The 54,870-nt window shown below is 69.4% G+C and carries 51 protein-coding genes, 6 tRNA genes and 1 pseudogene (1 of these 58 running past the window's edge); 35 read left to right on the top strand and 23 right to left on the bottom strand.

Features of this window, described 5'->3' with window-relative positions; translation table 11 throughout:
* The first annotated feature begins 78 nt into the window (after positions 1-78).
* From EZ242_RS19480 to EZ242_RS19465, 4 genes are all read left to right on the top strand, one after another.
* Entirely contained in the window at positions 79-312 is a 234-nt protein-coding gene (locus tag EZ242_RS19480) for a hypothetical protein (RefSeq protein WP_135286868.1), read from the top strand.
* A gap of 27 nt (positions 313-339) precedes the next feature.
* The gene (locus EZ242_RS19475) at positions 340-840 is read left to right on the top strand and encodes a hemerythrin domain-containing protein (RefSeq protein WP_135286867.1); all 501 of its coding nucleotides are present in this window, start codon (positions 340-342) and stop codon (positions 838-840) included.
* A gap of 128 nt (positions 841-968) precedes the next feature.
* Positions 969-1,457, top strand: a complete 489-nt coding sequence (locus EZ242_RS19470; protein ID WP_135286866.1) for a hypothetical protein — start codon at positions 969-971, stop codon at positions 1,455-1,457.
* A 1-nt stretch (position 1,458) separates the two neighbouring features.
* Positions 1,459-1,881, top strand: coding sequence for a hypothetical protein (locus tag EZ242_RS19465; protein WP_135286865.1), 423 nt, complete (start codon positions 1,459-1,461; stop codon positions 1,879-1,881).
* Positions 1,882-1,897: 16 nt separating this feature from the next.
* Here EZ242_RS19465 and EZ242_RS19460 read toward each other — a convergent pair whose 3' ends face one another.
* Genes EZ242_RS19460 through EZ242_RS19450 form a run of 3 tightly spaced genes read right to left on the bottom strand, consistent with a single transcriptional unit; the run spans position 1,898 to position 4,869 of the window.
* Positions 1,898-2,800, bottom strand: a complete 903-nt coding sequence (locus EZ242_RS19460) for a sulfurtransferase (protein ID WP_135286864.1) — start codon at positions 2,798-2,800, stop codon at positions 1,898-1,900.
* Between the two features lie 3 nt (positions 2,801-2,803).
* Positions 2,804-3,703: a DMT family transporter gene (locus tag EZ242_RS19455; protein ID WP_135286863.1), complete on the bottom strand. Its 900-nt coding sequence runs from the start codon at positions 3,701-3,703 to the stop codon at positions 2,804-2,806.
* Positions 3,704-3,723: 20 nt separating this feature from the next.
* Positions 3,724-4,869 (bottom strand): aromatic ring-hydroxylating oxygenase subunit alpha, encoded by a 1,146-nt coding sequence (locus EZ242_RS19450; protein ID WP_135286862.1) that lies wholly within the window; start codon positions 4,867-4,869, stop codon positions 3,724-3,726.
* Between the two features lie 170 nt (positions 4,870-5,039).
* On the opposite strand from EZ242_RS19450, the gene EZ242_RS19445 reads away from it, so the two are divergent.
* The 5 genes from EZ242_RS19445 to EZ242_RS19425 all read left to right on the top strand — a co-directional run bounded on the left by EZ242_RS19445 (position 5,040) and on the right by EZ242_RS19425 (position 10,579).
* Positions 5,040-5,270, top strand: coding sequence for an exodeoxyribonuclease VII small subunit (locus tag EZ242_RS19445; RefSeq protein WP_135287007.1), 231 nt, complete (start codon positions 5,040-5,042; stop codon positions 5,268-5,270).
* Positions 5,267-6,175 (top strand): polyprenyl synthetase family protein, encoded by a 909-nt coding sequence (locus EZ242_RS19440; protein ID WP_135286861.1) that lies wholly within the window; start codon positions 5,267-5,269, stop codon positions 6,173-6,175. Before EZ242_RS19445 ends, EZ242_RS19440 begins: the two co-directional genes overlap by 4 nt.
* 7 nt (positions 6,176-6,182) lie before the next feature.
* On the top strand, positions 6,183-8,075 hold the full coding sequence (dxs, locus tag EZ242_RS19435) for a 1-deoxy-D-xylulose-5-phosphate synthase (protein ID WP_135286860.1): 1,893 nt from the start codon (positions 6,183-6,185) through the stop codon (positions 8,073-8,075).
* Between the two features lie 113 nt (positions 8,076-8,188).
* Positions 8,189-9,268, top strand: a complete 1,080-nt coding sequence (locus EZ242_RS19430; protein ID WP_135286859.1) for a TRAP transporter substrate-binding protein — start codon at positions 8,189-8,191, stop codon at positions 9,266-9,268.
* 228 nt (positions 9,269-9,496) lie between these two features.
* Positions 9,497-10,579 (top strand): TRAP transporter substrate-binding protein, encoded by a 1,083-nt coding sequence (locus EZ242_RS19425; protein WP_135286858.1) that lies wholly within the window; start codon positions 9,497-9,499, stop codon positions 10,577-10,579.
* Between the two features lie 82 nt (positions 10,580-10,661).
* Here the strand turns inward: EZ242_RS19425 and EZ242_RS19420 are convergent, their stop codons facing one another.
* From EZ242_RS19420 to EZ242_RS19375, 10 genes are all read right to left on the bottom strand, one after another.
* A complete protein-coding gene (locus EZ242_RS19420; RefSeq protein ID WP_135286857.1) occupies positions 10,662-10,943 on the bottom strand; it encodes a hypothetical protein in 282 nt (93 codons plus the stop codon).
* A 120-nt stretch (positions 10,944-11,063) separates the two neighbouring features.
* The gene (locus EZ242_RS19415) at positions 11,064-11,408 is read right to left on the bottom strand and encodes a Na+/H+ antiporter subunit G (protein ID WP_135286856.1); all 345 of its coding nucleotides are present in this window, start codon (positions 11,406-11,408) and stop codon (positions 11,064-11,066) included.
* A 13-nt stretch (positions 11,409-11,421) separates the two neighbouring features.
* Positions 11,422-11,691 carry a K+/H+ antiporter subunit F gene (locus EZ242_RS19410; RefSeq protein WP_135286855.1) on the bottom strand — a complete coding sequence of 90 codons (270 nt, stop codon included), beginning with the start codon at positions 11,689-11,691 and terminating at the stop codon, positions 11,422-11,424.
* On the bottom strand, positions 11,688-12,215 hold the full coding sequence (locus EZ242_RS19405; RefSeq protein WP_135286854.1) for a Na+/H+ antiporter subunit E: 528 nt from the start codon (positions 12,213-12,215) through the stop codon (positions 11,688-11,690). The genes EZ242_RS19410 and EZ242_RS19405 overlap by 4 nt, the downstream gene beginning before the upstream one ends.
* Entirely contained in the window at positions 12,212-13,801 is a 1,590-nt protein-coding gene (locus EZ242_RS19400) for a monovalent cation/H+ antiporter subunit D (protein ID WP_135286853.1), read from the bottom strand. The genes EZ242_RS19405 and EZ242_RS19400 overlap by 4 nt, the downstream gene beginning before the upstream one ends.
* Positions 13,798-14,151: a Na+/H+ antiporter subunit C gene (locus EZ242_RS19395; protein WP_135286852.1), complete on the bottom strand. Its 354-nt coding sequence runs from the start codon at positions 14,149-14,151 to the stop codon at positions 13,798-13,800. Before EZ242_RS19395 ends, EZ242_RS19400 begins: the two co-directional genes overlap by 4 nt.
* Positions 14,148-16,955 carry a monovalent cation/H+ antiporter subunit A gene (locus EZ242_RS19390; RefSeq protein WP_240787169.1) on the bottom strand — a complete coding sequence of 936 codons (2,808 nt, stop codon included), beginning with the start codon at positions 16,953-16,955 and terminating at the stop codon, positions 14,148-14,150. Before EZ242_RS19390 ends, EZ242_RS19395 begins: the two co-directional genes overlap by 4 nt.
* A gap of 132 nt (positions 16,956-17,087) precedes the next feature.
* A complete protein-coding gene (locus tag EZ242_RS19385) occupies positions 17,088-18,428 on the bottom strand; it encodes an FAD-dependent oxidoreductase (protein ID WP_135286851.1) in 1,341 nt (446 codons plus the stop codon).
* Between the two features lie 93 nt (positions 18,429-18,521).
* Positions 18,522-20,276, bottom strand: a complete 1,755-nt coding sequence (locus EZ242_RS19380) for a TRAP transporter large permease (RefSeq protein WP_135286850.1) — start codon at positions 20,274-20,276, stop codon at positions 18,522-18,524.
* 2 nt (positions 20,277-20,278) lie between these two features.
* Complete coding sequence (locus tag EZ242_RS19375; protein WP_135286849.1) at positions 20,279-20,878, bottom strand: TRAP transporter small permease subunit; 600 nt, start codon at positions 20,876-20,878, stop codon at positions 20,279-20,281.
* A gap of 167 nt (positions 20,879-21,045) precedes the next feature.
* On the opposite strand from EZ242_RS19375, the gene EZ242_RS19370 reads away from it, so the two are divergent.
* Complete coding sequence (locus EZ242_RS19370) at positions 21,046-22,278, top strand: SUMF1/EgtB/PvdO family nonheme iron enzyme (protein WP_135286848.1); 1,233 nt, start codon at positions 21,046-21,048, stop codon at positions 22,276-22,278.
* Positions 22,279-22,528: 250 nt separating this feature from the next.
* Here EZ242_RS19370 and EZ242_RS19365 read toward each other — a convergent pair whose 3' ends face one another.
* Positions 22,529-23,431, bottom strand: coding sequence for a LysR substrate-binding domain-containing protein (locus tag EZ242_RS19365; protein ID WP_135286847.1), 903 nt, complete (start codon positions 23,429-23,431; stop codon positions 22,529-22,531).
* Between the two features lie 231 nt (positions 23,432-23,662).
* Between EZ242_RS19365 and EZ242_RS19360 the strand changes: the two genes are divergently transcribed.
* The 8 genes from EZ242_RS19360 (at position 23,663) to EZ242_RS19325 (ending at position 30,396) form a co-directional block, all read left to right on the top strand.
* Positions 23,663-24,367 (top strand): substrate-binding domain-containing protein, encoded by a 705-nt coding sequence (locus tag EZ242_RS19360; protein ID WP_240787168.1) that lies wholly within the window; start codon positions 23,663-23,665, stop codon positions 24,365-24,367.
* A gap of 28 nt (positions 24,368-24,395) precedes the next feature.
* The gene (locus EZ242_RS19355; RefSeq protein WP_135286846.1) at positions 24,396-25,424 is read left to right on the top strand and encodes an amidohydrolase family protein; all 1,029 of its coding nucleotides are present in this window, start codon (positions 24,396-24,398) and stop codon (positions 25,422-25,424) included.
* 2 nt (positions 25,425-25,426) lie between these two features.
* Complete coding sequence (gene ligK / locus EZ242_RS19350; protein ID WP_135286845.1) at positions 25,427-26,110, top strand: 4-carboxy-4-hydroxy-2-oxoadipate aldolase/oxaloacetate decarboxylase; 684 nt, start codon at positions 25,427-25,429, stop codon at positions 26,108-26,110.
* A gap of 14 nt (positions 26,111-26,124) precedes the next feature.
* Positions 26,125-27,048, top strand: a complete 924-nt coding sequence (locus EZ242_RS19345; RefSeq protein WP_135286844.1) for an amidohydrolase family protein — start codon at positions 26,125-26,127, stop codon at positions 27,046-27,048.
* 3 nt (positions 27,049-27,051) lie between these two features.
* Positions 27,052-27,441: a protocatechuate 4,5-dioxygenase subunit alpha gene (ligA, locus tag EZ242_RS19340; RefSeq protein ID WP_135286843.1), complete on the top strand. Its 390-nt coding sequence runs from the start codon at positions 27,052-27,054 to the stop codon at positions 27,439-27,441.
* Entirely contained in the window at positions 27,441-28,295 is an 855-nt protein-coding gene (locus EZ242_RS19335) for a class III extradiol dioxygenase subunit beta (protein WP_135286842.1), read from the top strand. Before ligA ends, EZ242_RS19335 begins: the two co-directional genes overlap by 1 nt.
* A gap of 17 nt (positions 28,296-28,312) precedes the next feature.
* A complete protein-coding gene (locus EZ242_RS19330; RefSeq protein ID WP_135286841.1) occupies positions 28,313-29,266 on the top strand; it encodes a Gfo/Idh/MocA family oxidoreductase in 954 nt (317 codons plus the stop codon).
* A gap of 128 nt (positions 29,267-29,394) precedes the next feature.
* Entirely contained in the window at positions 29,395-30,396 is a 1,002-nt protein-coding gene (locus tag EZ242_RS19325; RefSeq protein ID WP_135286840.1) for an aldo/keto reductase, read from the top strand.
* A 219-nt stretch (positions 30,397-30,615) separates the two neighbouring features.
* Here EZ242_RS19325 and EZ242_RS19320 read toward each other — a convergent pair whose 3' ends face one another.
* The 4 genes from EZ242_RS19320 to hemH form a co-directional block, all read right to left on the bottom strand.
* Positions 30,616-31,161, bottom strand: coding sequence for a VOC family protein (locus EZ242_RS19320; RefSeq protein WP_135286839.1), 546 nt, complete (start codon positions 31,159-31,161; stop codon positions 30,616-30,618).
* A gap of 20 nt (positions 31,162-31,181) precedes the next feature.
* Positions 31,182-31,406, bottom strand: a complete 225-nt coding sequence (locus tag EZ242_RS19315) for a DUF2783 domain-containing protein (protein WP_135286838.1) — start codon at positions 31,404-31,406, stop codon at positions 31,182-31,184.
* Between the two features lie 10 nt (positions 31,407-31,416).
* The gene (locus EZ242_RS19310) at positions 31,417-33,078 is read right to left on the bottom strand and encodes an FAD-dependent oxidoreductase (protein WP_135286837.1); all 1,662 of its coding nucleotides are present in this window, start codon (positions 33,076-33,078) and stop codon (positions 31,417-31,419) included.
* A gap of 107 nt (positions 33,079-33,185) precedes the next feature.
* Positions 33,186-34,289 (bottom strand): ferrochelatase, encoded by a 1,104-nt coding sequence (hemH, locus tag EZ242_RS19305; RefSeq protein WP_135286836.1) that lies wholly within the window; start codon positions 34,287-34,289, stop codon positions 33,186-33,188.
* An 18-nt stretch (positions 34,290-34,307) separates the two neighbouring features.
* Here hemH and EZ242_RS19300 point away from each other — a divergent pair, with 18 nt between their 5' ends.
* Positions 34,308-35,006, top strand: coding sequence for an HAD family hydrolase (locus tag EZ242_RS19300; protein ID WP_135286835.1), 699 nt, complete (start codon positions 34,308-34,310; stop codon positions 35,004-35,006).
* Here the strand turns inward: EZ242_RS19300 and hpnE are convergent.
* The 3 genes from hpnE to hpnC are packed head-to-tail and all read right to left on the bottom strand — an operon-like array spanning position 35,003 to position 37,982.
* On the bottom strand, positions 35,003-36,271 hold the full coding sequence (gene hpnE, locus EZ242_RS19295) for a hydroxysqualene dehydroxylase HpnE (RefSeq protein WP_135286834.1): 1,269 nt from the start codon (positions 36,269-36,271) through the stop codon (positions 35,003-35,005). The genes EZ242_RS19300 and hpnE overlap by 4 nt on opposite strands.
* A complete protein-coding gene (hpnD, locus tag EZ242_RS19290; RefSeq protein WP_135286833.1) occupies positions 36,271-37,110 on the bottom strand; it encodes a presqualene diphosphate synthase HpnD in 840 nt (279 codons plus the stop codon). Before hpnD ends, hpnE begins: the two co-directional genes overlap by 1 nt.
* Positions 37,107-37,982, bottom strand: coding sequence for a squalene synthase HpnC (gene hpnC / locus EZ242_RS19285; RefSeq protein WP_135286832.1), 876 nt, complete (start codon positions 37,980-37,982; stop codon positions 37,107-37,109). The genes hpnD and hpnC overlap by 4 nt, the downstream gene beginning before the upstream one ends.
* A gap of 127 nt (positions 37,983-38,109) precedes the next feature.
* Here hpnC and EZ242_RS19280 point away from each other — a divergent pair.
* From EZ242_RS19280 to EZ242_RS19215, 15 genes and pseudogenes are all read left to right on the top strand, one after another.
* Positions 38,110-39,213: pseudogene (locus EZ242_RS19280) on the top strand (efflux RND transporter periplasmic adaptor subunit); the annotation flags it as partial.
* A gap of 7 nt (positions 39,214-39,220) precedes the next feature.
* Positions 39,221-42,394, top strand: coding sequence for an efflux RND transporter permease subunit (locus EZ242_RS19275; protein ID WP_135286830.1), 3,174 nt, complete (start codon positions 39,221-39,223; stop codon positions 42,392-42,394).
* 81 nt (positions 42,395-42,475) lie between these two features.
* Positions 42,476-42,562: transfer RNA gene (locus EZ242_RS19270), tRNA-Leu, on the top strand.
* Positions 42,563-42,618: 56 nt separating this feature from the next.
* A complete protein-coding gene (gene tig / locus EZ242_RS19265; protein WP_135286829.1) occupies positions 42,619-43,938 on the top strand; it encodes a trigger factor in 1,320 nt (439 codons plus the stop codon).
* A 128-nt stretch (positions 43,939-44,066) separates the two neighbouring features.
* A complete protein-coding gene (gene clpP / locus EZ242_RS19260) occupies positions 44,067-44,675 on the top strand; it encodes an ATP-dependent Clp endopeptidase proteolytic subunit ClpP (RefSeq protein WP_135286828.1) in 609 nt (202 codons plus the stop codon).
* Positions 44,676-44,795: 120 nt separating this feature from the next.
* Positions 44,796-46,061: an ATP-dependent Clp protease ATP-binding subunit ClpX gene (gene clpX / locus EZ242_RS19255; RefSeq protein ID WP_135286827.1), complete on the top strand. Its 1,266-nt coding sequence runs from the start codon at positions 44,796-44,798 to the stop codon at positions 46,059-46,061.
* 105 nt (positions 46,062-46,166) lie between these two features.
* The gene (lon, locus tag EZ242_RS19250) at positions 46,167-48,596 is read left to right on the top strand and encodes an endopeptidase La (RefSeq protein WP_135286826.1); all 2,430 of its coding nucleotides are present in this window, start codon (positions 46,167-46,169) and stop codon (positions 48,594-48,596) included.
* A gap of 81 nt (positions 48,597-48,677) precedes the next feature.
* A tRNA-Gly gene (locus tag EZ242_RS19245) sits at positions 48,678-48,753 on the top strand.
* A gap of 54 nt (positions 48,754-48,807) precedes the next feature.
* Positions 48,808-48,881, top strand: a tRNA-Cys gene (locus EZ242_RS19240).
* Positions 48,882-48,922: 41 nt separating this feature from the next.
* Positions 48,923-48,998: transfer RNA gene (locus EZ242_RS19235), tRNA-Gly, on the top strand.
* A gap of 218 nt (positions 48,999-49,216) precedes the next feature.
* The gene (locus tag EZ242_RS22125) at positions 49,217-49,384 is read left to right on the top strand and encodes a hypothetical protein (protein ID WP_167784875.1); all 168 of its coding nucleotides are present in this window, start codon (positions 49,217-49,219) and stop codon (positions 49,382-49,384) included.
* 7 nt (positions 49,385-49,391) lie between these two features.
* Complete coding sequence (locus EZ242_RS19230; RefSeq protein ID WP_135286825.1) at positions 49,392-51,557, top strand: hypothetical protein; 2,166 nt, start codon at positions 49,392-49,394, stop codon at positions 51,555-51,557.
* A gap of 418 nt (positions 51,558-51,975) precedes the next feature.
* Positions 51,976-52,371, top strand: coding sequence for a hypothetical protein (locus tag EZ242_RS19225; RefSeq protein ID WP_135286824.1), 396 nt, complete (start codon positions 51,976-51,978; stop codon positions 52,369-52,371).
* A 58-nt stretch (positions 52,372-52,429) separates the two neighbouring features.
* A tRNA-Leu gene (locus EZ242_RS19220) sits at positions 52,430-52,518 on the top strand.
* Between the two features lie 23 nt (positions 52,519-52,541).
* Positions 52,542-53,171 carry a DUF6806 family protein gene (locus tag EZ242_RS19215; RefSeq protein WP_135286823.1) on the top strand — a complete coding sequence of 210 codons (630 nt, stop codon included), beginning with the start codon at positions 52,542-52,544 and terminating at the stop codon, positions 53,169-53,171.
* A gap of 61 nt (positions 53,172-53,232) precedes the next feature.
* Here the strand turns inward: EZ242_RS19215 and EZ242_RS19210 are convergent.
* Together EZ242_RS19210 and EZ242_RS19205 are read right to left on the bottom strand one after the other, a co-directional pair.
* Positions 53,233-53,308 (bottom strand) — tRNA-His (locus tag EZ242_RS19210).
* Positions 53,309-53,355: 47 nt separating this feature from the next.
* The gene (locus EZ242_RS19205) at positions 53,356-54,342 is read right to left on the bottom strand and encodes an NADPH:quinone oxidoreductase family protein (RefSeq protein WP_135286822.1); all 987 of its coding nucleotides are present in this window, start codon (positions 54,340-54,342) and stop codon (positions 53,356-53,358) included.
* Between the two features lie 111 nt (positions 54,343-54,453).
* On the opposite strand from EZ242_RS19205, the gene surE reads away from it, so the two are divergent.
* Positions 54,454-54,870: the 5' portion of a 5'/3'-nucleotidase SurE gene (surE, locus tag EZ242_RS19200; protein ID WP_135286821.1), read on the top strand. The gene runs 354 nt beyond the window's last position; the window shows 417 of its 771 coding nt (coding positions 1-417); the start codon lies at positions 54,454-54,456; its stop codon lies off the right edge, out of view.

Raw genomic sequence — 54,870 nt, 5'->3', positions numbered from 1 at the left:
TGCGGGGCCGACACGGTTTCTGCACAGCTTCCCTAGAGTGGCGGGAGCTTTCCGAACGTATTCACCTGGAGGTTCCCGATGACCCCCGATCCGGACAAGTCCGAGCGCCCGGACACCAGCGACCGCGAGCGCGCGGCGCGGGCGGACGACCGGCAGGACCGCACCAAGTCCACCCCGTCCACGGACATGCAGCCCGAGGATGCGGGCACCGACGCCTCGGCCCCGCCCGAGGGCCACGCCACGGGCGGCAGCACGCCGGCCGAGAACGCGATGAAGCAGCAGAGCAAGACCGACGCCGAACGGCGCCGCTGAGAACGACAACACTCCTGGGAGGAGCCGATGATCGACGTGCAGGATGACCCCATCGACCAGATGGAGCAGGATCATGAGCAGATGCGCCTACTGGCGCGGCAGTGGCGAGCCCTGGGCGGCTCCCCGGGCAGTGCGCCGCAGCGCAAGGTGCTCGCAGAGCAGCTGTGCACCCAGTTCACCATCCACGCCCGGCTGGAGGAAGAGCTGCTCGATCCCCTGTCACGCGAGGCCCTGGGGCCGCAGGCCCTGCCGGCGGACACGGACGCCCTGCGCCTGCGTGCCCGCGACCTGATCGCGCGGCTGCTGCAGATGCGCGCGGACGACCCGCTGCACGACATGCGCGTGGAGCGGCTGTGCGACACCATCGAGCAGCACATCGCGAGCCAGCAGGCCGGGCTGTTCCCGCGCCTGCGCCGCTGCGGTGCCGACCTGGCGCTGCTGGGCCGGCGCCTGCGCGAGCGGCGCCGCGAGCTCGAAGCGGTGTCGGAGGCGCTGCGCGAAGAGGTGCTGGTCTCCGCGCTTGCCTGATCACGCCACGTCCTACAGGCGGCAACAGTGGGGGACGACAGGCGAGGGGGAACCTGCCCCGGCGCCCGGCCCGGGATGGCCCGGCAAGATGCCTGTCGTCATCCACCCAGACCTACAGGAGTGATCCCATGAAGAGAAACCTTGAACTGCGCACCCTGGCGCTTCCCGTGCTGGCCGTCGCCACCTTGAGCCTGGCCGCCTGCGGGCGCGAGGAGCCCGTCACGCCGGCAGCGACCACGACGGCGCCTCCGGTGGTCGTCGTGCCGGCGCCCACCACGGGCACCACCACGCCGCCGACCGCCGGCGGCACCACCGGTACCGACAGCACGGCCGGTGGCAGCGCCTCCGGCACGAGCGGGACCACGGGCTCGGCCGGCGCGACTGGCACCACGGGCGGCACGGGCAGCGACACCGCTGCCGGCAGCACCGGCTCCACCACCGGTTCCGGCACCACCGGCGGCTCCGCCACCATGGGCGGCAGCGGCACGGGATCGTCGGGCGGCAGCGCCGGCGGCTCCACGGGCTCCGGTTCGGCTCCCACGACCGGCACCACCGGAACGACCGGCACCACCGGCACCGGCACCACGGGCGGCGCCTCCGGCGGCGCTTCGCGCTGACATGCGGGCCGCCCTCTGCGCCGTCTTCCTCGCCGCGGCGGCGCTGGCGGGGTGCGATCGTGGCGCCGACACCGGCGCCACGGCCAACCCCGTGGCGCCCGGCCGGCCCGGTGAAGGCAACCCGCCCGTCAGCGTCGTGCCGCTGGTGCCTGGCGGCGCTTCCCCGAACGTTTCGCCCGGCGTGGGCGGCACCCCGCCGAGTCCCCAGGGCGTGACCGGAAGCGGGAGCGCCGACCCGGCGATCTCGACGATCCCGGGTGTTGCGCCCACCGCCGGAGCCCTGGACCCGACGCCCAGCCCCATGGCCACCGACTCGGCCACCGGCCGTACGGTCCTGCCCTATGGCGGAACGACGGCGCCCCCGGGCGCCGCGCCGCCCGGCAGCCCGAACAGCACGCCGTCCGGCGCGGTCGGGCAGCGATAGGTGTGAACAGGCCTTTTCAGCTTTTTTCCACCGGCCGCGCCGGGTCGCTGCACCACTCGCTCCAACTGCCTGCATAGAGCGCGGTGCGGCCCAGCCCGGCGTGCTCCATGGCGAGCAGGTTGGAGACGGCGCTCACGCCGCTGCCGCATTGATGCACGACGGTGGCGGAGTCCCGGCTGCCCAGCAAGGCCTCGAACTCCTCGCGCAGCTGCGCCGGCGACTTGAAGCGGCCGTCCGGACCGAGGTTGTCGCTGAAGGGGCGGTTCAGGGCCCCGGGGATGTGGCCCGCGACCGGGTCGATCGGCTCCACCTCGCCGCGATAGCGGGCCGCGCCGCGCGCATCCAGCACGGTCTGTTCGGGCTGGCCCAGCCGCTCTTGCACGCGAGCAGTGGTCACCAGCTCGCGCAGCGGCGCGCCGATGGCGAAGTTGGACTGGAAGCGCGAGGGCTCCTCGCCGCCACGCAGCGCGCCACCGGCGGCCCTCCAGGCCGCGAGGCCGCCGTCGAGGACGGCCACGGCTTCATGCCCCATCCACTTGAGCATCCACCACAGGCGGCCGCAGTAGTTGGCGCCCTGGCGGTCGTACACCACCGCCTGCATGTCGTTGGCGAAGCCCACCGAACACAGCCACATGGCGAACTTCTCGCGCCCGGGCAGGGGGTGGCGCCCGCCCGAGGCGGCGTCGGGGTGGGGGTGGCGGCGCCCGGCGGGATCGACCACGCCTTCGTCGCTCAGGTCGCGGTCGAGGTGGGCATAGACCGCGCCGGGGATGTGCGCCTGGTGGTACTGCTCTTCGCCGGCCGCGGGGTTGGACAGCTCGAAGCTGCAGTCGAACACCATCAGCCGCGCGCCAGCGCGCTGCAGGGCCATGAGTTCGGCGGGCTGGATGAGGGTGGTGTAGGGGGTGTGCGTGGACATGGGTCAGTGCTCCTCGGCCGGTGCATCGGGCGCGGCGCGGGCGCGCAGCGCCGTGGCGGCGACGCCGCTCGCGACGATCAGGGCCATCCCCGCCCATCCTAGCGGCGGAATGTCCTCCGCGAAGAGGAGCAGGCTGTAGAGCGCCCCGAAGACGATGCCGGAGTACTGCAGGCTCGCCACCACCAGCGTGGCGCCCTGGCCGTAGGCACGCGTGATGCACAGCTGCCCGAGCGCGGCCAGCAGGCCGATGGGCAGCAGCCAGACGGCCGGGCCCCATTGCCACGCGGAGACGCCCGCGACCGCCATGCCCAGTGCGCCGCCCAGGGCCGAGCCGGCGGCGAAGTAGAAGACCGTGCGCGTCTCGGGCTCGCCCAGGCGGCCCAGCGCCATCACCTGCAGGTAGGCGAAGGCCGCGGTCAGGCCCGAGAGCAGGCCCACCAGCGCGGCGAAGAAGGTGTGCGGCTCGACCGTGGGCCGCAGCATCATCAGCACGCCCGCGAAGCCGGCGAGCACGGACAGGGCCAGCGGCCCCTGCCGCAGCGCGGCACCCACGCCGGCGCGCGGGTTCCACGCGAACAGGGCCCCGCCCACGATGAAGGCCGCCACCCACACGCTGCTCATGTAGTTGAGCGTGAGCGCGGTCGCGAGCGGCAGGTAGGCGATGGCATAGAACCAGGCGCCCAGCGAGAGCACGCCGACCAGGCTGCGCCAGGCATGCATGCCGGGGTAGCGGGTGCGCAGCGAGACGCCTTGCCGGCGCGCCAGCAGGGACAGCAGCACCATGCCGACCACGCCGCGGTAGAACACCAGCTCGGCGGCGTTGAAGCCGGCGGAGGCGAGCTTCACGCACACCGCCATGGTGGCAAAGAAAAAGGCCCCGAGGACCATCCACAGGGCCTGCATGCCGGAGCGGGCCGAGGCGCTCAGGCGCGAAGCGGACCGAAGCCCATGCGGGCGCGGTACCACTCGTGGAAGTGCTGCATGCCGTCTTCCATGGGGCTCTGGTAGGGGCCGACCTCGTTGTCCCCGCGCAGCATCAGTGCCTTGCGGCCCGCGTCCATGCGCAGGGCGATCTCATCGTCTTCCACGCAGGTTTCCATGTAGGCGGCCTGCTGGCACTCGACGAACTCGCGCTCGAAGGCGGCGATCTCCTCGGGGTAGTAGAACTCGACCATGTTCAGGGTCTTCTGCGGACCCAAAGGGTGCAGCGTGGAGACCGTGAGCACGTGCGGGTACCACTCGATCATGATGTGCGGGTAGTAGGTCAGCCAGATGGCGCCATGGCGCGGCGGCTCGCCGCCGCGATAGTCCAGCAGGGCCTTGTGCCAGCGCTCGTACACGGGGCTGCCGGGGCGGCCCAGGCGGTTGGCCACGCCCACGGTCTGCACCGAGAAGTGGTCCTTGAACTCCCAGCGCAGGTCCTCGCAGGTGACGAACTGGCCCAGGCCCGGGTGGAAGGGCCCGACGTGGTAGTCCTCCAGGTAGACCTCGATGAAGGTCTTCCAGTTGTAGTTGCACTCGTGCAGCTCGACCCGGTCGAGCACCATGCCCTCGAAGTCGAGCTCCGAGCGCGGGCCCAGGCCGGCGAGGTCGGCGGCGATGTCGCGGCCGTTGTCCTCGAAGAGCAGCCCGTTCCATTCGCGCAGTTTGTAGTTCTGCAGGTCCAGGCAGGGGTCATGCGAGAAATGCGGCGCGCCCAGCAGCGTTCCGGCGGGGGTGCCCCCGCCGGCGCTGTAGGTCCAGCGGTGCAGGGGGCACACGATGTTGCCGCCCGAGGCCGGGTCTGCGCGCGTTGAGCCACGCCCGCGCAGGATCACGGCCTGGCGGTGGCGGCACACATTGCTGATGAGGTTCACGCCCTGGGGCGTGCGCACGAGCGCACGGCCCTCGTGCTCCTGGGGCAGCGCGTGGTAGTCGCCGATCTCGGGGACGGACAGCTGGTGGCCGACGTAGCGCGGCCCGCGCCGGAAGATGGTGTCCATCTCGCGTGCGAAGAGCGCCTCGTCGTAGTAGCTGCTGACTGGAAGTTGGCTTGTGGCCTGCTGGAGTTGAAGACTTAAATCAGACATTTCTTCTGACCTAGAGACTCCCCCTATGAAGGGGCAGGGTAAGCGCTGATCCGACAGCCAGGGCCGGCACTGGGCGCGAAAGGGGACGGCAATTGTACCCCGGGGTCCTGCAGCGGCTCGGCACAGGAGCCTGGGTGTCTAGAATGAGCCCCTTTGCCCGGCGCCCGACGATGTCCCCACCGGCACCCGCCACCCCGCCTTCCGATTACGAATCCGCCCTGGCGGAACTCGAGCAGTTGATCTCGCGCATCGAGTCCGGCCAGCTGCCGCTCGAGCAGCTGCTGGCCGGCTATGAGCGCGGGGCCGAGCTGCTGGCCTACTGCCGCGGCAAGCTCGAGGCAGTGGAGCACCAGATCAAGGTGCTGGACGAAGGGCGCCTGCGCCCCTGGACGCAGGAATGAACGCGATCACCAACGCCCCGCCCCGCAACGATTTCAAGAGCTGGTGCGCAGGCCATGCCGCTGCCGTCGAGCAGGCCTTGTCGCGCTGGGTGGTGGCCGATGCGCCCGCCGGGCTCGGCGAGGCCATGCGCTATGCCGTTCTGGACGGCGGCAAGCGCCTGCGGCCGCTGCTGGTGATGGGCGCCTGCGAGGCCGTGCACGGCGACGCGGGCGCGGCCCTGCGCGCGGCCTGCGCCGTCGAGCTGATCCACGCCTACTCGCTGGTGCATGACGACATGCCCTGCATGGACGACGACGTGCTCCGCCGCGGCAAGCCCACGGTGCACGTGCAGTTCGGCGAAGCCCGGGCGCTGCTGGCCGGCGATGCGCTGCAGGCACTGGCCTTCGAGCTGCTCACGCCGCCCGAGGGCGTGGCGCCTGCCATCCAGGCGCGGCTGTGCCGCCTGCTCGCGCGCGCCGCGGGCTACGCGGGCATGGCCGGCGGGCAGGCCATCGACCTGGCCAGCGTCGGCCAGTCGCTGGACGAGGCGAGCCTGCGCCGCATGCACCAGCTCAAGACCGGCGCGCTGCTGCAGGCCAGCGTGATGATGGGCGCAGCCTGCGGCGATGCGGATGCCGATGCATCGGCCGCGCTCGAGCGCTACGGCGCCGCGCTGGGCCTGGCCTTCCAGGTGGTGGACGACATCCTGGACGTCACCGCCGACTCCGCCACGCTGGGCAAGACGGCCGGCAAGGACGCCGCCCACGACAAGCCCACCTATGTCTCGCTGATGGGACTGTCCGGCGCGCAGGCGCATGCACGCGAACTGCTCGCGCAGGCGCTGGGCGCGCTGGGCGACAGTCGCCTGGACGACACCCGCGCCCTGGCCGCGCTTGCCACGATGGTGGTGAACCGCGACAACTGAAAAATCGATGTCCACCCTGCTCGACACCATCGCCTCTCCCCTGGACCTTCGGCGGCTGCCGCGCCAGCAATTGCCCCAGCTGGCCGACGAGCTGCGCGCCTTCGTGCTCGACAGTGTTTCGCGCACCGGCGGCCACCTCAGCTCCAACCTGGGCACGGTGGAACTGACCATCGCGCTGCATTACGTCTTCAACACGCCGCACGATCGGCTGGTCTGGGACGTGGGCCACCAGACCTATCCGCACAAGATCCTCACCGGCCGGCGCGAGCGCATGGGCACGCTGCGCCAGCTCGATGGCCTGTCGGGCTTTCCCATGCGCAGCGAAAGCGAATACGACGCCTTCGGCACCGCGCACTCGTCCACCAGCATCGCCGCTGCCCTGGGCATGGCGCTGGCGGCCAAGCACAAGGGCGAGGACCGCAAGGCCATCGCGATCATCGGCGACGGCGCCATGAGCGCGGGCATGGCCTTCGAGGGCCTGAACAACGCGGGCGTCTCCGACGCGGACGTGCTGGTGATCCTGAACGACAACGACATGTCGATCAGCCCGCCCGTGGGCGCCCTGAACCGCTACCTCGCCCAGCTCATGAGCGGCCGCTTCTATGCCGCGGCCAAGAGCGTGGGCAAGAACGTGCTGAAGGTCGCGCCGCCCCTGTTCGAGCTGGCCAAGCGGCTGGAAGAGCATGCCAAGGGCATGGTGGTGCCGGGCACGCTGTTCGAGGAGTTCGGCTTCAACTACATCGGCCCGATCGACGGCCACGACCTCGAATCGCTGGTCCCCACGCTGGAAAACATCCGCCAGCTCAAGGGGCCGCAGTTCCTGCACGTGGTCACCCGCAAGGGCCAGGGCTACAAGCTGGCCGAGGCCGACCCGGTGGCCTACCACGGGCCGGGCAAGTTCGACCCGAACGTGGGCCTGGTCGCGCCCGCGACGCCGCCCAAGGCCACCTTCACCCAGGTCTTCGGCCAGTGGCTGTGCGACATGGCCGCGCACGATGCGCGCCTGGTGGGCATCACGCCGGCCATGCGCGAGGGCTCGGGCCTGGTGGAATTCGAGCGGCGCTTTCCCGACCGCTACTTCGACGTCGGCATCGCCGAGCAGCATGCCGTCACCTTCGCCGCGGGCCTGGCCTGCGAGGGGCTCAAGCCGGTGGTGGCGATCTATTCCACCTTCCTGCAGCGCGCCTACGATCAGATGATCCACGACGTGGCGCTGCAGAACCTGCCGGTGGTCTTCGCGCTCGACCGCGCGGGCATCGTGGGCGCGGACGGCGCCACGCACGCCGGGGTGTTCGACATCCCGTTCATCCGCTGCATCCCCAACATGAGCCTGGCCTGCCCCTCGGACGAAGCCGAGTGCCGGGCGTTGCTCACCGCGGCCTTCGAGCAGGACCATCCGGTGGCCGTGCGCTACCCGCGCGGCGCCGGCGTGGGCGCGCCCGTTCCCGCGCACCTGGAGCCGCTGCCCTTCGGCCGCGGCGAGCTGCGCCGCTCGGGGCGTGGCATCGCCATCCTGGCCTTCGGCACGCTGCTGCATCCGGCCCTGCAGGCCGCCGAGCGGCTCGATGCCACGGTGGTCAACATGCGCTGGGCCAAGCCCCTGGACCGCGAACTGCTGCTGCAGGTGGCCGAGGCGCACGAGGCGCTGGTCACTGTGGAGGAGGGCGCCATCATGGGCGGCGCCGGCAGTGCCGTGGTCGAGACGCTGGGCGAGGCCGGCCTGCTGCGGCCCGTGCTGCAGCTGGGCCTGCACGACCAGTTCACCGTGCATGGGGACCCGGCACGGCTGCTGGCATCGCTGGGGCTGGATGCGGCCGGCATCGAGCGCTCGGTCCGCGAGCGCTTCCCGGGGCACAGCCTTCCGGCCTCGCAGGCCGGCGGCCTCAAGGTCGTCGGCTGAAGCATCTGCCAGGGTTTTCCGCCAACGGGAAAACCCGCTGAGCCGGGGTCTCTCGCGTTCCTAGAATCGCGCGGTCGCGCCGTAGCGATTTTTTCTTCAAGAGGAGCGTTTGAATGGATCGCAGATCACTCATCAAGAATGCCGGCATCGCGGGAGTGCTCGCCGCCGGTGCCGCACCGGCCGTGCATGCCCAGACCACGATCCGCTGGCGCCTTGCCTCGAGCTTCCCCAAGTCCCTGGACACCATCTACGGCGCGGCCGAGACCTTCTCCAAGGCGGTGCGCACCATGTCGGGCGGCAAGTTCGAGGTGTCGGTGCATGCGGCCGGCGAACTGATGCCCGCCTTCGGCGTGGTCGACGGCGTGCAGAACGGCACCGTGGAAGCGGCCCACACCGCTCCGTATTACTTCTTCGGCAAGGACGAGTGCTTCGCCCTGGGCTGCGCCATTCCCTTCGGCCTGAACAGCCGCCAGATGACGGCCTGGATTTACGAGGGCAACGGCGGCAAGCTCATGCGTGAGTTCTACGCCAAGTACAACATCATCAACTTCGCCGGCGGCAACACGGGCGCGCAGATGGGGGGCTGGTTCCGCAAGGAGATCAAGTCCATGGCCGACGTGAAGGGCCTGAAGTTCCGCATCGGCGGCTTCGGCGGCAAGGTCATCGAGCGCATTGGCGGCGTGCCGCAGAACATCCCCGGTGGCGAGATCTACCAGGCGCTGGAAAAAGGCACCATCGACGCAGCCGAGTGGGTCGGTCCGTACGACGACCAGAAGCTGGGCTTCAACAAGGTCGCTCCCTTCTACTACTACCCCGGCTGGTGGGAAGGCGGTCCGCAGCTGGACTTCTTCATCGGCCAGAAGGCCTTCGACGCGCTCTCGGCCGAGAACAAGGCCATCGTCGAAGCCGCCGCCGCGCAGGCCCACGTCACCATGCAGGCCCGCTACGACGCGCTCAACCCCGGCGCGCTCAAGCAGCTGGTGGGTGCCGGCACCAAGCTGCGTCCCTTCCCCAACGACATGATGAGCGCCGCCTTCAAGGAGGCCATGGGCCTGTACGAAGAGCTGGGCAGCAAGAACGAAAGCTGGAAGAAGATCTACGCCGACTACGCCCGCTTCCGCGCCGACCAGAACCTCTGGTTCCGCTTCACCGAGGCGACCTTCGACCGCTTCATGCAGTCGCAAAAGCTCTGATCCTTCGCGGCGTGGCGGTGCGCCGGTGCGCGCCGCTGCGCCGGCGCGAGCGCACTGGACAAGGCCCCTCGCGGGCCTTGTTTCTTTGGCGCCGTGCTTCTCGCGCCCGCCCGGGTTGCGAGGCTGCTGCCGCGCCTCCATGCCCCTGCGCCGATCGTGCCCTTGCGCTCGGGTATCCTCCCCGCCTCGCGCCCCCACGGCGCGTGAATGCAAGAAGGACCTGAAACCATGGATCGTCGATCCCTCATCAAGAACGCCGGCATCGCCGGTGTGTTGGCTGCCGGCGTCGCGCCGGCCGTGCATGCCCAGGCAACGGTGCGCTGGCGCCTCGCCTCGAGCTTCCCCAAGTCGCTGGACACGCTGTTCGGTGGCGCCGAGACCTTTTCTAAGGCCGTTCGCTCCATGTCGGGCGGCAAGTTCGAGGTATCGGTGCACGCTGCGGGCGAACTGATGCCCGCCTTCGGCGTGGTCGACGGCGTGCAGAACGGCACCGTCGAAATCGTGCAGACGGCGCCCTACTACTTCTTCGGCAAGGATGAAGCCTTCACCCTGGGCTGCGCCATTCCCTTCGGCCTCAACAGCCGCCAGATGGCCGCCTGGATGAACGAAGGCAACGGCATGAAGCTCATGCGCGAGTTCTATGCCAAATACAACATGATCAACTTCCCCTGTGGCAACACCGGCGCGCAGATGGGCGGCTGGTTCCGCAAGGAGATCAAGAGCAGCCAGGACCTCAAGGGCCTGAAGTTCCGCATCGCGGGCTTCGCCGGCAAGATCATGGAGCGCATGGGCGTGGTGCCGCAGAACCTGCCGGGCGGGGAGATCTACACCGCGCTGGAAAAAGGCACCATCGATGCCGCCGAGTGGGTCGGCCCCTACGACGACCAGAAGCTCGGTTTCGTGAAGGTGGCGCCGTTCTACTACTACCCCGGCTTCTGGGAAGGCTCGGCCGAGCTGGACTTCTTCATCAACCAGAAGGCCTGGGATGCACTGACGCCCGAGTACAAGGCCATCGTGGAAGCGGCTTCCGCGCAGGCCTACGTGGAGACGCAGGCCCGCTACGACGCGCGCAACCCCGTGGCCCTGAAGCAGCTCGTCGCCTCCGGCGCCAAGCTGCGACCCTTCCCGCAGGACATGCTGGCCGAGGCCTTCAAGCACGCCAACGCCATCTACGAGGAAACCTCGGCCAAGAACGAGTCGTTCCGCAAGATCTACGCCGACCTGGTGAAGTTCCGCGCCGACCAGAACCTCTGGTTCCGCTTCACCGAAGCGACCTTCGACCGCTTCATGCAGGCGCAGAAGCTGGGCTGATGTGCTGAACGGATCCGCCAGCCGGATTCGTTGAAGCCGCGTTCACGACAGCGCGCCCGGGTTCGGCCCGGGCGCGCTGTCTTCATTCGAGCCCTGCGGCGGCGCGGATCATGCGTCGGCGCAGGCGCGCCGAACAGATGCCCCGGTGCAGCGTGATGGCCGCGGCCACCACCAGCAGCAGCAGCACGGTGCCGATCCTCGACTGCGCGGACCCGTGCGCCGGCTGCCAGAGCGGGTCGCGCGCCTGCAGCCAGCCGGTTGCGGCCCCGGCGAGGGTGGCGGCCACCACGAACCAGATCACGAGCCGGGCGATCACCGTTCGCGCGGCGGCGCTGGCGCGGGTATGGGCGAAGCGAGGGGTCATGGGCGTGTCTTCGGCAGCGTGCGAGGAGGGCCGCCAGTGTGCTGCGGCTCGCGCCGGCGCGCTGAAGTCCGCCTGTCAGGACTGCCGGTGCGCAGCGTGCCGCGGCGCGCCGCTGCGCTCTTAGCGGCGGTCCAGGTCCGGCGGCTCCGGCGCCTGCGAACGCACGCGCAGGTGCAGCGCGGCCTGCGCGAGCAGGTTGGCCGAGACCGGCGCGGTCACGAAGACGAACAGCGTGATCAGCAGTTCGCGCAGCGCGAACTCCCCGAGGCCGCCGTGCCAGGCCATGCTGGCCAGCAGCAGGCCGCCCACGCCCAGCGTGCTGGCCTTGGTGGGGGCGTGCAGGCGCATGTAGAAGTCGGGGAAGCGAAGGAAGCCGATCGCGCCGATGAGGCTGAAGGCGCCGCCCACGACGAGCAGCAGCGCGACGACGGCCTGCAGGGCGGGGTGGAAGCTGCTGGTGTCCATCAGGTCTGTCCTTTCACTCGACGACGTCGCCGCGGGCCAGGAAGCGCGCCAGCGCCACCGTGCCGATGAATCCCAGCATGGCGATCACCAGTGCCGCCTCGAAGAGCAGGTCGCTGCCCAGCCGCATGCCCAGCAGGATCACCAGGCCCACGGTGTTGATGTAGAGCGTGTCCAGCGCCAGCACGCGGTCGGTGGGTTCGGGCCCGCGGAGCAGGCGCCATCCGGTCAGGCCGAGCGCGAGGCCGACCGCTGCGAGCGCGAAGTTCAATGCGATGTCGATCATCCGAGGATCTCCCTGAGCGGCAGCTCGTAGCGCTGCACGATCTCGTCGACGATGGCCTGCGGGTCCGGCGCGTCCAGCGCATGCACCAGGATCTCGCGCCGCTCTTCGTCCACCACGCAGGACACCGTGCCGGGCGTGTTGGTGATGATGGTGGCCAGCAGCATCACGGCCCGCGCGTCCTCCAGCACGTAAGGCACCCGGATCCAGGCCGGCTGCGGGGTGGAGCGGGGGTCGAGCACGATGCGCGCGACCACGAGGTTGGCCTTCACGATGTCCCACAGCACCCGGCCCGCCAGGCGCAGCGCCGTGCCGCCGGCGCGCGGGCGCGCGCCCTCGCCGATGAAGCCGTCCACGGCCCAGGGCAGCACCAGGCCCATGATGGCCGCCCAGAGCAGGTGCACCGGGGCGAGCGATCCCTGCAGCAGCAGCCAGACCACCGCGATCAGCACCGAAAGGGCCGGATGCGCGAACCAGCGGTGCGTGCCCCAGCGCTGGCGGCTGGATTCGGGATGGGGCGAGTTCATGGGGCGACCTTCAGGCGATAGGGACGGACCGCATCGGCGCCGCGCTCGGGACCCAGCACGGCCCGGGCCAGGCCCTCGCGGTCTTCCAGTTGCAGGGCGGCCGCATCGGTGTAGCGCTTGAGCGGCTCGGCCGCGACGCTCAGGCCGATCATCGCGCCCACCAGCAGCAGCGTGGCGGCGATCAGGCGCGGGCTGGCGCGGCGCGCCGAGGGCAGTTCCGGCAGCGTGTGCCAGAACAGGATGCTGCCGGCGCGGGACAGCCCCAGCAGCGAGAGGAAGCCCACCAGCAGCACGCCGGCCCAGACCCAGGGTGCGGCAGGGCCCTCGACCGCCTGCAGGATCATGAGCTTGCCGAGGAAGCCCGGCAGGGGCGGCAGGCCGATGATGGACGCCGCCGCCAGCACCATCAGCGTGCCGAGCAGGGCGCGCTGCGCCATCGGCGCGGCCGAGGCCAGCCGGTCACCGCGGTCGCCACGCTCGCGTGCGATCAGGTCGGCGAGCAGGAACAGCAGCGCGACGACCAGGGTGCTGTGCAGGGTGTAGTAGATGGCCGCGGACCAGCCCGTCGTGCTGAACAGCGCCACGGCCAGCAGGATGGTGCCGACCGAGGCGATGTTGAGCCAGCCGACCAGGCGCGACAGCGTGCCTGCCGCCATGGCGCCCAGCGCCGCGAGCAGGCTGCCGCCGAGCGCCAGCGGCAGCAGCCAGGGCGCGGCCAGCAGCGCCGACTCGCCGGCCGTGTCGCCGAAGACCACGCCGTGCACGCGCAGCATGGCGTACACGCCCACCTTGGTCATGAGCGCGAAGAGGGCGGCCACCGGCGGGCTCGCGGCGGCGTAGGTGGCGGGCAGCCACAGGTGCAGCGGCAGCAGCGCGGCCTTGAAGCCGAACACCACCAGCAGCAGCAGCCCGCCCACCTGGAGCAGCAGCGCCTCGGTGCCCGTCACGGCGCCGACGCGCAGCGCCAGGTCGGCCAGGTTGAGCGTTCCCGTGACGGCATACAGGAGCGCGACGCCGATCAGGAACAGGCCCGAGGCCGCGAGGTTCAGCGCCACGTAGGGCACGCCCACGCGCAGGCGCTCGAGGCCCTGGCCGTGGACCAGCAGCACATAGGAGGCGATCAGCAGCACCTCGAAGAACACGAAGAGGTTGAACAGGTCGCCCGTGACGAAGGCCCCGGCCAGGCCCATGAGCTGGAACTGCAGCAGGGCGTGGAAGTGGCGCCCGCGCGTGTCCCAGCCCGCGCAGGCGTAGGCCGCCACCGGCAGCGCGACGGCCTGCGTCAGCAGCACCATCAGCGCCGACAGGCGGTCCACCACGAGTGCGATGCCGAAGGGCGCCGGCCACTCACCCAGGCGATAGACGCGCCAGTCCCCGGCATGCGCGTCCACCGCCAGGGTCACGGCCAGTCCGAGCGACAGGCCGATGGAGGTGAGCGAGACCACCCGCGCGCGCAGCACGCGGCGCCAGGCCTGGCGCTCGTCGCGCGCATCGAAGCCGTCGCCCAGCACCAGCAGCAGCACGGCCGTGAGCAGCGGCAGCAGCACCGGCAGCACGGGCAGGTGCGATTCGAATAGGCCGGTCATGCGCGCGGGCCTCTGGGCGGCTCCACGCCGTCCACCTGGTCGGTGCCCGACTCGTGGCGGCTGCGAAGCGCCATCTCGATCAGCAGGCCCGTGGTCGCGAAGCCGATGACGATGGCCGTGAGCACCAGGGCCTGCGGCAGCGGATCGGCCACCGCGGTCCCGTCGGCGAGGATGGGCGGCCGGCCGACCCACAGCCGGCCGGTGGCGAAGATGAACACGTTCACGGCATAGCTCAGGAGCGTGAGGCCCAGCACCACCGGGAAGCTGCGGCCGCGCAGCATGAGGTAGATGCCACAGGCGGTCACCCAGCCCAGGCCCGTGGCCACCAGGAATTCAAGGCTCAGGGTCATCGGGTCTCCTTGCTGGCCGCGCCCAGCGTGGCGAACAGCAGCAGCGTGGCGCCCACCACGGTGATGTACACGCCCAGGTCGAACAAAGCCGCCGTCGCCAGCCCCACGCCGCCCAGCACCGGCAGGTAGGGGTGGGCATGCGCGCTGGTGAGGAAGGGGTGGCCCAGGACCATGGCGCCGATGCCGGTGAGCGCGGCGATCAGGAGGCCGAGCGCGATCCAGACCGTGAAGCGCCGCGAGGCGCGGCCGCCCAGCTGCGCCTCCGCCTCGTATTGGCCCAGGGCCATGTACTGCAGCACGATGGCGGCTGCGGTGACCAGGCCGGCGATGAAGCCGCCGCCGGGCAGGTTGTGCCCGCGCCAGAACAGGTAGGCCGACACCGCCAGGGCGGCCGGCAGGATGAAGCGCGCAGCCACCCGCAGCATCAGCGAGGGCCGCGCGAAGGACCAGGCATGCTGCGCGTCCGCGGGCGGGCGGCGCACCTTCAGTCCTTGCAGGATGGCCAGCACGCCGACGGCGGCGATGCCCAGCACCGTGATCTCGCCGAAGGTGTCGTAGCCCCGGAAGTCCACCAGGATCACGTTCACGGCATTGGCCCCGCCGCCCTTGGGCACGGACTGCTCCAGGAAGTACCAGGCGAGCGAATCGTGGTCGCGCGTGAGCACCAGCCAGGCGAGCCAGGACACGCCCGCGCCGGCGGCCAGGGCCAGCAGCGCGTCGCGGCCCCGCCGCAGCGAGCTCGACTCGCGCGGCGTGGTCCGCGGCAGCAGGGCCAGGCCCATCAGCAGCAGCGCGGTGGAGACGACCTCCACCGAGAGCTGCGTGAGTGCGAGGTCCGGCGCGGAGAAGGCCTCGAAGGTGATGGCCGTGACCAGGCCGATCACGCCGGCCAGCACCACGGCGCGCAGGCGCTGGTGGTGGCCCAGCACCAGCGCCGCCCCCGTGGCCAGCAGCAGCAGCCACAGCACGATGGCCAGCGCGTTGGCCGGCAGCAGTTCGCGGGCGCCGGCCGTCGCAGGCGCGGCGGCGTTCAGCAGCGGCCAGGCGCCCACCACGATCGCCGCCGTGACCATCACGGCCAGGTAGCGCTGCAGCGAGCCGTTCTCCTGCCACAGCGTGATGCGCCGGGCCAGGTCGAAGATGCCCTCCAGTGCATGCGTGAACAGCAGGCGCCCCGTCATGCGGGCCGGGTGGTGCAGGTGCAGGCGGTAGTGGCGCTGCAGCCCCAGGTACATGAGCGCGCCGCCCACCAGTGCCGCCACGCTCATGAGCAGTGGCACGTTGAAGCCGTGCCAGAGCGCGAGCTTGTACTCGGGCGGCGGGCCGTTCAGCACCGCGGTGGTGGCCAGGCGCACGATGGGCCCGAAGGTCGCCGCCGGCAGCACGCCCACCACCAGGCACACCACCACGAGCAGCGCCACCGGCAGCTTCATGAACAGGGGCGGCTCGTGCGGGTGCTGCGGCAGGTCGCGCGGCGGGCCGTTGAAGAAGGTGTCGTGGATGAAGCGCAGCGAGTAGGCGACCGAGCAGATGCCGAAGAACACCGCCGTGAGCGGCACCACCCATCCCCAGCCCGCGCCGGCGCGCAGGGCCTCGTCGAAGAACATTTCCTTGGACAGGAAGCCGTTGGCCAGGGGGACGCCGGCCATCGCCGCGGCCGCAACCATGGCGAGCGTGGCGGTCCAGGGCAGGTACTGCAGCAGGCCGCCCAGGCGGCGCAGGTCGCGCGTGCCGGTCTCGTGGTCGATGATGCCGGCCGTCATGAACAGCGAGGCCTTGAAGGTAGCGTGGTTCAGGATGTGGAAGATCGCCGCGACCTTGGCCAGGGGCGAGTCCAGCCCGAGCAGGAACACGATCAGGCCCAGGTGGCTGATGGTGGAATAGGCCAGCAGGCCCTTGAGGTCGTGCTTGAAGACGGCGACGTAGGCGGCGAAGGCCAGTGTCACCAGGCCGGCCCCGGCAACCCAGAACTGGAAGGCCTCGGTGCCGCCGATCACCGGGTGCAGCCGGGCCAGCAGGAAGATGCCGGCCTTGACCATGGTGGCCGAGTGCAGGTAGGCCGACACCGGCGTGGGCGCGGCCATGGCCTCGGGCAGCCAGAAGTGGAAGGGCACCTGGGCGCTCTTGGTGAAGCAGCCCACCAGGATCAGCGCGAGGATGAGCGGATAGAGCGCGTGGTCGCGGATGAGGTCACCGCGATCGAGCAGCACCGACAGCTCGTAGCTGCCGCCGACCTGCCCGAGCAGGATCACGCCGGCCAGCAGGGCGAGGCCGCCGCCACCGGTGACCGTGAGCGCCATGCGGGCGCCGGCGCGCGCATCGGCGCGGTGGCCCCAGTAGCCCACCAGCAGGAAGGAGGTGACGCTGGTCAGCTCCCAGAACACGATCATCAGCAGCAGGTTGTCCGACAGCACGATCCCCAGCATCGCCGCCATGAACAGCATCAGCATGCAGAAGAACTTGCCTGGCGGATCGTCCGGTCCGAGGTAGTAGGCGGCGTACAGCACGATCAGCCCGCCCACCGCGGTGATCAGCAGCGCGAACATGAGCGCCAGGCCGTCCAGGCGCAGGCCGATGTCCAGGCCGACCGAGGGCAGCCAGGGCTGATGGAACAGGAGCGTCTGGCCCTCGAACACTGCGGGTGCGAGCGTGAGCGCCAGGCCCAGGGCGGCGAGCGTCGTGAGGCCGGCGACCACGGCCGACGCGTGCCGGTGCCGCGCCGAGGAACCGCGCCCGGCCGCATAGGCCAGCAGGGAACCGGGCAGCAGGGGCAGCAGGACGATGAAGGGAAGCAGCGCGCTCACCGCACGCACTCCGCGGCGAGGGGCTGCGCCGCCGGCGTCAGGGCGCGGGGCGAGGATGGCAGCACGAAGCGGGCGGGGAGGGGCATAGGCGTGCGAGTCTAAGCAAAGGTCCGGGCGGCGGGGTGCAGCGTCTCAGCGTCCCAGGAAGGCGCCTTCGGCCTCCAGCCGCGATTGCAGCTGCCCGACGTCCACCTGCGCCGCCTCGCAGCCGGCCTGCAGCGCGAGGTGACAGGCGGTGCCCACCGCCTGGCCCATGACGAAGCAGGCGCCGGTCACGCGGGCGGCGGACTGCGCCTCGTGGCTCATGGAGGCGCAGCGGCCCGCCACCCAGAGGTTGTCCAGCGTGGGCGGCACGGTCATGCGGTAGGGCAGGTGGTTGAAGCCGCGGCTCTCCGGGATGGGCGGCCAGCGGAACTCCACGTCGCCCTTGAGGTGCAGCTCCAGCGGCCAGCCGTTGACGCCCACGGTGTCCTCGAAGCTGGCGCAGCCGAGCACGTCGGACTCGGTGAGCTGGTACAGGCCCTGCACCCGCCGCGTCTCGCGAATGCCCACCTGCGGCGCGATGTCGACGATGTAGCTGTTTTCGAAGCCGGGCACCTCCTTCAGGAAACCGGCGACGCTGGCGATCTGCCGCCGCCCGAGCACCTCGGCCTCGCTCAGTTCGAGCGGGTCGGTGCCGTCCATGGCATTGCCCTGCGCATTGGCGAGCTGGGTGAGGTTCACGCGCCACTCGATCCCGCTCTTTTGCGGCCGCACGATGGGCGTCTTGCGCGGAAACCGGTAGCGCCCCGCCGCCTCGGCCTGGAGCATGAGGCCGGGGATGGTCTGCCACGCCGGCCCGGCGCGCTGCGGGTCGATGCCATTGAGGCGGAACATGGTGGAGGGGTAGAGCATGTTGCCCTGCCCGTCGCCCTTCTCGAAGTGCGCGCCCGCCCAGGCGGCCAGGTCACCGTCGCCGGAGGCGTCCACGAAGGTGCGGCCCAGCACGGCCTGCCGGCCCGAGCGGGTCTCGACCAGCAGCGCCTTGACCCGCCGGGGCGAGTCCATCAGCACGCCGGCGGCCAGTGCGTGGAACAGCAGCTTCACGCCACTGGACAGGAGCAGATCGTCGGCGGCGATCTTGTAGGCGGCCGTGTCGTAGGCCTGGGCCACGGTCTTGCCGAAGAGGGCGTGCGGCTGGTTGAGGCCCCCGAGCCGGTCGATGCGGGCCAGCAACTCGTCGGCCACGCCGTGCACCACCTGTCGGATGTCGCCATGCACGTTGGCATGCAGGCCGCAGAAGTTGGTCACCCCGGCGGCCGTGCCCATGCCACCCAGGAAGCCATAGCGCTCCACCAGCAGCGTGGAGCGACCCGCGCGGGCCGCCGACACGGCGGCCGCCATGCCGGCCGGACCGCCGCCGAGCACCACGACATCGAATTCACCGAAGACCGGAATCTGCCGGCTCGGCTCCGTGAGGAAGGTCTGGGACATCGGGCGAGCTTAGCAAGGCTTCCGAGCAGCTGGCGGCGAGGGAAACAGGCGGTCGCACCGCGCGTCCTCCCGTCGCCTCTGGCTCCTCGTCCCCTAGCGCTTGAACAGCTCGTCGATCTCCTTCTGGCTGTCACTGGGCGGCGGCTCGGCAGGAGGCTGGGGGAACAGCTGGTCGAGACTCGGTCCCGGCGCGGGAGCCGCGGGTGCCGGCATCTGCAGCTGCTCCATCACTTCGCGATCACTGAGCTTCTTCTCCTTCGTGATATTGCCGGAGACGAGCTGCGGGAACGCGATGATGCTGGCGACCATGACGACCTGCAGCACGATGAAGGCGATGGAGCCCTTGTAGATCTGCGTGGTCGTCACCGCCGGGATGGTCCTGCCGGTGATGCGGTCGGCGTAGTCGTTGCGCGCGGCCACGCTGCGCAGGTAGAACAGCGCGAAGCCGAAGGGCGGCGTGAGGAAGGAGGTCTGCAGGTTCATGGCGATGATCACGCCGAACCACACCAGGTCGATGCCCATCTTCTCGGCCACCGGCGCCAGCAGCGGGATCACGATGAACGCGATCTCGAAGAAGTCGATGAACATCCCCAGCAGGAACACCAGCAGGTTCACGACGATCAGGAAGCCGATCTGCCCGCCGGGAATGCCGTCGAACAGGTGCTCCACCCAGATGTGGCCGTCGGCCGCGTTGAAGGTGAAGCTGAAGACGGTGGATCCCAGCAGGATGAACAGCACGAAGGTCGCCAGCCGCGTGGTGCTGTCCAGGGCCTGCGTGAGCTGCGTCCAGCCCAGGCGGCGCTTGCCCAGGGCGAGCACCAGGGCACCCACCGCACCCATGGCGCCGCCCTCGGTGGGCGTGGCCACGCCCAGGAAGATCGTGCCCAGCACCAGGAAGATGAGGATCAGCGGCGGCATCAGCACGAAGGTGACCTGCTCGGCCAGGCGCGAGAGCAGCCCCAGGCGGAAGACGCGGTTGACGATGGACAGTGCCAGCGCGGTGAGCGAGGCCACCGTCATGGACATGATCAGCACCTCGTCGCCGGCCGCCGCGGTCGCCCGCCCCAGCCAGGCCCGCATGATGCCGTCGTGGAAGACCGACCAGGTGTAGCCCACGACGGCCGCCAGCACCAGCAGGAACAGCAGCGAGACGTGGCCGGAGCTGCCGCCCGGCTCGCGGTAGATGCGCGCCTCGGCCGGCAGGGCCGGCACCGCGCGCGGCGCGAAGATCGCCGTCGCGACGACGAACAGGATGTACAGGCCCACCAGCATCAGCCCGGGGACCAGCGCGCCCTGGTACATGTCGCCCACCGAGCGGCCCAGCTGGTCGGCCAGCACGATCAGCACCAGCGAGGGCGGGATGGCCTGCGCCAGCGTGCCCGAGGCCGTGATGACGCCGGTGGCGATGGTGCGGCTGTAGCCGTAGCGCAGCATGATGGGCAGCGAGATCAGGCCCATGGAGATCACGGCCGCGGCGACCACGCCCGTCGTGGCCGCCAGCAGCGCGCCCACCAGCACGACGGCGATGGCCAGGCCGCCGCGCAGCGGGCCGAACACCTGGCCCACGGTCTCCAGCAGGTCCTCGGCCATCCCGGACTTCTCCAGCACGATGCCCATGAAGGTGAAGAAGGGGATGGCCAGCAGGGTGTCGTTCTGCATGATCCCGAAGATGCGCAGGGGCAGCGCCTGGAACAGCGTCGGCGGGAACAGGCCGAGCTCCATGCCGATGAAGCCGAAGCCCAGGCCCGTGGCCGCGAGCGCGAAGGCGACGGGGAAACCGGTGAGCAGGAAGGCGAGCAGCCCCGCGAACAGCAGGGGCACGAAGTTCTGGGTGATCAGTTCGACCATGGTCACTTGCTTTCGGCGGCGGCGCGGGGTTCGGCCTGGCCGGCCAGCTCGCGCGCGAGTTTTTCTTCTTCGGTTTCGTGGGTGGCCAGGGTGTCGGGGCCGGCGCCGCGCAGGAAGGCGATGCGCTTGATCAGCTCCGAGATGCCCTGCAGCAGCAGCAGCCCGAAGCCGACCGGGACCAACAGGTACACCGGCCAGCGGATCAGGCCGCCGGCGTTGTTGGACATCTCGCCCGAATTCAGCGCGTTCACGAACAGCGGCCAGCTCAGGTAGATGGAAATCAGGCAGAACGGCGCCAGCACGACCAGGATGCCGATCACGTCGATCCAGTTGCGCGTGCGCGGCGACAGGCGCGAGGCGATGAAGTCGATGCGCACGTGCGCGTTCTGCAGCAGCGCGTACCCGGCCGCCAGCATGAACACGCCGGCGAACAGGTACCACTGCACCTCCAGCAACGCGTTCGAGCTCATGTCGAAGGCCTTGCGCACGATGGCGTTGCCCGCGCTGATGAAGGTCGTGACCAGCACCAGCCACATGGCGGTCTTGCCGATCACGGTATTGATCCGGTCGATGAGGCCCGAGAGGGCGAGGAGCACAGGCATGGGTCGGGTCTCCGGCGAGTTAGATTCCGTCAAGTCGTTGTAAGTTGGAGCTGGCCGCGAAGTCTGCCCAGACGGCCCCGAGCCGGCTGAACGATTTCTGACTCGGGCGGGATTGTCCGCCAGACGGACCCTGCCACTTCTCCTGATCTCCCCCTATCCGTCGCGCCATGTCCACGCACCCGCCTGCCGCCATCGATTCGCCGGCCGTCCGCCACGCCGGCCGCGAACTGCTGTCGCTCGCCCTCATGGACGCGCGCAACCACACCCTGCAGCTGCTCGCCCGGCACGAAGCCGCGCGGGGCGATGGGGCGCCGCTTCCCCGCGAGAGCTGGCTGGAGCCGCCGGCCTGGATCGCCGGACGCATCGCCTGGCTGGCCGAACGCTGGATCGGGCGCAACCCGCGACGCGGGGAGGGCGCCCGCTGCACCGACGGCGGCGTGCGGCTCGCCTCCAGCCTGGACGGGGCCGACGCCCTGTTCGAGGCCGCGCCGCAGTCGCCCTGGGAGCTCGCCCTGCCCTCGATGGATGTCCTGCGTGCCTGGCTGCTCGAGACGCTGGAGGCCACGCTGGACGTGCTGGAGCGAACGCCCGAGGACGAGGCCGGGCTGCACTTCTTCCGCGCCGCGCTGTTCCACGAGGATGCCTGCGGCGAGCAGCTCGCCTTGTTGGCGCAGCAGCGCGGCATCTCCATGCCGCTCGCGCCGCCCGCCGCCGTGGCACCGCGCGAGCCGCTGTGGATTCCCGCCACGCGCTGGCGCCTGGGGCACGAGGGACACGGGTTTCGCCCCGATCTGGAGGGGCCGCCGCAGGACGAGGAGCGGGTGCCCGAGTTCGAGATCGACGCGCAGCCCGTGAGCTGGGCGCAATTCGTCGAGTTCGTGGACGAGGGCGGCTACGACCGGCCCGAGCTGTGGCAGCCCGAGGGCTGGCACTGGCTGGAGTCCGCCGGGCGGCGCGCGCCCGGCCACGTCGAGCAGATCGGCGTGGCGAGCGGCGCGGTGCTGCAGTCCTGGTTCGGCCGGCCCACGCGCATGGCGGGGGCCCAGCCCGCCGTCCACCTGAGCTGGTGGGAAGCGGATGCCTGGGCCCGCTGGGCCGGCCGCAGGCTCCCCTCCGAGCTGGAATGGGAGCTGGCGGCGCAGGTCGCCGCCACGCGCGGGTTCCGCTGGGGTGAGGTGCACGAATGGACGGCCAGCCTGCTGCGCCCCTGGCCGGGGCAGGTGCTGGAGGACTGGACAGTGGGAACTCCATTCGATCCCCGTCCCTTCTGGGGCCGAGCCCGGGCGCGGCGCGGCGCCAGCCTTGCGACCCGCGCGCGCATGAAGCATCCGAAGGCGCGGGGATTCGCATTGCCCGAGCGCGACGAGGCCTTCGTCGGCTTCCGCACGTGTGCGCAATGACCCGGTGGCAGGCGGTGTTCTCCAAGGGGCCGGGGCTCAAAGACAAAGCTCTCGACAAACAGCGAATTCACGAGCCCCGGCGGGCCCCAACCGTTCGGGCTGAGCCTGTCGAAGCCCATCGCTCGAACCCACTACGCGAGCCCTTCGACAGGCTCAGGGAGAACGGATGTGTTTGGCCGGGCATGTCATTCACCGCGGCCTTGGCCGCGGTGAATGACGCTCAGGGCGGACGGGCCCCTCCGTCAAGCCTTCAGCCCCTCCCCAGCAGCTTCCCCGCCAGCTCCTGGATCAATTCCATGGTCGCCTGCTGGGTGAGCGTGCTGGGTCGCTGCGGGCTCACGGCCATCGACAGGCGGCTTCGAAGGCGCGGACGGCCGATGGGCCGCATCTCGAAGGCCTGCGGCCGCGAGGACGACATCACCGCATTGCGCGTGAGCACGGCGCTGCCCGCCCCGTCGGCCACCAGCTCCAGGAGCGCCGCCACGGCGTCGATCTCGAAGGCGATGCGGGGACGCAGGCCCAGGTCGGCCAGCGCGGACTCGACCTGCATGCGGATGGCGTTGGGCCGGGTGGGAATGACCAGCGGCATCTCGGCCAGCTCCTTGAGCGCGAGCGGCCGGGCGCTCGCACGCTGGGCCCCCCGTGCCTGAACCAGATAAAGGTCTTCATCGACCAGCGCGCTGAGTTCCACGTCGGCCGCGGCAGCGGCGTTGTACACGAGAGCGATGTCCATGCGCCCGCTCGCGAGCGACTCGCGCATGCCGCTGGACAGGCCCTCCATGATGGACAGGCTGGCCTCCGGCATGCGGTCCCGGAAGGCGCGGATCAGGGGCACGGCCATGACCCGCGCGATGCTGGGCGGAAGCCCCACCGCCACGCGCCCGGTGAGGGCCCCCCGCGCGCGCCCCAGCTCCTCTCGGGCCCGCTCCACCTGGTGCAGGATGCCGCGGCCGTGCTCCAGCAGCAGCTTGCCGGCCTCGGTCGGAACGGCGCCCCGGCCGTTGCGCACGAGCAGGTTCTGCCGCAGCTCCACCTCCAGCATGCGCACCTGCCGGCTCAGGGCCGGCTGGGCCACGTCCAGCGCGATCGAGGCGCGGGTGAAGCTGCCCAGCTCGGCAACGCGGACGAAGTACTCGATCTGCTTGAGGTCCATCGATCGCCTGTGACTCTCGGAATATCGAGCCACCGATTATGCTGATACGGCATGACCGCCCCATAGCCTGAACGCAGGGGTGGACAGCTCGGCGACGGCCGATAGTGGCTCACCCGTCGAGCACGGACGTCGGTGCGCGGAATAGCACGTCGACCGTTATCCAACATTGGCATAGCTGCTAGTGGCCTCGTGGCCTTCCTGCACAGGGCCCCGGCGCGCCAGAATCCCCGGATGCCTTCCCCAAGCCCAGCCCCCCTGCGGGGCATCTCGTCCATGGCCACGCGCCTGCTGCAGGCCGAGCTGGCCTCGCTCTACCAGGAGCGCCGTGGCACGCCGGTGGAGACCCTGGCCATCGGCGGCGTCGATGCCGCCAAGCGCGTCGAGGCCGGCGAGCCCTTCGACTTCGTCGTGCTGGGTTCGGACGCCATCGACAAGCTCATCGCTGCCGGTGCCGTGGTCCCCGGCAGCCGGGTGGACCTGGTGCTGTCCAAGACCTACGTCGCCGTGCGCCAGGGCGCGCCGAAGCCCGACATCTCCAGCGAAGCCGCCGTGCGCGAGGCGGTGCTCGCGGCGAGCACGGTGGGCAACTCCACCGGGCCGAGCGGCGTGGCGCTGGCCCGCCTCTTCGAGCGCTGGGGTATTTCGGAGCAGATCAAGGACCGCGTGGTCACCGCACGCCCCGGCGTGCCGGTGGGCTCGCTGGTCGCGCAGGGCGAAGTCGAACTGGGCTTCCAGCAACTGTCCGAACTCATTCACGTCGAGGGAATCGACATCCTGGGCGAGCTGCCGCCGCAGATCGCCATCGACACCATCTTCTCGGGCGGCATCTGCACCGCCAGCACGCGGCCGGAGGAAGCGCGCGCGCTGCTGGCCTTCATGGCCTCGCCCGAAGCCGCGGCCGCCAAAAAGCGCCAGGGCATGTCGCCCGCGCCCTGACCTGAACGAAGACCCGAAGGAGCCCCGAATGATCATCGACTGCCACGGCCATTTCACCACCGCGCCCAAGGCCCTGGAAGCCTGGCGCAACCAGCAGATCGCCGGCATCAAGGACCCGTCCGCGATGCCCCGGGCCGCGGACCTGAAGATCAGCGACGACGAGCTGCGCGAGGCCATCGAGACCAACCAGCTCAAGCTGATGAAGGAGCGCGGCAGCGACCTGACGCTGTTCTCCCCGCGCGCGAGCTTCATGGCCCACCACATCGGCGACTTCAACGTGTCTTCGACCTGGGCGGCCATCTGCAACGAACTGGTGTACCGCGTCTCCACGCTGTTCCCGCAGCACTTCGTGCCCGTGGCCATGCTGCCGCAGTCGCCTGGCGTGGACCCCGCCACCTGCATCCCGGAGCTGGAGAAGTGCGTCAAGGAATACGGCGCGGTGGGCATCAACCTCAACCCGGACCCCTCCGGCGGCCACTGGACCAGCCCGCCGCTCACGGACCGCCACTGGTACCCCATCTACGAAAAGATGGTGGAGTACGACCTGCCGGCGATGATCCACGTCTCCACGAGCTGCAACGCCTGCTTCCATACCACCGGCGCGCACTACCTCAACGCCGACACCACCGCCTTCATGCAGTGCGTGCAGGGGGACCTGTTCAAGGACTTCCCCACGCTCAAGTTCCTGATCCCGCACGGCGGCGGCGCAGTGCCCTACCACTGGGGACGCTTCCGCGGCCTGGCGCAGGAGATGAAAAAGCCGCTCTTGTCCGAGCACGTGCTGAACAACATCTACTTCGACACCTGCGTGTACCACCAGCCGGGCATCGACCTGCTCAACACCGTCATCCCGGTCAAGAACGTGCTGTTCGCCTCCGAGATGATCGGCGCGGTGCGCGGGATCGATCCCACCACCGGCCACTACTACGACGACACCAAGCGCTACATCGAGGCCAGCAAGCTCCTGAGCCTGGAAGACCGTCACCAGATCTACGAAGCCAATGCCCGCCGCGTGTTCTCGCGGCTGGATGCCCGCCTGCAATCCCAAGGACTCTGACCATGTACGAACTCGGCGTCGTCTATCGCAACATCCAGCGCGCGGACCGCGCGGCCGCCGACGGGCTGGCGCGCTTCGGCTCGGCCACCGTCCACGAGGCCATGGGGCGCGTGGGTCTCATGAAGCCCTACATGCGGCCCATCTTCGCGGGCGCGCAGGTCTCGGGCACGGCCGTCACCGTGCTGCTGCATCCCGGCGACAACTGGATGATGCACGTGGTGGCCGAACAGATCCGCCCCGGTGACATCGTGGTGGCGGCGGTCACGGCCGAGAACACCGACGGCTTCTTCGGCGACCTGCTGGCGACCTCCTTCCAGGCGCGCGGCGCCCTGGCGCTGGTGATCGACGGCGGCGTGCGCGACGTCAAGACCCTCACCGAGATGAACTTCCCGGTGTGGAGCCGCGCCATCAGCAGCAAGGGCACCATCAAGGCCACGCTGGGCTCGGTGAACATCCCGGTGGTCTGCGCCGGCATGATCGTGAATCCCGGCGACGTGGTCGTGGCCGACGACGACGGGGTCGTGGTGGTGCCCGCCGCCAGCGCCCAGAAGGTGCTGGACGCCGCCGCCGCGCGCGAAGCCAACGAAGGCGAAAAGCGCGCCAAGCTCGCCTCCGGCGTGCTGGGCCTGGACATGTACAAGATGCGCGAGCCGCTGGAAAAAGCCGGCCTGCGCTATATCGACTGAAAGGCGGGCCCCTCATGTCCAAACCCACTTCGGGCGATTTCACCAAGACCGCCGGCTGGCTCGACTGGTACGCCGGCCCCAGCAAGCCGCGCTTCCAGCTGCCGCCCGGCAGCGTCGATGCGCACTGCCACGTCTTCGGCCCCGGCGGCACCTTCCCCTACGCGCCCGAGCGCAAGTACACGCCCTGCGACGCCAGCGCCGAGCAGCTCTTCGCGCTGCGCGACCACCTGGGCTTCGAGCGCAACGTGATCGTGCAGGCCACCTGCCACGGCGCGGACAACCGCGCGCTGGTCGATGCGCTGCACAAGGCCCAGGGCAAGGCCCGCGGCGTGGCCACGGTCAAGCGGGGCGTCAGCGACGAGGAACTGCAGGCCCTGCACGCGGCCGGCGTGCGCGGCGTGCGCTTCAACTTCGTCAAGCGCCTGGTGGACTTCACGCCCCGGGACGAGCTGATGGAGATCGCCTCGCGCATCGCGCCGCTGGGTTGGCACGTGGTGATCTACTTCGAGGCCGTGGACCTGCCCGAGCTGTGGGAATTCTTCACCCGCCTGCCGACCACGGTGGTGGTGGACCACATGGGCCGCCCCGACGTGAGCAAGCCGGTGGACGGCCCCGAGTTCGAGCTGTTCATGAAGTTCATGCGCGAGCACGACAACGTGTGGAGCAAGGTGAGCTGCCCGGAGCGCCTGAGCGTGAGCGGCCCGCCCGCCCTGAACGGCGAGGACAACCCCTACCGCGACGTGGTGCCCTTCGCCAGGAAGATCGTCGAGACCTTCCCCGACCGCGTACTCTGGGGCACCGACTGGCCGCACCCCAACCTCAAGGACCACATGCCCGACGACGGCCTGCTGGTGGACTTCATTCCGCATATCGCACCCACCGCACAGCTGCAACAAAAACTGCTGGTGGACAATCCGATGCGTCTCTATTGGAGTTGAGCGATGCCCCTGGACAAACCCTACCTGGACGTGCCCGGCACGACCATCTTCGACGCAGAGCAGAGCCGGCAGGGCTACTGGCTCAATCAGTTCTGCATGTCGCTCATGAAGGCCGAGAACCGCGAGCGCTTCAAGGCCGACGAGCGCGCCTACCTCGACCAGTGGGCCATGACCGAGGATCAGAAGCAGGCCGTGCTCGCGCGGGACCTGAACCGCTGCATCCAGCTGGGCGGCAACATCTACTTCCTCGCCAAGATCGGCGCCACCGACGGCAAGAGCTTCCAGCAGATGGCCGGCAGCATGACCGGGTTGAGCGAGGAGGAATACCGCAACATGATGATCCAGGGCGGCCGCTCGCCGGATGGCAACCGCCGGATCGGGGAGAAGAAGTAATGGCGCATATCCAGGCCAGTGTGTACACCTCCCATGTGCCCGCCATCGGCGCGGCCTTGGACCTGGGCAAGACCGGCGAGGCCTACTGGCAGCCGCTGTTCGCCGGCTACGAGTTCTCCAAGAAGTGGATCCAGGAGAACCCGCCCGACGTGATCTTCCTGGTCTACAACGACCACGCCACGGCCTTCAGCCTGGACTTCATCCCGACCTTCGCGATCGGAACGGCCGCCGAGTTCGTGCCGGCCGATGAAGGCTGGGGGCCGCGCCCGGTGCCCATGGTCAAGGGCCATCCGGAGCTGGCCGCGCACATCGCGCAGTCGGTGATCCAGCAGGACTTCGACCTCACCATCGTCAACAAGATGGACGTGGACCACGGCCTCACCGTGCCCCTGTCGCTGATGTACGGCCAGCCCCAGGCCTGGCCGGCGCCGGTGATCCCCTTTGCCGTCAACGTGGTGCAGTACCCCGTGCCCTCGGGCCTGCGTTGCCTGAACCTGGGCAAGGCGATCCGCAAGGCCGTGGAGAGCTTCGACCAGGACCTGAAGGTGCAGATCTGGGGCACGGGCGGCATGAGCCACCAGCTGCAGGGCCCGCGCGCCGGCCTCATCAACAAGGAATTCGACAACGCCTTCCTGGACCGGCTGGTGTCGGACCCCGAGGGCCTGGCCCGCGTGCCGCACATCGACTACGTGCGCGAGGCCGGCTCCGAAGGCATCGAGCTGGTGATGTGGCTCATCGCGCGCGGCGCCATGGGCGACCTGGCCGGCGGCCCCGCGCCGCGCCTGAAGCACCGCTTCTACCACGTGCCCGCCTCGAACACGGCGGTGGGCCACATGATCCTCGAAGAAGGCTGACGCCAAGGACACACACCATGAGCAAGAACATCAAGGTCGCCCTGGCCGGGGCCGGCGCCTTCGGCGCCAAGCACCTGGACGGCATCAAGAACATCGACGGCGTGGAAGTCGTCTCCCTGGTCGGCCGCGAGCTGGACAAGACCCAGGAGGTGGCGAAGAAGTACGGCATCGGCCACGTCACCACCGAGCTGGCCGACAGCCTGGCCATCAAGGAAGTGGACGCCGTCATCCTGTGCACGCCCACGCAGATGCACGCCTCGCAGGCCATCGCCTGCATGAAGGCGGGCAAGCACGTGCAGGTGGAGATTCCGCTGGCGGACAGCCTGAAGGATGCGCAGGAGGTGGTGGCGCTGCAGAAGCAGACCGGCCTGGTGGCCATGTGCGGCCACACGCGCCGCTTCAATCCCAGCCACCAGTACGTGCACAAGAAGATCCAGGCCGGCGAGTTCCACATCCAGCAGATGGACGTGCAGACCTACTTCTTCCGCCGCACCAACATGAACGCGCTGGGCCAGCCGCGCAGCTGGACCGACCACCTGCTGTGGCACCACGCCGCGCACACCGTGGACCTGTTCCAGTACCAGACCAGAAGCCGCGTGATCAAGGCCAACGCGGTGCAGGGCCCGATCCATCCGCAGCTGGGCATCGCCATGGACATGAGCATCCAGCTCAAGACCGAAAGCGGCGCCATCTGCACGCTCAGCCTGTCCTTCAACAACGACGGGCCGCTGGGCACCTTCTTCCGCTACATCGGTGACAGCGCCACCTACATCGCGCGCTACGACGACCTGTTCAACGGCAAGGAGGAACAGATCGACGTGTCCAAGGTGGACGTGTCCATGAACGGCATCGAGCTGCAGGACCGCGAGTTCTTCGCCGCCATCCGCGAAGGCCGTGAGCCCAACGCCAGCGTCGCCAAGGTGCTGCCCTGCTACGAGGTGCTGCACCAGCTGGAGCAGCAGTTCGACTGAGCTTTTTGCTCCCTCCCCCGCTGGGGGAGGGCAGGGGAGGGGGCCGCGCGCCGATCACCTCGCCTGACTGCCGGCCCCCACCCCAACCCTCCCCCAAAGGGGGAGGAGGCGAACACGAGGACCTCCGCATGCACACACGCCAACTCGGACCCTTCACCGTCTCGGCCATCGGCCTGGGCTGCATGAACCTGAGCCACGCCTATGGCGTGCCGCCTTCGCCCGAACAGGGCGAGCGCGTGCTGCTCGCGGCGCTGGACGCCGGCGTCACGATGTTCGACACCGCGGCCCTCTACGGCTTCGGCGCCAGCGAGACGCTGGTCGGGCGCGTGCTCAAGCCGCACCGGCAGAAGTACACCCTGGCCAGCAAGGGTGGCATGGCGGGCGTGGCCGGCGACGACGGCGTGGTCCGACGTGTCATCGACGGCCGGCCGGAGACGGTGCGCAGGAACTGCGAGGACAGCCTGCGGCGCCTGCAGACCGACGTCATCGACCTCTACTACCTGCACCGCTGGGACAAGAAGGTGCCCATCGAGGAGAGCGTGGGCGCGATGAGCCGGCTGGTGGAAGAGGGCAAGGTGCGCGCCATCGGCCTGTCCGAGGTTTCGGCCCAGACCCTGCGCCGCGCGCACGCGGTGCACCCCATCGCCGCCGTGCAGACGGAGTACTCGCTCTGGACGCGCAACCCCGAGATCGCCGTGCTGGCCGCCTGCCGCGAGATCGGCGCGGCCTTCGTGGCCTTCAGCCCGGTGGCGCGCGGCTTCCTGTGCGACAAGCTGCACGACGTGGCGAGCCTGGCCGACAAGGACATCCGCCGCGGCATGCCGCGGTTCGAGCCGGCGAACTTCGCCGCCAACCTGAAGCTCCTGCCCGGCTACCGGGCCCTGGCGCAGGAGGCCGGCTGCACGCCGGCGCAGTTGGCGCTGGCCTGGCTGCTGCACAAGGGCGAGGACATCATCCCCATTCCGGGCACGACGAGCGTGGAGCACCTGCGGGAGGACCTGGCGGCGGCGGATGTGCGGCTTGATGCGTCGCTGATGGAGCGGCTCGAGGCGCATATCAACGAGTCCACCGTGCAGGGCAATCGCTACAACGCGCAGTCCCGGGCGGAGGTGGACACGGAGGAGTTCTGAGGCTGGCGAGGGGCTTCGACAGGCTCAGCCCGAACGGCTGTGGGATGCGGCGGGGCTTCGACAGGCTCGTCCCGAACGGGTGTGGGAGGAGGCGACGGCTTCGACGGGCTCAGCCCGAACGGATCGGGGCGCCCCGTCCGAGAGCCACCATCTCCGTTCGCCCTGAGCCTGTCGAAGGGCGCTCGCCCACCAAGCTTCGCCCGACCGCCGCGTGGAAGCCTACTCTGCCGCGGCCTCGAACTCCCGCTCGTGCATCCACGCCGCGTGCTTGGGCGCGCGCTTCGTGCGGCTCCACTCGTCCAGCATCTCCCACTTCACTTCGTCCAGCCGCTGCATCATCTCCGGCGTGGCGGTGTTCGCAGCCAGCTCCACGCGGTGCCCGTTCGGGTCGAAGAAGTAGATGGATTTGAAGATGGCGTGGTCGGTGATGCCCACCACCGCAATGCCGGCCGCCTCCAAACGCGCGCGGGTGGCTTCGAGTTCTTCCACACTGCCCACCTCGAAGGCGATGTGCTGCACCCAGTCGGGCGTGTTCGCGTCGCGTGACATGGGCGGCGCCTTGGGCAGCTCGAAGAAGGCCAGCACATTGCCCTGGCCGGCGTCCAGGAAGACGTGCATGTAGGGGTCGGGCTCGTGCGTGGAGGGCACCCGGTCCTCGGCGATGGCCAGCACGAACTTCATGCCCAGGTGGCGGCCGTACCACTCGACGGTTTCGCGGGCGTCGCGGCAGCGGTAGGCGACGTGGTGGATCTTGCGGATCTGCATGGTCTTGTCCTCGTGAAAGTTCAGATGTCCTTGCGTGCGAGCGCCATGGCTTCGCGCAGCACGCCGATGTCGCCGATGTGGTTGGCCAGCAGCAGGATGAGGCGCGCGTTCAGGCGCTCGCTCTGCTCGTCGTCCAGGTCGCGGTGGGTGTCGATCAGCGCTTCGTAGAAGTCGTCGCCGGGCGTGAAGTCGCGGAAGTAGCGCTTGCCGGGCTCGGACAGGTTGGGTTGCGTGTTCAGCGGCATGGGGTCTCCTTCAGGCGTTGCAAATGGCGCGCGCGAGGGCGGCGCGCACGGCGGCGGTGTCGAAGCGGCGCCAGCGCGCGGCCACGTGCTGGTCGGGGCGCATCAGGTAGAACGCGCCCGGTGTTGCGTCGAAGCGTTGCATGGCCAGGCCCTGCGGGTCGCCCAGCACGCGCAGGCCGGTGACCTCGCCGCCCTCGGGCGTGACGACGACGGTGTCGATGGGAACGGGCCCCTGCGCCAGCGCGGCGAAGGCGTCGCGCTGCGCGGGCGTGATGGCGGCGGTGGAGGGCGCGAACACCAGGAGCTTGAAGCCATCGCCGAGCGCGGGCAGCAGCCAGCCCTCGCGCCCGTTCTCGCGCACGGGCGCGTCGGCGGCCGGGGCGCCGGGGACCATGTCGCCGGCGAAGGCCTCGGCATCGGGCGTGTTCAGTCGCGAGTCCACCAGGAAGCTGGGCACCGACAGCCGGCCGGAGTTGACCAGCGTGCGGGCGAAGGCGTGGTCGCGCGCGAGGTCCAGCACCGCGTTGCGGAAGGTCTTGCTCACGCGGGTCTTGGGCGTGATGAAGTCCGTGGATCGCGTGGAGTTGGCGATGTTCTCGTCGGCGGCGTAGCTGCGGTCCTGGCTGTAGGTGTCCAGCAGGCTCTCGGGCGCGAGGCCCTTCATCACCAGGGCCAGCTTCCACATCAGGTCGTCGGTGTCCTGGAAGCCCGAGTTGGCACCCCGGGCGCCGAAGGGGGAGACCTGGTGCGCGGCGTCACCCACGAAGAGCACGCGGCCGGCGCGGAAGTCCTTCATGCGCCGGCACTGGAAGGTGTAGATGCTGACCCACTCCAGCTCGAAGGGGCGGTCGTCGCCCAGCATGGCGCGCAGGCGCGGGATCACGTTCTCGGGCTTCTTCTCTTCCTCGGGGTCGGCGTCCCAGCCGAGCTGGAAGTCGATGCGCCAGATGTTGTCGCTCTGCTTGTGCAGCAGCACGGTCTGGTGGCGGTGGAAGGGCGGGTCGAACCACAGCCAGCGCTCGGCCGGATAGTCGGCCTGCATGACCACGTCCGCGATGAGGAAGCGGTCCATGAAGATGCGGCCCTCGATGTCCAGGCCCAGCATGCGGCGCAGCGGGCTGCGGGCACCGTCGGCGGCGATGAGCCAGTCGGCCTGCAGTTCCAGCAGGCCGTCGGGCGTTTCCGCGCGCAGCAGCACGTGGTCGGCCTGGGGCTGCACGCTCACCACCTTGTACTTCCAGCGCATGTCCACGCCCAGCTCGCGGGCGCGGGCCACCAGCATCTCCTCCAGGTGGTACTGCTGCAGGTTGATCATTCCCGGGCGCTGGTGGCCGGGCTCCGGCACGAGGTCGAAGCGGTAGACCTCCTGCTCGCCGAAGAAGGTGCGCCCGACGTTCCAGCCCACGCCCTTGTCGCACACGCCCTCGCCCACGCCCAGGCGGTCCAGGATCTCCAGCGCCCGCTTGGCGTAGCAGACCGCGCGCGAGCCGACGGAGACGGAGTCGTCCTCATCCAGCAGCAGCACCGGCAGGCCTTTCAGCCGCGCGTCGATGGCCGCGGCCAGGCCGACCGGGCCGGCGCCGACGATGACCAGGGGATGCCGCTGGCCCGGGGAGGCCCTCAGGTCGTCCGGCGGCGTGTAAGGGAACTTGGGGTAGGCGTAGCGGCCCATGCGCGTCTCCACATTTACGTATGAGAAACGCGTTGTACTAAACGTAATTCTGGTGGTGCTTGACGCAGATCAAGTGGACGCCCGTCCGGGCGCGGGGGACGTGCGGCTCAGTCCGCGGCGCCCAGCGCCAGCGCGCGGTTTCGGGACGCGGCCAGCGCCTGTGCATCGGCCGCCGCGCGCGTCGGCCAACCCTGCAGGTGGCGCTCGGCCAGGTCGGCCAGGGCGCCGATCCAGTCCGGCGCGCTGTTGAGGCAGGGCACCAGGCCGTACTGCTGCCCGCCGGCGGCGAGGAAGGCCTGCTTGCCCTCCAGCCCGATCTCCTCCAGCGTCTCCAGGCAGTCGGCCACGAAGCCGGGGCAGGCGACGTCCACGCGCTTGACGCCACGCCGGGCGAGGGCCTGCAGCGTCGGCTCGGTATAGGGCTCCAGCCACTTGGCCCGGCCGAAGCGCGACTGGAAGCTCAGCGTCCAGGCCTCGGGCGCCAGCCCCAGGCGCTCAGCGAGCAGGCGTGCGGTCTTGTGGCATTCGCAGTGGTACGGGTCGCCCAGCTTGAGCGTGCGTTCGGGCACGCCGTGGAAGCTCATGAGCAGGTGCTCGCCGCGCCCATGGGCTTCCCAGTGGCGCTCGATGCCCGAAGCCAGCGCGTCGATGTAGCCGGGGTCGTCGTGGTATCGGTTGACGAAGCGCAGCTCGGGCAGGGTGCGAACGCCTGCGGACCAGGCCGAGACGGCATCGACCACGCTGGCCGTGGTGGTGCCGGAGTACTGGGGATAGGCCGGCAGCACCAGGATGCGGGTTGCGCCGGCGGCCTTGAGGGCATCGAGCTGCGTGCCGATGGCGGGCTGGCCGTAGCGCATGGCGGGGTGCACGAGCACCTCGTGCCCGCGCGCCGTGAGTTCGGTGCCCAGGGCCTGCGCCTGGCGCAGGGTGTGGGCCATCAGCGGCGAGCCTTCGGGTGTCCAGATGCCGGCGTACTTGGCCGCGCTTTTCGAGGACCGCAGCGGCAGGATCACGCCGTGCAGGAGGGGCAGCCAGGCCGCGCGCGGAATTTCCACCACGCGGGGGTCGCTCAGGAATTCGCGCAGGTAGCGGCGCACGGCCGGCGTGGTGGGTGCATCGGGCGTGCCGAGGTTGCACCAGAGCAGGCCGACGCGCGCGGCGCGTCCGTGCGAGAAGGCGGGCTCCGGGCGGAAGCGGGGGGAGGCGGGCATCGGGGTATTCTCGCTTTCATGCTGGACCTGACGAGAATCCGGGCCCTTTCCATCGACCTGGACGACACGCTGTGGCCGATCTGGCCGTGCATCGAGCGGGCCGAGAAGGTGCTGCACGAATGGCTGGTGATCAACGCGCCCGCCACCGCCACCCTGTTCGCGAGCGCCGAGGCGCTGCGCGAGATCCGCCGGCACATGAACGAGCATCGCCCCGACCTGAAGCACGACCTGTCGGCACTGCGGCGCGAGTCGATCCGCCTGGCGCTGGAGCGTGCGGGCGACGATGCGCTATTGGCCGAGCATGCCTTCGAGGTGTTCTTCGCCGAGCGCCAGAAGGTCACGCCCTTCGAAGACGCGCACCCCGCGCTCGAATTCCTCTCGGCCCGCTTTCCCCTGGTGAGCCTGTCCAATGGCAACGCCGACCTGGCGCGCGTGGGCATGGCGCGCTACTTTCGCGCGGCGGTGAGTGCGCGCAGCTTCGGCATCCCCAAGCCCGATGCGCGCATCTTCCACGCCGCGGCCGATGCGGCGGGCGTGCGGCCCGAGGAGGTGCTGCACGTGGGCGACGACGTGCTGCTGGACGTGCTGGGTGCGCAGGGCGCGGGCATGCAGGCGGCCTGGATCAACCGCGGCGAGACGCTCTGGCCGCACGACGACCGCGTGCCCGAGGCGGAGTGCTTCAGCCTGTCGGAGTTGTGCGGGCTGCTGCGCGCCTAAGGCGGCAAGGCCTGCACCACCGCGCACGCCGAGCGCACCGCGCCTTCCAGCGTGGCAGGGTAGGGGCCTTCGACGTAGTCACCGCAGGCCCACAGCCCCGGCGCGATGACCTGGCCCGGACGCTGCAGGCCCGGGGTGCAGGCGAAGGTGGCGCGCTTTTCCACCACGGTCTGCAGCACGGACAGGCCCTCCCATCCCTCGGCGCGGGCCTGGGCCAGTACCTGCGCCTCGAGTTCCTCGCGCGTGCCGCGGCTCGCGCTGGCGACGAAGGCCAGCAGCCCGGGCGGGCCGCCGAGCTGCGCCCGGTCGAAGACGAACTGCGCCGGACCGCCCGACAGGGCGAGCATCGGTTCCGCAAGGCGCGGCCCGCCGCTCGCATAGACCGTGGCGATGCCCTCGTGCCGCAGGGCGCGGGCGCGGGCCAGCCACTGCGGCGCGGACACCGGCGCCGCCTCCAGCAGGCGCACGGCGTCCCAGCTGGCGCAGGCCAGGATGAGGGCGTCATAGGATTCGCCGTCGACGCGCCAGCCGGGGGAGGTCGCAGACAGCTCGTTGACACGCTGCCCCAGGTGCACGCGCGCGCCGGCGCGTCGCAGGTGTTCGCAGGCCGCCTCGGGGAAGAGCCGGCCCAGCGGCTCGCGCGGCAGCAGCAGCCAGGCCCCGCCCCAGCCTCCCCAGCCGCGTCCGAAGAGCGCGTCGCGCAGCACGCGCAGGAAGACCTGGCCGCAGGCATCCTGGGCAGGCGTGTTGAGGGCGGCCACGCACAGGGGCTCGATCAGGTCGCGGACGACGGCGGCACGCAAGTCCGTGCACAAGGCCGCGACGGTCATGCCGGCCTCGCAGCGAAAGCCGGCGCGCCGCCAGCGCAGCGCCGCGGCGAGCAGGCTGGCCTTGTCGCGCCAGTCCCAGCCCCGCGCGCGCGCGATGCCCCAGGCGGCGTCGAGCGGCGCGGGCCAGGCGGGCAGGGCCAGGCCCTGGCCGTGTGCATCGAGCAGGCGCAGCGGCTGCGCATGCAGCACGCGGGCAGGAGCCACGCCCACCGCCTGCATCAATGAGAGGGTCTCGGTATAGGCGCCGATGAGGATGTGCTGGCCGTTGTCCAGGGTCCAGGGGTCGCGACCCGGCAAGGCCACTTCCAGCGAACGGGCGCGCCCGCCGGGCACGCGGGCCGCCTCGAACACATCGACCGCATGCCCGGCGCGCACGGCATGGACCGCGGCGGCCAGTCCCGCCCAGCCCGCGCCGACCACCGCGATGCGCGCCATCAGAGCCGGCCCAGGGCCTGCACCTTCCACGCGAGCCAGAACTTGCGCAGGGGCGTGAGGCTGATGCGCTGGTGCAGCACGCGGAAGTCCTCGGCCTCGATCTCGCGCAGCAGGGTGCGGTAGATGCTGGCCATCATGAGGCCGGGCTTCTGGCTGCGGCGGTCTTCGGGCGGCAGCAGCGCGAAGGCTTCCTCGTAGAGCGCCCGGGCCCGCTCGGCCTGGAATCGCATCAGCGCCTGGAAGCGATCGGAGTAGGTCCGGCTGGTGATCTCGTGCGCCTTGACCTCGAAGCGTTGCAGCTCGGACACCGGAAGGTAGATGCGCCCGCGCAGGGCGTCCTCGCCCACGTCGCGGATGATGTTCGTGAGCTGGAAGGCCAGGCCCAGCTTGTGCGCGTAGGCGGTGGTGGCCGGCTGCGTCTGGCCGAAGATGCGCGCCGCCACCTCGCCCACCACGCCGGCCACCAGGTGGCAATAGCGCTCCAGGGCGGGAAAGTCCAGGAAGCGGGTCTGCTCCAGGTCGACCTGGCAGCCGTCGATGACGGCCTGCAACTGCCGCTCCTGCAAGCCGAACTCCGCCACCCAGGGCATGAGCGCGCGCAGCGCCGGATGCTGCGGCGAGCCGGCGAAGGCCTGGTGCACCTCCTGGCGCCACCAGGCGAGCTTGGCGGCCGCGACGCCGGGGTCGCTCACTTCGTCCACCACGTCGTCCACCTCGCGGCAGAAGGCGTAGAAGGCGGTGATGGCGGCGCGGCGCGGCTTGGGCAGGAAGAGGAAGGCGTAGTAGAAGCTGCTGCCCGATGCCGCGGCTTTTTCTTGTACGTAGTGTTCGGGCGTCATGCCCGGAATTGTTCCATGCGCGCCATGCGCCACAGGATGGGCGCGGCGTCCCAGGGCCGCAGCCGCGGACGGCGCGAGAAGGTGTCGAAGCCCTGGGCCTCGATCTTGTCCAGGATGCGCAGGCCGCCTTGCACCACGCCGCGCAGCTCCCAACCCGCGCGCCCGGGCACGCGGTGGACCAGGGGCGCGCCGGCCACCATCAGGCCACGCGCCCAGGCAACTTCCGAGGCCACCAGCGCGAGCGCCTGCGGGTGGCGCGCCCAGTCCTGCGGACGCGCGGGGTCCAGGCCGTGCGCCAGGCAGTCGTCGGCCGGCAGGTAGTAGCGCCCGCGCGGAATGTCCACGCTCAGGTCCTGCCAGAAGTTGATCAACTGCAAGGCGCTGCAGATGCGGTCGCTGCGGGCGAGCGACTCGGCGTCGTCCACGTCGTAGAGCCGCAGCATGAGGCGGCCGACGGGGTTGGCCGAGCGGCGGCAGTAGTCCAGCAGCTCGGCGCGGTCGGCGTAGCCTTGCGCATCACGCGTGCGGACCACGTCCTGCTCGAAGGCGTCCAGCAGGTCCAGGAACAGGGGAAGGGGCAGGCCGTGGCGTGCCATGGCCTGCGCGAGCGGGCCGAAGACCTGCGGCCATCGTCCGGTCGCAGGCCGCCCCTCGCCGCACGCCAGCAGTTCGGCGCGGAAGGCCGCCAGGTCGTGCAAGCGTTGCGTGGCCGTGCCGGGGCCCTCGTCGGCGAGGTCGTCGGCCGTGCGCGCGAAGGCATAGATCGCGGCGACCGCCGGCCGCAGCGCCGGCGGGCACAGCCAGGAGGCGACCGGAAAATTCTCGTAGTGATCGACGGGCGCGGCGCGCAGCGTGTTGGCGGGAGGGCTCATGGACGGGGCCGATTCTCGCTTGACAGCTTGCGAGCGGCCCCACTAGATTACTAACCGGTCAGTCAACAACTGATCGGATCGATTCAGCCGGCGGGCTTCGGCCCGCCCTCACCGGAACTTCTCCGTGATGCGCCCGTCACCTGCCTTTTCGCTCCGTGCTGCCCGTGCCTGCGCCCCTGTGGCCGGGTGGCTGCTCCTCGTCGCCACGCTGGCCGGTTGCAGCCGGCCGCCCCCGCCGCCGGAGCCGGTGCGATCGGTGAAGGTGCTGACGGTGGCGGCATCGCCCTGGCAGTCCGCGCGCGAGTTCTCCGCCGAGGTGCGGCCGCGCGTGGAAACGCGCCTGGGCTTCCGCGTGGGCGGAAAGATGCTGGACCGCGCCGTGGAACCCGGCCAGCGGGTGCGCGGCGGCCAGTTGCTCGCCCGGCTGGACGCGCAGGATTTCCAGCTCGCTTCCGAGGCCGCGCGGGCGCAGGTGCAGGCCGCCACCACGCAGCGCGACCTGGCCGCGGCGGACCTGCGGCGCTACGCGTCGCTGCGCGAGCAGAACTTCATCAGCGGCGCCGAACTGGAGCGGCGCGAGGCGACGCTGCGCGCGGCCCAGGCACAGCTGGACCAGGCGCAGGCGCAGCTGTCGGTGCAGGGCAACCAGGCCCGCTACGCCGCCCTGGCCGCACCGGCCGCCGGCGTGGTGACGTCCGTGGACGCCGAGCCCGGCCAGGTGCTGGCGGCCGGCGCGCCCGTGCTGCGGCTGGCGCTGGACGGGCCGCGCGACGCCGTCTTCGCCATCCCGGAGGACCAGCTGTCGCGGGTGCGTCCCGGCCTTCCGGTGTCGGTGCGCCAGTGGTCCGACGGCAAGACGCTGGCCGGGCAGGTGCGCGAGGTCTCGGCCAGCGCCGATCCGGCGACGCGCACCTACCAGGTGAAGGTGGCGATTGCGGGGGACGCGCCGCCCCTGGGCGCGACGGTGTACCTCAAGCCGCATGGCATGGACCCCACGGGCCTGCCCGTCATCAAGCTGCCCACGAGCGCGCTGCGGCAGGAGGGCAAGGGCAGCGCCGTGTGGCTGCTGGATGCGGCCACCATGACCGTGCGCCTGCAGCCGGTCGAGATCGCCGGCATCGACGGCAACGAGGCGGTGGTCGCCTCCGGCCTGCAGCCGGGCATGCAGGTGGTGACGGCCGGCGTGCACGCGCTCGCACCGGGGCAGAAGGTCACCTTGTGGCAGGCGCGGTGACGTGATGGAACGCGGCAGCCAGCCCGACCCGGGCTTCAATCTCTCCCGCTGGGCCATCGAGCACCCGGCCCTCACGCGCTACCTGATGGTGGTGCTGCTGGTGCTGGGCTTCGCCGCCTACTTCCAGCTCGGCCAGGACGAGGACCCGCCTTTCACCTTCCGGGTGATGGCCGTGCGCGCCTACTGGCCGGGCGCCACCGCGCAGCAGGTCTCCGAGCAGGTGATCGACCGCCTGGAGCGCGCGCTGCAGGAGGTGCCGTATTCCGACGTGATCCGCAGCTACGCCAAGCCCGGCGAAGCGCAGATCATCTTCCAGATCCGCGACTCGTCCCGGCCCTCGGAGGTGGCCAACGTCTGGTACACGGTGCGCAAGAAGATCGGCGACCTGCGGGGGAGCCTCCCGGCCGGCGTGCAGGGGCCCTTTTTCAACGACGAGTTCGGCGACGTGTACGGCGTCATCTATGCGCTGGAGGCCGATGGCGGCTACAGCTGGGCCGAGCTGAAGGTGCTGGCCGACCAGGTGCGCCAGCAGCTGCTGCGGGTGGCCGACGTCTCCAAGGTCGAACTCTTCGGGGTGCAGGACGAAAAGGTCTTCGTCGAGATCTCGCACAAGCGCCTCGCCCAGCTCGGGCTGGACATGAACCAGGTGCTGGCGCAGCTGTCGCAGCAGAACGCGGTGGCCTCGGCCGGCACGGTGCAGACGCCCTCGGACGTGGTGCAGGTGCGGGTGGCCGGGCAGTTCCAGGCCGTCGAGCAGCTCGAGGCCATGCCGATCCGCGGGGCCTCGGGCGCGCAGATCCGCCTGGGCGACATCGCCCGCATCGAGCGCGGCTACCAGGATCCGCCGCAGGTCAAGGTGCGCCACCAGGGCCGCGAGGTGATCGCGCTGGGCGTGTCCATGGCCAAGGGCGGCGACATCATCCGCCTGGGGCAGGCCCTGCGCGAGTCGGCGGACCGGATCGACACCACGCTGCCGGCCGGCGTGCGCCTGGTGCAGGTGCAGGACCAGCCGCGGTCGGTGGCCAGCTCGGTCAACGAGTTCGTGAAGGTGCTGGTGGAGGCCATCGTCATCGTGCTGGCGGTGAGCTTCATCGCCCTGGGGCTGCACAAGCGCCAGGAGCCGGGCCTGCCGCTGTGGCGGCGCTATTACGTGGACGTGCGTCCCGGCCTGGTGGTGGCCATCACCATCCCCATGGTGCTGGCGCTCACCTTCCTGGTGATGTTCTACGCGGGCATCGGCCTGCACAAGATCTCGCTGGGCTCGCTCATCATCGCCCTGGGCCTGCTGGTGGACGACGCCATCATCGCGGTGGAGATGATGGTGCGCAAGATGGAGGAGGGCTGGGACAAGGTGCGCGCCGCCAGCTTCGCCTACGAGATCACGGCCATGCCCATGCTCACGGGCACGCTGATCACGGCCACGGGCTTTCTTCCCATCGGCATGGCGCGCTCCACGGTGGGCGAATACACCTTCGCCATCTTCGGCGTCACGGTGGCGGCGCTGGTCCTGAGCTGGATCGTCTCGGTCTATTTCGTCCCCTACCTGGGCACGCTGCTGCTCAAGGAGCGGCCCGTGGCCGCGGGCAACGCCGACCATCACGAGCACTTCGACACGCCTTTCTACCGGGGTTTCCGCCGCACCGTGGACTGGTGCGTGGAGCACCGCTGGATCACGATCGGCGCCACGCTGGCCACCTTCGCGCTCGGCATCGCGGGCATGGGCCGGGTGCAGCAGCAGTTCTTCCCGGACTCCAGCCGCCCGGAAATCCTGGTGGAGACCTGGTTTCCCGAAGGCACCTCCTTCGCGGCCAACGAGGCGGTGCTGCAGCGCGTGGAGCAGCGCCTGATGCATGCCGAGGGCGTGCGCACGGTCACCACCTGGGTGGGCTCGGGCCTGCCGCGCTTCTACCTGCCCATGGAGCAGATCTTTCCGCAGTCCAACGCCTCGCAACTGCTCGTGCTGCCGCAGGACCTGGCCACGCGCGAGCGGCTGCGGATGGAGCTGCCCGTGCTGCTGGCGCGCGAGTTCCCGGAGGTGCGGGCGCGCGTCAAACTGCTGCCCAACGGCCCGCCGGTGGCCTACCCGGTGCAGTTCCGCGTGATCGGCACCGACCCGCAGCGCCTGCGCACCCTGGCCGACGAGGTCAAGGCCGTGATGCGCGCCGAGCCGAGCACGCGCGGCGTGAACGACAACTGGAACGAGTCCGTGAAGGTGCTGCGGCTGGAGGTGGACCAGGCCAAGGCCCGCGCCCTGGGCGTCACCAGCCAGTCCATCGCCGAAGCCTCGCGCACGGTGATGACGGGTTCCACCATCGGCCAGTTCCGCGAGCACGACAAGCTGATCGACATCGTGCTGCGCCAGCCCAGGGACGAGCGCGACGCCATCAGCGACCTCGCCGCGGCCTACCTTCCCACCGCCTCGGGCAAGGCCATCCCGCTCACGCAGATCGCCCGGCCCGTGCCCGCCTGGGAACCCGGCGTGATGTGGCGGGAGGGCCGCGACTACGCGATCACCGTCCAGAGCGACGTGCAGGAAGGCCTGCAGCCGGCCACCGTCACCAACGCGCTGCTGCCGCGCCTGCGCGAGATCGAGTCGCGCTGGCCGACCGGCTACCGGCTGCACGTGGCCGGCGCCGTGGAGGAGAGCTCCAAGGGCTCGTCCTCCATCGCCGTCGGCGTGCCGCTCATGCTGTTCATCACCTTCACGCTGCTGATGCTGCAGCTGCACAGCTTCAGCCGCTCCATGCTGGTCTTCCTCACCGGGCCGCTCGGCATCGCGGGCGTGGCGGCGGCGCTGCTCGTGCTGAACCGGCCCTTCGGTTTCGTCGCGCTGTTGGGCGTGATCGCCCTGATGGGGATGATCCAGCGCAACTCGGTGATCCTCATCGACCAGATCGAGCAGGACCGCGCACGGGGCGTTCCGGCCTGGGACGCCATCGTCGAGTCGGCGGTGCGGCGGCTGCGGCCCATCGTGCTCACGGCGGCCGCCGCCGTGCTGGCCATGATCCCGCTGTCGCGCTCGGTGTTCTGGGGGCCCATGGCCGTGGCCATCATGGGCGGGCTCATCGTGGCCACGGCGCTCACGCTGCTGGCGCTGCCGGCCATGTACGCGGCCTGGTTCCGCATCCGGCGCGAGCCGGCGCAGCCGCTGGGATCGGGGGTTCCGGTGGGGGCTTAGAATCCCGGGTTGTCCGGAATGCGACGACGGGCGGCCAGCGCGCGAATCCTGGCAGCCCGTTTTTGTTTGTTCCGCGAACGAGCGCGGGTGGCGAAATTGGTAGACGCACCAGGTTTAGGTCCTGACGCCAGCAATGGTGTGGGGGTTCGAGTCCCCCCCCGCGCACCAGAACACCGAACGAAGACCGAACACTTCACTTTCCCCTTTTCCAAGAGAGACGCATCATGGCCGTGACCGTTGAAAACCTCGAGAAGCTTGAACGCAAGATGACCCTGACCTTGCCGGTCGGCGTGATCCAGTCCGAGGTCGACGCCCGCCTCAAGCGCCTGGCGCGCACCGTCAAGATGGACGGCTTCCGCCCGGGCAAGGTGCCGATGTCGGTGGTGGCCCAGCGCTATGGCTATTCGGTGCACTACGAGGTCATGAACGACAAGGTCGGCCAGGCCTTCGCCCAGGCGGCCAACGAGGCCAAGCTGCGGGTGGCCGGCCAGCCGCGCATCACCGAGAAGGAAGGCGCGCCCGAAGGCGAGCTGAGCTTCGATGCCGTCTTCGAGGTCTTCCCCGAAGTGCAGATCGGCGACCTGTCCAGCGCCGAAGTGGAGCGCGTGCAGGCCGAGGTGGACGATTCGGCCATCGACCGCACCATCGACATCCTGCGCAAGCAGCGCCGCAGCTTCGCCCAGCGCGCCCAGGGCGATGCGGCCCAGGACGGCGACCGCGTCACCATCGACTTCGAGGGCAAGATCGACGGCGAGCCCTTCCAGGGCGGCAAGGCCGAGGACTTCCAGTTCCTGGTCGGCGAAGGCCAGATGCTCAAGGAGTTCGAGAACGCCGTGCGTGGCATGAAGTCCGGCGAGAGCAAGACCTTCCCGCTCGACTTCCCGGCCGACTACCACGGCAAGGACGTGGCCGGCAAGCAGGCCGACTTCATGGTCACCGTCAAGAAGATCGAGGCCGCTCACCTGCCCGAGCTAAACGAGCAGCTGATCAAGTCGCTGGGCATCGAGGACGGCAGCGTCGAGTCGCTGCGCGCCGACATCCGCAAGAACCTCGAGCGCGAAGTGAAATTCCGCCTGCAGGCGCGCAACAAGCAGGCCGTGATGGACGCGCTGGTCGGCAAGGCCGAACTCGAGCTCCCCAAGGCCACCGTGCAGGCCGAGATCGACCGCCTGCTGGAGTCTGCCCGTGCCGACCTCAAGCAGCGCGGCCTGAAGGACGCCGACAAGGCGCCGATCCCGGCCGAACTGTTCCAGGCCCAGGCCGAGCGCCGCGTGCGCCTGGGCCTGGTGGTGGCCGAGCTGGTTCGCGCCAACGAGCTGCAGGCCAAGCCGGAGCAGGTCAAGGCCCACATCGAGGAGCTGGCCTCCAGCTACGAGAAGCCGGCCGACGTGGTGCGGTGGTACTACGGCGACAACCAGCGCCTGGCCGAAGTGGAAGCCGTCGTGATCGAGAACAACGTGACGGAATTCGTGCTGTCCAAGGCCAAGGTCACGGACAAGACCGTTTCCTTCGACGAGCTCATGGGCCAGCAGGCAGCTGCCTGATACTGCAGGGGCGCCGCACGCGGCGCCCGCCGACCGCGGGGCTTGTGCGCTCTTTCATTCCGGCGCACAGGCCCCAATTCCTTTTTGGCTACAGTCAAGCACCGCACGCATTCAGGAAAACGAGACCCATGAGTTCCCTTGATACCCAGGCACTCGGCATGGTGCCGATCGTGATCGAGCAGTCCGGCCGCGGCGAGCGGTCCTACGACATCTATTCCCGGCTGCTGCGCGAGCGGGTCGTGTTCCTGGTGGGCCCGGTCAACGACCAGACCGCCAACCTGGTCGTCGCGCAGCTGCTGTTCCTGGAGAGCGAGAACCCCGACAAGGACATTTCGTTCTACATCAACTCGCCCGGCGGCAGCGTCTCGGCCGGCATGGCCATCTTCGACACGATGAACTTCATCAAGCCGGACGTGTCCACCCTGTGCACCGGCATGGCCGCCAGCATGGGCGCCTTCCTGCTGGCCGCCGGCGCGAAGGGCAAGCGCTTCGCGCTGCCCAACTCCAAGGTCATGATCCACCAGCCGCTGGGCGGCATGCAGGGCCAGGCCACGGACATCGAGATCCACGCGCGCGACATCCTCAAGACGCGCACGCAGCTGAACAGGATCCTGGCCGAGCGCACCGGCCAGCCGCTGGACAAGGTCGAGCGCGACACCGAGCGCGACTACTTCCTGTCCGCCGACGAGGCCAAGGACTACGGCCTGGTCGATCAGGTGATCGCCAAGCGCCCCTGAAGCATTCGGCTCGGCCCGTCAAGTCGTCGGCTCGCAAAGTCGCAACGGCGCGTTCCATTCCGGGAAGGCGCCGTTGTTCATTTGGTTATCATTGAACTCCACGTTGAGAGGCACGCTTCCATGGCCGAAAAGAAGGGCTCGTCCAGCGAGAAAACGCTTTACTGCTCGTTTTGCGGGAAGAGCCAGCACGAGGTCAAGAAACTGATCGCAGGGCCGTCGGTCTTCATCTGCGACGAGTGCATCGACCTGTGCAACGAGATCATCCGTGACGAACTACCGGCCGCGGACGAAAACCGCGAGGCCCGTGGCGACCTGCCCACGCCCTCGGAGATCAAGCTCAATCTCGACAATTACGTCATCGGCCAGGAGGCCGCCAAGCGCGCCCTGTCGGTTGCGGTCTACAACCACTACAAGCGCCTGCGCCACAAGGACAAGGCCAAGAAGGACGATGTCGAGCTCACCAAGAGCAACATCCTCCTGATCGGCCCGACCGGCTCGGGCAAGACCCTGCTCGCCCAGACGCTGGCGCGCATGCTCGACGTGCCCTTCGTCATGGCCGACGCCACCACGCTCACCGAGGCGGGCTACGTCGGCGAAGACGTGGAAAACATCATCCAGAAGCTGCTGCAAAGCTGCAACTACGAGGTCGAGCGCGCCCAGCGCGGCATCGTCTACATCGACGAGATCGACAAGATCTCGCGCAAGTCGGACAACCCGTCCATCACCCGCGACGTCTCGGGCGAGGGCGTCCAGCAGGCGCTCCTGAAGCTGATCGAAGGCACCATGGCCAGCGTGCCGCCGCAGGGCGGACGCAAGCACCCCAACCAGGACTTCCTGCAGATCGACACGACCAACATCCTGTTCATCTGCGGCGGCGCCTTCGCCGGCCTGGAGAAGGTGATCGAGCAGCGCACGGAAGCCTCAGGCATCGGCTTCGGCGCGGCCGTCAAGAGCAAGAAGCAGCGCAGCCTCACGGACGTCTTCCGCGAAGTTGAGCCCGAGGACCTGATCAAGTTCGGCCTCATCCCCGAGCTGGTCGGCCGCATGCCCGTGGTCGCCACGCTGGCCGAACTGACCGAGGACGCGCTGGTGCAGATCCTCACCGAGCCCAAGAACGCGCTGGTCAAGCAGTACGGCAAGCTGCTGTCCATGGAAGGCGTGGACCTGGAGATCCGGCCCAACGCGCTGCGGGCGATCGCGCGCAAGGCGCTGGCGCGCAAGACCGGCGCGCGCGGCCTGCGATCCATCCTGGAGCAGTCGCTGATCGACACCATGTTCGAGCTGCCCAACGCCAACAACGTGGACAAGGTGGTGGTGGACGAGTCGACCATCGAAGAGAACAAGCCTCCGCTGCTCGTGTACCGCGAAGCCGCCAAGAAGGCGTAAGAGACTCCCCCGCGAACGCGATTCGCGGCGTCTGAATCCTGGGCTTTTCCAGGGTTGAATTCGACGGAAAGCCCTCCACACTGGATGGGCAGAGAAAGGATATCCATGTCCGGACACGTTCCCCTTCCCGCGACTCCGATCGAGCTGCCGCTGCTGCCGCTGCGCGACGTGGTCGTCTTCCCCCACATGGTGATCCCGCTGTTCGTGGGACGGCCCAAGAGCATCAAGGCGCTGGAGTCGGCCATGGAGGCCGAGCGCCGCATCATGCTGGTGGCCCAGAAAGCCGCCGCCAAGGACGAGCCCTCGGCCGGCGACATGTTCGAGGTCGGCTGCGTCTCCACCATCCTGCAGATGCTCAAGCTGCCCGACGGCACGGTGAAGGTGCTGGTGGAGGGCCAGCAGCGCGCCACCGTCAACCGCATCACCGAAGGCGAGCAGCAGTTCACGGCCCTGGTCACGCCCGTGGCGCCCTCCGAGGAGGAAGTCGCCAAGTCCAGCGAGGTCGAGGCCCTGCGCCGGGCCGTGATGCAGCAGTTCGACCAGTACGTCAAGCTGAACAAGAAGATCCCGCCGGAGATCCTCACCTCCATCTCCAGCATCGACGACCCCGGCCGCCTGGCCGACACCATCGCCGCGCACCTGCCGCTCAAGCTGGACAACAAGCAGGTCGTGCTCGACCTGGCCGACGTGCGCGGACGGCTGGAGAACCTCTTCGAGCAGATCGAGCGCGAGGTCGACATCCTGAACGTCGACAAGAAGATCCGCGGGCGCGTCAAGCGCCAGATGGAGAAGAACCAGCGCGACTTCTACCTCAACGAGCAGGTCAAGGCCATCCAGAAGGAACTGGGCGAGGGCGAAGAGGGCGCCGACATCGAGGAGATCGAGAAGAAGATCAAGGCGGCCAAGATGCCACCCGACGCCCGCAAGAAGGCCGAGGGCGAGCTCAAGAAGCTCAAGCTCATGTCGCCCATGTCGGCCGAGGCCACCGTGGTGCGCAACTACATCGACGTGCTCACTGGCCTGCCCTGGAGCAAGCGCACCAAGATCAAGCACGACCTGACGCATGCCGAGGACGTGCTCAACGAGGACCACTACGGCCTGGAGAAGGTGAAGGACCGCATCCTCGAGTACCTCGCGGTGCAGCAGCGGGTGGACAAGGTCAAGGCGCCCATCCTGTGCCTGGTCGGCCCGCCCGGCGTCGGCAAGACCTCGCTGGGGCAGTCGGTGGCCAAGGCCACGGGCCGCAAGTACGTGCGCATGGCCCTGGGCGGCATGCGTGACGAAGCGGAGATCCGCGGCCACCGCCGCACCTACATCGGCGCGCTGCCGGGCAAGGTGCTGCAGAGCCTGAGCAAGGTGGGCACGCGCAATCCGCTTTTCCTGCTCGACGAGATCGACAAGCTGGGGACGGACTTCCGCGGCGACCCCTCCAGCGCGCTGCTGGAGGTGCTGGACCCCGAGCAGAACCACACCTTCAGCGACCACTATGTCGAGGTCGACTTCGACCTGTCCGACGTGATGTTCGTGGCCACCTCCAACTCCATGAACATCCCGCCGGCGCTGCTGGACCGCATGGAGGTCATCCGCCTGTCCGGCTACACCGAGGACGAGAAGACCAACATCGCCATCAAGTACCTGCTGCCCAAGCAGATGACGAACAACGGCGTGAAGGCCGAGGAACTCGAAGTCACCGAGTCCGCCGTGCGCGACATCGTGCGCTACTACACACGCGAAGCCGGCGTGCGTTCGCTGGAGCGCGAGCTGTCCAAGATCTGCCGCAAGGTGGTCAAGGGCCTGCAGCTCAAGAAGCTCCAGCCCAAGGTGGTCGTGGACAGCGAGAACCTCAACGAGTACCTGGGCGTGCGCAAGCACAACTACGGCCGCGCCGAGCAGGAGAACCAGGTGGGGCAGGTGGTCGGCCTGGCCTGGACCGAAGTGGGCGGCGACCTGCTCACCATCGAGGCGGCGCTCACGCCGGGCAAGGGCAACTTCCTGCGCACCGGCTCGCTGGGCGACGTGATGAAGGAGTCCGTGGACGCCGCCCGCACCGTGGTGCGCAGCCGCTCGCGGCGCCTGGGCATCAAGGACGAGGTCTTCGACAAGAAGGACATCCACATCCACGTGCCCGACGGCGCCACGCCCAAGGACGGTCCCAGCGCCGGCATCGCCATGACCACGGCCATCGTCTCGGCCATCACCGGCATTCCGGTGCGCGCGGACGTCGCCATGACCGGCGAGATCACCCTGCGCGGCGAGGTCACCGCCATTGGCGGCCTGAAGGAGAAGCTGCTGGCGGCCCTGCGCGGCGGCATCAAGACGGTGCTGATCCCCGAGGAGAACACCAAGGACCTGCAGGAGATCCCGGAGAACGTGAAGAACGGCCTGGAGATCGTGCCGGTCAAGTGGATCGACAAGGTGCTCGAGGTCGCCCTGGAGCGGCAGCCCACGCCCTTGCCGGAAGACGAAACCGTGCCCGCCGAGGCCTTGCCGCCGGCGGCTGCGCCGGCACGCGAGTCCGGCTCGATCAAGCATTGAGGGCCGGTCCAGGCGGGCCGGAATAAATCTGGCCCGCTCTTCCGGAAGCCGCGTTTTTTCGCTGTAGAATGCGAGGCTCACGCGGGAGTAGCTCAGTTGGTAGAGCGCAACCTTGCCAAGGTTGAGGTCGAGAGTTCGAGACTCTTCTCCCGCTCCAGATTCGAACTCAGGGAAGCGCTTCGCTTTCCTTTTTTTCGAGGCGTCGGATCAAGGCGCGGTAGCAAAGCGGTTATGCACCGGATTGCAAATCCGTCCAGCCCGGTTCGACTCCGGGCCGCGCCTCCAGAGGTGACGGTGGGCTCGCGTGCAAGGCGCGGGTCCTTCATGCGGGAGTAGCTCAGTTGGTAGAGCGCAACCTTGCCAAGGTTGAGGTCGAGAGTTCGAGACTCTTCTCCCGCTCCAGGTTTTGACAAAGGAAGCTTCGGCTTCCTTTTTTTTGCCTGTTCGAGCGCGCGTTCTCGCCTCTCCCCCATCTGACCGCCTTTTGCGGCCATGCCCTTGCCTGCAGCCGTGCCGACGAGGTGCTGCCCAAGTGCGGCGAAAGGAATTCATCAGGAACCCTTGTGTGAACTATGGTTGAGCTGTAGATTGGCGGCCATTCTGCTCAACAGGAGATCTGGATGAATGCCTTGGACTTGCTTCGGCTGGTCGCCGCGGGTGCGGTGCTGGCGCTGGCCGGCGGCTGTGGGGATGGCGGCGGCGAGGTCATCACGGGGCCCCAGACGCCTGCGGCAACAGTCAAGGGCGTGCCCATCCCGGCAAGGGTCGACCTGGTCGAGCTGAGGTGAGGCCGTCATGAACAGACGATCCATCGCAGCCGCCTTCCTGCTGGCCCCTGTGGTCTCATGGGCCGCTCCGGTCTCTGGCAGCTATGTGACCGATGTCGCCGTCCAGTACGTGGAGGACGATGTCTTCCGCGCCATGGCTGCACAGACCAACATGGCCCTGTGCATCCTGTCCCAGGCGATCCCGCCGTCCATCGTGAACCGCTATCGCTTCGATCCCTACCTTGCACTGGTGGATGGCGCCAAGTGCCAGCTGGACGGCGCACAGCAAAAGCTCATCCGGGTGAGCGCCACCAGCAGTCGCAATGAAGGCGAGCCGCAGATCAGCAAGGGCCACATCGCGCCGGATGTCAGCGACAGCGTCGCCATCGCCTTCCACTTGTCCGCCGCGCGCGAGCCGGTTGCGAATGACTTTGGCGAGTGGACCTTGCGCTACACGGTCTACGACAACATGGCCATGTTGCAACGAGGGAGGATCGAAGCCACGGGGACGAGCCTGACGATGTCGGTGGAAGCGGGGGGCCCGATGGTGAGAAGTCTGCGCCTCGCCATCGCCTTGAGCAGCAGGACCGATGGTCGCTGGCGCAAGGGGGCATTCGAGATGCGGGAGGGCGCTGGAGTGTTGCAGGGCGGCTTGGCGCAGAACGGCTCAACGTACTGCGTTTCGCTGGACAGGGACCCGCCCGAAGCCAGGTGCTTCGACACGGACCCGTCGGGCGCGTTGCCGGTCGACACACGCTACCGCCTCTACGACGATGTCACCGGAGCCGTGTACGAATCCGAAGCCGCACGGCTGATCCTGCGCAGCGCCAAGGGTGGATTCGCCTACGCCACTTACCGCCAGGTCGTGGGCTCAGGTCTCGAAGGGAGTGTGTTCTCGCCACTCTCCGGGGCCGGCGCATACAAGGTGTATCGCCCAGCGGGGTCCCTGTTGCGCAGCGCGGTCGAGTCCGTGTCGTTCGACGACTTGGCCATGCGGCCCTTCCGCGCCACCTTCCAGCGCGCGGGCGCGTCATTGCCAGAGCCGGTCGAGATGCGCTGGAACGCCAGCCAGCAGCGTTTCGAAGTCATCGGCGTCTTCTCCTGCTACGACGGCTGCGTCAGCGACGCGATCACGCCGGAGTCCGTATCCCACGCTGACTTGGTCAACCGCGGCGCGAAGGATTTCGCCTTCGTCAAGCCCGCCGACCTTGGCACGGAGACCCTGAGGTTCAACATCGTTCCGGGTGCCTCCATCGACGTTGCGCCCCGCATGCAGTGGCTGGCCCGAACGTTCGTCGAGCCGAACTCGCCGGCGATGACCCTCCGATGCGCGCGCGACTGCCCCACGGCGGCCCGAATCGCCACGGCCACGGAGGCCGCGCGGAGCTACGTTCCGGAAACGATCGACCAGGTGGCGGCGGACGTGGTGGTCTCCTACACCTGGGATCCGCTCCAGATGGTGCTCCGGGACCAGACAGGCATGGTCGTGAGCACCGAAGGCACCGACCTGCCGGCCGATGCGGGCCTATTGACGGGCCCGCTGATCCCCGCCGCGATCTTTGACGAGGCGCAGGCCAAGTGCCTCGTGGAAACCGGTGCGGCCTGTGCGCCCGACAGCTTGGCAATGCTGGCCTCCGAGTCCTTCCGCTGGCTGATGCTTCGCGGCGACTTGCGGCCCGCGTTCCTGGTCGCCGCGGACGGCAGCTACAAGACCTTGGAACGGCGGCCCCGGGCGTTGTGGCAGGTGCCGGACTCCCCTGAGCGCTACGGCAGCCAGGCTGGCAACGTCCTCGACCTGTTCGTCGACGAACTGGGCGGACTGGGCGGCATTCCGCTGGCGTGTACCGACGAGAACCTGGAGCGCGTCGCCTGCACCGCCGGCTTGGTGTCTCAGACGCCTGCCTTCGAAATTCCCGAGGACGGTGCCGTGAACCGGGTCACGGTCAATGGCCAGACAAAGTGGGTCCGCCGCGTTTTCCAGAAGCTGCAGCTGCGCATCGTGTCTGCGCCAGATGTAGAACATGCGGTCACCAGCGGCTTGCCTGCCTTGCCGGAGCTGTTCACCGATGCCGAGGACCCCACCAATCCGGACAGCGAGATGTATGCCGGCGACCCTGCCCGCGCCGCGTTCAAGCGAGACAAGGAAGACCCCGCGGTTGGAGGCGAACTGCTCGGCCTGCAGCTCAAGCGCTAGGCAGGAGGCGGGTGTGTGCTGGCGTTGCGGATCGCCCGGTGCGCTGGGTATTGCGGCCGCCCTCTCCGTTGCGCTTCACCTGGCGATCGCCGGGTGGCTGGCCTGGCGGCCTATCGAACATGGGGCGGCGCAGGCCAGTGCCGCTGCCCGCCTCGTCAGGCCCCTGGCGGTTCGCCTGCATGCCGCGCCAGGGCCCGTGCCCGTGGCGGCAGCGGTTTCACCGAAGCGGGTGCAGGCGCATGAGCCGCCGGCGACCCGTGCTTCCCGTGCCGCGGCGCAGCGCCAGCCCACCGAGACTGCCTCCGAGGTGAGCCATGGTCCCGGCCATCGGGCACATCAGGTCACGGCCGAGCCAGGCCCCGGGCAGGATGAAAACGAGCCTGCAACGGCCGCACAGGACCGCCCTGCCGCCGGCGACATGCCGAAGGACGCACCCACGCGCCTTGCACGGCTCTCCCGTGCCGACTGGCTCGCCTTCACGAAAAGCTTCGAGTCCGTGGCGCGGGGGCCGTTCGCAGCGGCCGACGACAGACTGGCCGCGCTCATCGGAGCTGCCGAACGCCACAGCCACGCCGCTCGCCTGCGCGTCGCGCTGATCCAGGCCGCGGAAAGCCTGCAGCGCCTCGCGCCGGATGGCCCCGACCTTCACTGCCACTTGAAGGAGTACCTCACCTGTGTCCCTGGCGAGGCGCAGCATGAAGGCATCGACCGTGTGATCGAGGCGCACCCCGAGCTTCTGCAGGCCCTGCGCACCACGGCACTCGCGCGCCGCGGCGGGCGCTGGATGCTGGAGCCCCTCCCGCCGGCCAGTTGAGTGCAGGCTCGTCAACCGCCGCGGCCCCCCACCGGTTATGACTTACAGTGCCCCATCGGCCCCGATGGTGAAATAGGTAGACACAGCGGACTTAAAATCCGCGGCCTCTGACCGGGCGTACCGGTTCGACTCCGGTTCGGGGCACCATCCGCCCCAGGCGCACGAGCAACATGTCCCAATACGACCCCCCCTTCGAAATCCACGTGCACGGCGACGTACCGCTGCGCGCGGATGTCACCTTCGCCCAGCTGCAGGATGCGCTCAAGCCCTTGTGGAAGTACACCGGCGCCAAGTCCCTGGCCGACGCCGCCGAGAGCGCCTACGAGGAAGAGCCGGGCATCCGCTTCGACGCCAACGAACACCTGCTGACCCTGTGCTGGACGGTGCAGGGCGACGAGGACTTCCGCCAGGCGCTGGACGAAATGTGCATGAGCCTCAACGAGCTGGCCGAGCAGGGCGCGGCCATCGAGGTCACCTTCTACGACACCGAGTTCGACGAGGAAGAGGAACCCCCCGAAGCCGAGTCGCGCGACGACTTCGTCATGCTCTTCGTCGGCCCCACGCCCGCGGCCATCATGCAGGTGCAGCGCGACCTCCTGGTCGAAGACGTGGTGCACCTCATGGAGCGGCACTTCGACGCCAGCGAACTCGGCGGCGTGGTCGCCGAGATCGACCGCCTCTTCAGCGCCCGCTTCGACGCGCTGGTGAGCTCGCTGGAAATCGGCAAGCCACCGCGGGGCAGCGGCGGCGGCTCGGGTGGCAGCCATGGTGGGGGACGCCGGCCGCGGCATCTGCACTGAGGCACGCGCAAGAAAAAAGCCCCGCTGCAGGAATGCAGCGGGGCTTTTTATCGGGTGTGCCTGGGGTGGCTGATGGGACTCGAACCCACGACGACCAGAATCACAATCTGGGACTCTACCAACTGAGCTACAGCCACCGTCGAGTCGGCGATTATAGCCCGCGAAGCGGCGTGGGTCCCGGGCTTCAGTTCACCAGCACCAGCTTGCCCTTGACGCCGCGCGAGCCCATGAGCGCGTAGGCCTGGGGCAGTTCCTTCATCGGCAGCGCGCGGTCGATCACGGGGCGGATCTTGCCCTCGGTCCACCAGCGGGTCAGCTCGCCGAGCATGGCGGCGTTGGCCTTGGCTTCGCGCTTGGCGAAGTCGCCCCAGAACACGCCCACGATGGCCGCGCCCTTGAGCAGCGCGAGGTTTAGGGGCAGCGACGGGATGGGCCCGGAGGCGAAGCCGACCACCAGATAGCGCCCGCGCCAGGCGATGGAACGGAAGGCCGGCTCGGCGAAGTCGCCGCCCACGGGGTCGTAGATGACATCCGGGCCCTTGCCGCCCGTTTCGCGCTTGACGGCATCGCGGAAGGCCTGGGGCAGGCCTTCACGGCTGTAGTCGATGGCGGCGTCGGCGCCGATGCGCAGGCACAGCTCGCACTTGTCCTGCGAGGAGGCGGCGGCGATGACGCGGGCACCGGCCGCCTTGGCGATCTGGATCGCGGCGGTCCCCACGCCGCCGGCCGCACCGAGCACCAGCACGGTCTCGCCGGCCTTGAGTTGCCCGCGATCGAGCAGGGCGTGGTGCGAGGTGGCGTAGGTCATGATGAACCCGGCGGCCTCGCGCAGGTCGCACTGCGCAGGCAGCGGCAGGCACAGGGCCGCGGGCACCACGGTGTGCGTCGCGAAGCCGCCGGTGCCGTGCAGGCAGGCCACGGGCTGGCCCACCTTCAGCTGCGTCACGCCTTCGCCCACGGCCTCCACCACGCCGGCGAACTCCGAGCCGGGGACGAAGGGCAGGGCGGGCTTGATCTGGTACTTGTTCTGGACGATCAGCAGGTCGGGAAAGTTGAGGCTGGCTGCCTCGATCTTCACGCGCACCTGGCCCGGGCCGGGCTGCGGCGTGGGCAGCTCCTTCCAGCTCAGTGCCTCGACACCGACGGGGTTCTCGCAAAGCCAGGCATGCATGGGACGCTCCGTTGAAGATTGCGCGCAAATCATAGGCAGGTGATGCGTGCGCGCCATGTCCCTGCGGCGACCGGGCGGCTGGCACCTAGAATCGTTTGCATCTGCTTGCCTATGAAAATCCTCATTTCAAACGACGACGGCTACCAGGCGCCGGGCATCCTGGCCCTGTACGAGGCGCTGAAGGACTTGGGTGAGGTCGAGGTCATCGCGCCGGAACACAACAACAGCGCCAAGTCGAATGCGCTGACCCTGAACCAGCCGCTCTACGTTCACGACGGCGCGCGCGGCTTTCGCTACGTCAACGGCACGCCGGCCGACTGCATGCACATCGCGCTCACCGGGCTGCTCGGGTACCGGCCCGACCTGCTGGTCAGCGGCATCAACAACGGCGCCAACATGGGCGACGACACCATCTACTCCGGCACCGTGGGCGCCGCGATGGAGGGCTACCTGTTCGGCATCCCCGCCATCGCCTTCTCGCAGGTGGAAAAAGGCTGGGCGCACCTGGACGCCGCGGCGCAGAAGGCG

Origin of the sequence: Ramlibacter rhizophilus, assembly GCF_004681965.1 — a bacterium.
GTDB lineage: Bacteria > Pseudomonadota > Gammaproteobacteria > Burkholderiales > Burkholderiaceae_C > Ramlibacter > Ramlibacter rhizophilus.
This window is presented reverse-complemented; position numbering and strand designations above follow the sequence as displayed.

Bases quoted from the DNA above. Each gene is read 5' to 3' on its own strand.
- EZ242_RS19480 (WP_135286868.1), top strand. From the start codon at position 79: ATGACCCCCGATCCGGACAAGTCCGAGCGCCCGGACACCAGCGACCGC.
- EZ242_RS19475 (WP_135286867.1), top strand. From the start codon at position 340: ATGATCGACGTGCAGGATGACCCCATCGACCAGATGGAGCAGGATCAT.
- EZ242_RS19470 (WP_135286866.1), top strand. From the start codon at position 969: ATGAAGAGAAACCTTGAACTGCGCACCCTGGCGCTTCCCGTGCTGGCC.
- EZ242_RS19465 (WP_135286865.1), top strand. From the start codon at position 1,459: ATGCGGGCCGCCCTCTGCGCCGTCTTCCTCGCCGCGGCGGCGCTGGCG.
- EZ242_RS19460 (WP_135286864.1), bottom strand. From the start codon at position 2,800: ATGTCCACGCACACCCCCTACACCACCCTCATCCAGCCCGCCGAACTC.
- EZ242_RS19455 (WP_135286863.1), bottom strand. From the start codon at position 3,703: ATGCAGGCCCTGTGGATGGTCCTCGGGGCCTTTTTCTTTGCCACCATG.
- EZ242_RS19450 (WP_135286862.1), bottom strand. From the start codon at position 4,869: ATGTCTGATTTAAGTCTTCAACTCCAGCAGGCCACAAGCCAACTTCCA.
- EZ242_RS19445 (WP_135287007.1), top strand. From the start codon at position 5,040: ATGTCCCCACCGGCACCCGCCACCCCGCCTTCCGATTACGAATCCGCC.
- EZ242_RS19440 (WP_135286861.1), top strand. From the start codon at position 5,267: ATGAACGCGATCACCAACGCCCCGCCCCGCAACGATTTCAAGAGCTGG.
- dxs (WP_135286860.1), top strand. From the start codon at position 6,183: ATGTCCACCCTGCTCGACACCATCGCCTCTCCCCTGGACCTTCGGCGG.
- EZ242_RS19430 (WP_135286859.1), top strand. From the start codon at position 8,189: ATGGATCGCAGATCACTCATCAAGAATGCCGGCATCGCGGGAGTGCTC.
- EZ242_RS19425 (WP_135286858.1), top strand. From the start codon at position 9,497: ATGGATCGTCGATCCCTCATCAAGAACGCCGGCATCGCCGGTGTGTTG.
- EZ242_RS19420 (WP_135286857.1), bottom strand. From the start codon at position 10,943: ATGACCCCTCGCTTCGCCCATACCCGCGCCAGCGCCGCCGCGCGAACG.
- EZ242_RS19415 (WP_135286856.1), bottom strand. From the start codon at position 11,408: ATGGACACCAGCAGCTTCCACCCCGCCCTGCAGGCCGTCGTCGCGCTG.
- EZ242_RS19410 (WP_135286855.1), bottom strand. From the start codon at position 11,691: ATGATCGACATCGCATTGAACTTCGCGCTCGCAGCGGTCGGCCTCGCG.
- EZ242_RS19405 (WP_135286854.1), bottom strand. From the start codon at position 12,215: ATGAACTCGCCCCATCCCGAATCCAGCCGCCAGCGCTGGGGCACGCAC.
- EZ242_RS19400 (WP_135286853.1), bottom strand. From the start codon at position 13,801: ATGACCGGCCTATTCGAATCGCACCTGCCCGTGCTGCCGGTGCTGCTG.
- EZ242_RS19395 (WP_135286852.1), bottom strand. From the start codon at position 14,151: ATGACCCTGAGCCTTGAATTCCTGGTGGCCACGGGCCTGGGCTGGGTG.
- EZ242_RS19385 (WP_135286851.1), bottom strand. From the start codon at position 18,428: ATGTCCCAGACCTTCCTCACGGAGCCGAGCCGGCAGATTCCGGTCTTC.
- EZ242_RS19380 (WP_135286850.1), bottom strand. From the start codon at position 20,276: ATGGTCGAACTGATCACCCAGAACTTCGTGCCCCTGCTGTTCGCGGGG.
- EZ242_RS19375 (WP_135286849.1), bottom strand. From the start codon at position 20,878: ATGCCTGTGCTCCTCGCCCTCTCGGGCCTCATCGACCGGATCAATACC.
- EZ242_RS19370 (WP_135286848.1), top strand. From the start codon at position 21,046: ATGTCCACGCACCCGCCTGCCGCCATCGATTCGCCGGCCGTCCGCCAC.
- EZ242_RS19365 (WP_135286847.1), bottom strand. From the start codon at position 23,431: ATGGACCTCAAGCAGATCGAGTACTTCGTCCGCGTTGCCGAGCTGGGC.
- EZ242_RS19360 (WP_240787168.1), top strand. From the start codon at position 23,663: ATGCCTTCCCCAAGCCCAGCCCCCCTGCGGGGCATCTCGTCCATGGCC.
- EZ242_RS19355 (WP_135286846.1), top strand. From the start codon at position 24,396: ATGATCATCGACTGCCACGGCCATTTCACCACCGCGCCCAAGGCCCTG.
- ligK (WP_135286845.1), top strand. From the start codon at position 25,427: ATGTACGAACTCGGCGTCGTCTATCGCAACATCCAGCGCGCGGACCGC.
- EZ242_RS19345 (WP_135286844.1), top strand. From the start codon at position 26,125: ATGTCCAAACCCACTTCGGGCGATTTCACCAAGACCGCCGGCTGGCTC.
- ligA (WP_135286843.1), top strand. From the start codon at position 27,052: ATGCCCCTGGACAAACCCTACCTGGACGTGCCCGGCACGACCATCTTC.
- EZ242_RS19335 (WP_135286842.1), top strand. From the start codon at position 27,441: ATGGCGCATATCCAGGCCAGTGTGTACACCTCCCATGTGCCCGCCATC.
- EZ242_RS19330 (WP_135286841.1), top strand. From the start codon at position 28,313: ATGAGCAAGAACATCAAGGTCGCCCTGGCCGGGGCCGGCGCCTTCGGC.
- EZ242_RS19325 (WP_135286840.1), top strand. From the start codon at position 29,395: ATGCACACACGCCAACTCGGACCCTTCACCGTCTCGGCCATCGGCCTG.
- EZ242_RS19320 (WP_135286839.1), bottom strand. From the start codon at position 31,161: ATGCAGATCCGCAAGATCCACCACGTCGCCTACCGCTGCCGCGACGCC.
- EZ242_RS19315 (WP_135286838.1), bottom strand. From the start codon at position 31,406: ATGCCGCTGAACACGCAACCCAACCTGTCCGAGCCCGGCAAGCGCTAC.
- EZ242_RS19310 (WP_135286837.1), bottom strand. From the start codon at position 33,078: ATGGGCCGCTACGCCTACCCCAAGTTCCCTTACACGCCGCCGGACGAC.
- hemH (WP_135286836.1), bottom strand. From the start codon at position 34,289: ATGCCCGCCTCCCCCCGCTTCCGCCCGGAGCCCGCCTTCTCGCACGGA.
- EZ242_RS19300 (WP_135286835.1), top strand. From the start codon at position 34,308: ATGCTGGACCTGACGAGAATCCGGGCCCTTTCCATCGACCTGGACGAC.
- hpnE (WP_135286834.1), bottom strand. From the start codon at position 36,271: ATGGCGCGCATCGCGGTGGTCGGCGCGGGCTGGGCGGGACTGGCCGCC.
- hpnD (WP_135286833.1), bottom strand. From the start codon at position 37,110: ATGACGCCCGAACACTACGTACAAGAAAAAGCCGCGGCATCGGGCAGC.
- hpnC (WP_135286832.1), bottom strand. From the start codon at position 37,982: ATGAGCCCTCCCGCCAACACGCTGCGCGCCGCGCCCGTCGATCACTAC.
- EZ242_RS19275 (WP_135286830.1), top strand. From the start codon at position 39,221: ATGGAACGCGGCAGCCAGCCCGACCCGGGCTTCAATCTCTCCCGCTGG.
- tig (WP_135286829.1), top strand. From the start codon at position 42,619: ATGGCCGTGACCGTTGAAAACCTCGAGAAGCTTGAACGCAAGATGACC.
- clpP (WP_135286828.1), top strand. From the start codon at position 44,067: ATGAGTTCCCTTGATACCCAGGCACTCGGCATGGTGCCGATCGTGATC.
- clpX (WP_135286827.1), top strand. From the start codon at position 44,796: ATGGCCGAAAAGAAGGGCTCGTCCAGCGAGAAAACGCTTTACTGCTCG.
- lon (WP_135286826.1), top strand. From the start codon at position 46,167: ATGTCCGGACACGTTCCCCTTCCCGCGACTCCGATCGAGCTGCCGCTG.
- EZ242_RS22125 (WP_167784875.1), top strand. From the start codon at position 49,217: ATGAATGCCTTGGACTTGCTTCGGCTGGTCGCCGCGGGTGCGGTGCTG.
- EZ242_RS19230 (WP_135286825.1), top strand. From the start codon at position 49,392: ATGAACAGACGATCCATCGCAGCCGCCTTCCTGCTGGCCCCTGTGGTC.
- EZ242_RS19225 (WP_135286824.1), top strand. From the start codon at position 51,976: ATGCCGAAGGACGCACCCACGCGCCTTGCACGGCTCTCCCGTGCCGAC.
- EZ242_RS19215 (WP_135286823.1), top strand. From the start codon at position 52,542: ATGTCCCAATACGACCCCCCCTTCGAAATCCACGTGCACGGCGACGTA.
- EZ242_RS19205 (WP_135286822.1), bottom strand. From the start codon at position 54,342: ATGCATGCCTGGCTTTGCGAGAACCCCGTCGGTGTCGAGGCACTGAGC.